General features: G+C 66.2%; 54 protein-coding genes and 1 pseudogene (2 of these 55 only partly in view). 18 read left to right on the top strand and 37 right to left on the bottom strand.

The window, feature by feature from the left end; translation table 11 throughout:
* The 3 genes from ABIB27_RS12725 to ABIB27_RS12715 all read left to right on the top strand — a co-directional run.
* Positions 1-424: the 3' portion of a 1,4-dihydroxy-2-naphthoyl-CoA synthase gene (locus tag ABIB27_RS12725; RefSeq protein ID WP_354217492.1), read on the top strand. 524 nt of this gene lie to the left of the window's left edge; only the last 424 of its 948 coding nucleotides appear in the window; its start codon lies beyond the left edge, outside the window; its stop codon occupies positions 422-424.
* A 13-nt stretch (positions 425-437) separates the two neighbouring features.
* Positions 438-1,613: an AMP-binding protein gene (locus tag ABIB27_RS12720; RefSeq protein ID WP_354217493.1), complete on the top strand. Its 1,176-nt coding sequence runs from the start codon at positions 438-440 to the stop codon at positions 1,611-1,613.
* An 81-nt stretch (positions 1,614-1,694) separates the two neighbouring features.
* Positions 1,695-2,576, top strand: coding sequence for a 1,4-dihydroxy-2-naphthoate polyprenyltransferase (locus tag ABIB27_RS12715; RefSeq protein WP_354217494.1), 882 nt, complete (start codon positions 1,695-1,697; stop codon positions 2,574-2,576).
* On the opposite strand, the gene ABIB27_RS12710 is transcribed toward ABIB27_RS12715, so the two are convergent.
* A complete protein-coding gene (locus tag ABIB27_RS12710; RefSeq protein WP_354217495.1) occupies positions 2,573-2,884 on the bottom strand; it encodes a DUF4229 domain-containing protein in 312 nt (103 codons plus the stop codon). The two genes, ABIB27_RS12715 and ABIB27_RS12710, sit on opposite strands and share 4 nt — an antisense overlap.
* 60 nt (positions 2,885-2,944) lie before the next feature.
* Here ABIB27_RS12710 and ABIB27_RS12705 point away from each other — a divergent pair, with 60 nt between their 5' ends.
* Positions 2,945-3,352 (top strand): PLD nuclease N-terminal domain-containing protein, encoded by a 408-nt coding sequence (locus ABIB27_RS12705; RefSeq protein WP_354217496.1) that lies wholly within the window; start codon positions 2,945-2,947, stop codon positions 3,350-3,352.
* A gap of 5 nt (positions 3,353-3,357) precedes the next feature.
* Complete coding sequence (locus ABIB27_RS12700) at positions 3,358-3,945, top strand: hypothetical protein (RefSeq protein ID WP_354217497.1); 588 nt, start codon at positions 3,358-3,360, stop codon at positions 3,943-3,945.
* Between the two features lie 40 nt (positions 3,946-3,985).
* On the opposite strand, the gene ABIB27_RS12695 is transcribed toward ABIB27_RS12700, so the two are convergent.
* From ABIB27_RS12695 to ABIB27_RS12650, 10 genes are all read right to left on the bottom strand, one after another.
* Entirely contained in the window at positions 3,986-5,479 is a 1,494-nt protein-coding gene (locus ABIB27_RS12695) for a dynamin family protein (protein WP_354217498.1), read from the bottom strand.
* A complete protein-coding gene (locus ABIB27_RS12690; protein ID WP_354217499.1) occupies positions 5,476-7,437 on the bottom strand; it encodes a dynamin family protein in 1,962 nt (653 codons plus the stop codon). Before ABIB27_RS12690 ends, ABIB27_RS12695 begins: the two co-directional genes overlap by 4 nt.
* Before the next feature lie 109 nt (positions 7,438-7,546).
* Positions 7,547-8,671: an IniB N-terminal domain-containing protein gene (locus tag ABIB27_RS12685; RefSeq protein WP_354217500.1), complete on the bottom strand. Its 1,125-nt coding sequence runs from the start codon at positions 8,669-8,671 to the stop codon at positions 7,547-7,549.
* 165 nt (positions 8,672-8,836) lie between these two features.
* Positions 8,837-10,879 carry a LuxR C-terminal-related transcriptional regulator gene (locus ABIB27_RS12680; RefSeq protein ID WP_502909208.1) on the bottom strand — a complete coding sequence of 681 codons (2,043 nt, stop codon included), beginning with the start codon at positions 10,877-10,879 and terminating at the stop codon, positions 8,837-8,839.
* 6 nt (positions 10,880-10,885) lie between these two features.
* Positions 10,886-12,928, bottom strand: a complete 2,043-nt coding sequence (locus ABIB27_RS12675; protein ID WP_502909207.1) for an Hsp70 family protein — start codon at positions 12,926-12,928, stop codon at positions 10,886-10,888.
* A 155-nt stretch (positions 12,929-13,083) separates the two neighbouring features.
* A complete protein-coding gene (gene ccsB / locus ABIB27_RS12670) occupies positions 13,084-14,208 on the bottom strand; it encodes a c-type cytochrome biogenesis protein CcsB (RefSeq protein WP_354217504.1) in 1,125 nt (374 codons plus the stop codon).
* Entirely contained in the window at positions 14,208-15,950 is a 1,743-nt protein-coding gene (resB, locus tag ABIB27_RS12665) for a cytochrome c biogenesis protein ResB (protein WP_354217505.1), read from the bottom strand. Before resB ends, ccsB begins: the two co-directional genes overlap by 1 nt.
* Positions 15,950-16,705, bottom strand: coding sequence for a cytochrome c biogenesis CcdA family protein (locus ABIB27_RS12660; protein WP_354217506.1), 756 nt, complete (start codon positions 16,703-16,705; stop codon positions 15,950-15,952). Before ABIB27_RS12660 ends, resB begins: the two co-directional genes overlap by 1 nt.
* Positions 16,706-16,720: 15 nt before the next feature.
* Positions 16,721-17,335 carry a TlpA family protein disulfide reductase gene (locus ABIB27_RS12655; protein WP_354217507.1) on the bottom strand — a complete coding sequence of 205 codons (615 nt, stop codon included), beginning with the start codon at positions 17,333-17,335 and terminating at the stop codon, positions 16,721-16,723.
* A 1-nt stretch (position 17,336) separates the two neighbouring features.
* A complete protein-coding gene (locus ABIB27_RS12650) occupies positions 17,337-18,017 on the bottom strand; it encodes a histidine phosphatase family protein (protein WP_354217508.1) in 681 nt (226 codons plus the stop codon).
* Positions 18,018-18,218: 201 nt separating this feature from the next.
* Between ABIB27_RS12650 and ABIB27_RS12645 the strand changes: the two genes are divergently transcribed.
* The 3 genes from ABIB27_RS12645 to ABIB27_RS12635 all read left to right on the top strand — a co-directional run bounded on the left by ABIB27_RS12645 (position 18,219) and on the right by ABIB27_RS12635 (position 20,486).
* Positions 18,219-18,767: a YceI family protein gene (locus ABIB27_RS12645; protein WP_354217509.1), complete on the top strand. Its 549-nt coding sequence runs from the start codon at positions 18,219-18,221 to the stop codon at positions 18,765-18,767.
* A 134-nt stretch (positions 18,768-18,901) separates the two neighbouring features.
* Positions 18,902-19,537: a hypothetical protein gene (locus ABIB27_RS12640; RefSeq protein WP_354253954.1), complete on the top strand. Its 636-nt coding sequence runs from the start codon at positions 18,902-18,904 to the stop codon at positions 19,535-19,537.
* 157 nt (positions 19,538-19,694) lie between these two features.
* Positions 19,695-20,486: a hypothetical protein gene (locus tag ABIB27_RS12635; RefSeq protein WP_354253953.1), complete on the top strand. Its 792-nt coding sequence runs from the start codon at positions 19,695-19,697 to the stop codon at positions 20,484-20,486.
* A 59-nt stretch (positions 20,487-20,545) separates the two neighbouring features.
* Here ABIB27_RS12635 and ABIB27_RS12630 read toward each other — a convergent pair whose 3' ends face one another.
* Entirely contained in the window at positions 20,546-21,253 is a 708-nt protein-coding gene (locus ABIB27_RS12630) for a redox-sensing transcriptional repressor Rex (protein ID WP_354217512.1), read from the bottom strand.
* A 93-nt stretch (positions 21,254-21,346) separates the two neighbouring features.
* On the bottom strand, positions 21,347-21,598 hold the full coding sequence (locus tag ABIB27_RS12625; protein WP_354217513.1) for a glutaredoxin family protein: 252 nt from the start codon (positions 21,596-21,598) through the stop codon (positions 21,347-21,349).
* A 100-nt stretch (positions 21,599-21,698) separates the two neighbouring features.
* On the opposite strand from ABIB27_RS12625, the gene ABIB27_RS12620 reads away from it, so the two are divergent.
* Complete coding sequence (locus tag ABIB27_RS12620) at positions 21,699-22,517, top strand: HAD family hydrolase (protein ID WP_354217514.1); 819 nt, start codon at positions 21,699-21,701, stop codon at positions 22,515-22,517.
* Positions 22,518-22,698: 181 nt separating this feature from the next.
* On the opposite strand, the gene ABIB27_RS12615 is transcribed toward ABIB27_RS12620, so the two are convergent.
* The 4 genes from ABIB27_RS12615 to ABIB27_RS12600 form a co-directional block, all read right to left on the bottom strand.
* Positions 22,699-22,797 (bottom strand): 30S ribosomal protein bS22, encoded by a 99-nt coding sequence (locus tag ABIB27_RS12615; protein WP_003792170.1) that lies wholly within the window; start codon positions 22,795-22,797, stop codon positions 22,699-22,701.
* Positions 22,798-22,985: 188 nt separating this feature from the next.
* Complete coding sequence (locus ABIB27_RS12610; RefSeq protein ID WP_190987656.1) at positions 22,986-23,198, bottom strand: helix-turn-helix domain-containing protein; 213 nt, start codon at positions 23,196-23,198, stop codon at positions 22,986-22,988.
* Positions 23,199-23,336: 138 nt separating this feature from the next.
* Positions 23,337-24,446, bottom strand: a complete 1,110-nt coding sequence (locus ABIB27_RS12605) for a 3-deoxy-7-phosphoheptulonate synthase (RefSeq protein ID WP_354253971.1) — start codon at positions 24,444-24,446, stop codon at positions 23,337-23,339.
* A gap of 242 nt (positions 24,447-24,688) precedes the next feature.
* A complete protein-coding gene (locus tag ABIB27_RS12600) occupies positions 24,689-25,708 on the bottom strand; it encodes an acetylxylan esterase (protein WP_354217516.1) in 1,020 nt (339 codons plus the stop codon).
* Between the two features lie 593 nt (positions 25,709-26,301).
* Between ABIB27_RS12600 and ABIB27_RS12595 the strand changes: the two are divergent.
* A pseudogene (locus ABIB27_RS12595) lies at positions 26,302-26,607 on the top strand (alpha-hydroxy-acid oxidizing protein); the annotation flags it as partial.
* Between the two features lie 121 nt (positions 26,608-26,728).
* On the opposite strand, the gene ABIB27_RS12590 reads toward ABIB27_RS12595, so the two are convergent.
* On the bottom strand, positions 26,729-27,265 hold the full coding sequence (locus ABIB27_RS12590; protein ID WP_354253952.1) for an ArsR/SmtB family transcription factor: 537 nt from the start codon (positions 27,263-27,265) through the stop codon (positions 26,729-26,731).
* A gap of 75 nt (positions 27,266-27,340) precedes the next feature.
* A complete protein-coding gene (locus ABIB27_RS12585; protein ID WP_354217518.1) occupies positions 27,341-28,552 on the bottom strand; it encodes an acetoin utilization protein AcuC in 1,212 nt (403 codons plus the stop codon).
* A gap of 104 nt (positions 28,553-28,656) precedes the next feature.
* On the opposite strand from ABIB27_RS12585, the gene ABIB27_RS12580 reads away from it, so the two are divergent.
* Together ABIB27_RS12580 and ABIB27_RS12575 are read left to right on the top strand one after the other, a co-directional pair.
* Complete coding sequence (locus tag ABIB27_RS12580; RefSeq protein ID WP_354217519.1) at positions 28,657-30,090, top strand: TrkH family potassium uptake protein; 1,434 nt, start codon at positions 28,657-28,659, stop codon at positions 30,088-30,090.
* A gap of 40 nt (positions 30,091-30,130) precedes the next feature.
* Positions 30,131-30,769, top strand: a complete 639-nt coding sequence (locus ABIB27_RS12575) for a potassium channel family protein (protein WP_502909206.1) — start codon at positions 30,131-30,133, stop codon at positions 30,767-30,769.
* Between the two features lie 90 nt (positions 30,770-30,859).
* Here the strand turns inward: ABIB27_RS12575 and proC are convergent, their stop codons facing one another.
* The 7 genes from proC to ABIB27_RS12540 form a co-directional block, all read right to left on the bottom strand.
* A complete protein-coding gene (proC, locus tag ABIB27_RS12570) occupies positions 30,860-31,693 on the bottom strand; it encodes a pyrroline-5-carboxylate reductase (protein WP_354217521.1) in 834 nt (277 codons plus the stop codon).
* 307 nt (positions 31,694-32,000) lie between these two features.
* Positions 32,001-33,056 carry a sodium:calcium antiporter gene (locus ABIB27_RS12565; RefSeq protein WP_354217552.1) on the bottom strand — a complete coding sequence of 352 codons (1,056 nt, stop codon included), beginning with the start codon at positions 33,054-33,056 and terminating at the stop codon, positions 32,001-32,003.
* 31 nt (positions 33,057-33,087) lie between these two features.
* Positions 33,088-34,092 carry a Ppx/GppA phosphatase family protein gene (locus ABIB27_RS12560; protein ID WP_354217522.1) on the bottom strand — a complete coding sequence of 335 codons (1,005 nt, stop codon included), beginning with the start codon at positions 34,090-34,092 and terminating at the stop codon, positions 33,088-33,090.
* Between the two features lie 51 nt (positions 34,093-34,143).
* Positions 34,144-34,596, bottom strand: coding sequence for an SseB family protein (locus ABIB27_RS12555; protein WP_354217523.1), 453 nt, complete (start codon positions 34,594-34,596; stop codon positions 34,144-34,146).
* A 145-nt stretch (positions 34,597-34,741) separates the two neighbouring features.
* Positions 34,742-37,471, bottom strand: coding sequence for a type I DNA topoisomerase (gene topA / locus ABIB27_RS12550; protein ID WP_354217524.1), 2,730 nt, complete (start codon positions 37,469-37,471; stop codon positions 34,742-34,744).
* Between the two features lie 159 nt (positions 37,472-37,630).
* Complete coding sequence (locus ABIB27_RS12545) at positions 37,631-39,319, bottom strand: DUF7059 domain-containing protein (RefSeq protein ID WP_354217525.1); 1,689 nt, start codon at positions 39,317-39,319, stop codon at positions 37,631-37,633.
* Between the two features lie 38 nt (positions 39,320-39,357).
* Positions 39,358-40,143, bottom strand: coding sequence for a MerR family transcriptional regulator (locus ABIB27_RS12540; RefSeq protein WP_354253951.1), 786 nt, complete (start codon positions 40,141-40,143; stop codon positions 39,358-39,360).
* 136 nt (positions 40,144-40,279) lie between these two features.
* Between ABIB27_RS12540 and ABIB27_RS12535 the strand changes: the two genes are divergently transcribed.
* On the top strand, positions 40,280-40,714 hold the full coding sequence (locus tag ABIB27_RS12535) for a DUF6023 family protein (RefSeq protein ID WP_354217527.1): 435 nt from the start codon (positions 40,280-40,282) through the stop codon (positions 40,712-40,714).
* A gap of 77 nt (positions 40,715-40,791) precedes the next feature.
* Positions 40,792-41,391, top strand: a complete 600-nt coding sequence (locus tag ABIB27_RS12530; protein ID WP_354217528.1) for a hypothetical protein — start codon at positions 40,792-40,794, stop codon at positions 41,389-41,391.
* 49 nt (positions 41,392-41,440) lie between these two features.
* Here the strand turns inward: ABIB27_RS12530 and trhO are convergent, their stop codons facing one another.
* Positions 41,441-42,334: an oxygen-dependent tRNA uridine(34) hydroxylase TrhO gene (gene trhO, locus ABIB27_RS12525; protein ID WP_354217553.1), complete on the bottom strand. Its 894-nt coding sequence runs from the start codon at positions 42,332-42,334 to the stop codon at positions 41,441-41,443.
* A 397-nt stretch (positions 42,335-42,731) separates the two neighbouring features.
* Here trhO and ABIB27_RS12520 point away from each other — a divergent pair, with 397 nt between their 5' ends.
* Together ABIB27_RS12520 and ABIB27_RS12515 are read left to right on the top strand one after the other, a co-directional pair.
* Entirely contained in the window at positions 42,732-43,424 is a 693-nt protein-coding gene (locus ABIB27_RS12520; RefSeq protein ID WP_354217529.1) for a GNAT family N-acetyltransferase, read from the top strand.
* A 27-nt stretch (positions 43,425-43,451) separates the two neighbouring features.
* Complete coding sequence (locus ABIB27_RS12515) at positions 43,452-45,884, top strand: DEAD/DEAH box helicase (protein WP_354253950.1); 2,433 nt, start codon at positions 43,452-43,454, stop codon at positions 45,882-45,884.
* Here the strand turns inward: ABIB27_RS12515 and ABIB27_RS12510 are convergent.
* The 7 genes from ABIB27_RS12510 to ssd form a co-directional block, all read right to left on the bottom strand.
* The gene (locus tag ABIB27_RS12510; protein ID WP_354217531.1) at positions 45,857-46,216 is read right to left on the bottom strand and encodes an Rv3654c family TadE-like protein; all 360 of its coding nucleotides are present in this window, start codon (positions 46,214-46,216) and stop codon (positions 45,857-45,859) included. The two genes, ABIB27_RS12515 and ABIB27_RS12510, sit on opposite strands and share 28 nt — an antisense overlap.
* Complete coding sequence (locus tag ABIB27_RS12505; protein WP_354217532.1) at positions 46,213-46,842, bottom strand: TadE family type IV pilus minor pilin; 630 nt, start codon at positions 46,840-46,842, stop codon at positions 46,213-46,215. The genes ABIB27_RS12510 and ABIB27_RS12505 overlap by 4 nt, the downstream gene beginning before the upstream one ends.
* Positions 46,839-47,159: a DUF4244 domain-containing protein gene (locus ABIB27_RS12500; RefSeq protein WP_502909200.1), complete on the bottom strand. Its 321-nt coding sequence runs from the start codon at positions 47,157-47,159 to the stop codon at positions 46,839-46,841. The genes ABIB27_RS12505 and ABIB27_RS12500 overlap by 4 nt, the downstream gene beginning before the upstream one ends.
* A gap of 194 nt (positions 47,160-47,353) precedes the next feature.
* Entirely contained in the window at positions 47,354-47,977 is a 624-nt protein-coding gene (locus ABIB27_RS12495; RefSeq protein ID WP_354217534.1) for a type II secretion system F family protein, read from the bottom strand.
* Positions 47,974-48,858 (bottom strand): type II secretion system F family protein, encoded by an 885-nt coding sequence (locus ABIB27_RS12490; RefSeq protein ID WP_354217535.1) that lies wholly within the window; start codon positions 48,856-48,858, stop codon positions 47,974-47,976. The genes ABIB27_RS12495 and ABIB27_RS12490 overlap by 4 nt, the downstream gene beginning before the upstream one ends.
* Positions 48,855-50,084 carry a TadA family conjugal transfer-associated ATPase gene (locus ABIB27_RS12485; RefSeq protein WP_502909199.1) on the bottom strand — a complete coding sequence of 410 codons (1,230 nt, stop codon included), beginning with the start codon at positions 50,082-50,084 and terminating at the stop codon, positions 48,855-48,857. Before ABIB27_RS12485 ends, ABIB27_RS12490 begins: the two co-directional genes overlap by 4 nt.
* Before the next feature lie 35 nt (positions 50,085-50,119).
* Positions 50,120-51,295, bottom strand: a complete 1,176-nt coding sequence (gene ssd / locus ABIB27_RS12480; protein WP_354217536.1) for a septum site-determining protein Ssd — start codon at positions 51,293-51,295, stop codon at positions 50,120-50,122.
* A gap of 305 nt (positions 51,296-51,600) precedes the next feature.
* Here ssd and ABIB27_RS12475 point away from each other — a divergent pair, with 305 nt between their 5' ends.
* Together ABIB27_RS12475 and ABIB27_RS12470 are read left to right on the top strand one after the other, a co-directional pair.
* The gene (locus ABIB27_RS12475) at positions 51,601-53,313 is read left to right on the top strand and encodes a bifunctional 3'-5' exonuclease/DNA polymerase (RefSeq protein ID WP_354217537.1); all 1,713 of its coding nucleotides are present in this window, start codon (positions 51,601-51,603) and stop codon (positions 53,311-53,313) included.
* Positions 53,314-53,401: 88 nt separating this feature from the next.
* Positions 53,402-53,635, top strand: a complete 234-nt coding sequence (locus ABIB27_RS12470) for a YegP family protein (protein ID WP_354253949.1) — start codon at positions 53,402-53,404, stop codon at positions 53,633-53,635.
* 28 nt (positions 53,636-53,663) lie between these two features.
* Here ABIB27_RS12470 and ABIB27_RS12465 read toward each other — a convergent pair whose 3' ends face one another.
* The 3 genes in view from ABIB27_RS12465 to ABIB27_RS12455 are tightly spaced (at most 15 nt apart) and all read right to left on the bottom strand, a layout consistent with a single transcriptional unit that may run on beyond the window.
* The gene (locus ABIB27_RS12465) at positions 53,664-54,341 is read right to left on the bottom strand and encodes an NUDIX hydrolase (RefSeq protein ID WP_354217540.1); all 678 of its coding nucleotides are present in this window, start codon (positions 54,339-54,341) and stop codon (positions 53,664-53,666) included.
* Entirely contained in the window at positions 54,338-55,174 is an 837-nt protein-coding gene (nth, locus tag ABIB27_RS12460) for an endonuclease III (RefSeq protein ID WP_354217555.1), read from the bottom strand. The genes ABIB27_RS12465 and nth overlap by 4 nt, the downstream gene beginning before the upstream one ends.
* 15 nt (positions 55,175-55,189) lie before the next feature.
* On the bottom strand, positions 55,190-55,719 hold the final stretch of the coding sequence (locus tag ABIB27_RS12455) for a hypothetical protein (RefSeq protein WP_354217541.1). It continues 841 nt past the right edge of the window; the window shows 530 of its 1,371 coding nt (coding positions 842-1,371); its start codon lies off the right edge, out of view; it ends in the stop codon at positions 55,190-55,192.

The following is a 55,719-nucleotide window of genomic DNA, read 5'->3' as shown; positions in this document are numbered from 1 at the left end:
CTCCCGCCAGCACGGCAAGTTCAAGCAGACGGACGCCACGGTGGGAAGCTTCGACGCCGGTTACGGCTCGGCTCTGCTGGCCCGCCAGATCGGCCAAAAGTCCGCCCGGGAAATCTTCTTCCTGGCCCGCGAGTACTCCGCGGAGGACATGGTCCGGATGGGCGCCGTGAACGAGGCCGTGGACCACGAACGCCTCGAGGAAGTGGCCCTGGAATACGCCGCGGACATCGCCCGCCAGTCACCCCAGGCCATCCGCATGCTCAAATTCGCCTTCAACCTCGCCGACGACGGCCTGGCCGGCCAGCAGGTCTTCGCCGGCGAAGCCACCCGCCTGGCCTACATGACGGATGAGGCGGTGGAAGGAAAGGAAGCTTTCCTGGAAAAACGCGACCCGGACTGGTCCCGCTTCCCGCACTACTTCTAAGGCAGGAAGGCACATGAACATCGGACACCAGCACATCGGGCCTCTGGACATCGAACCTGCACTCACTGCCCTAACCGCTGCCCTCCGCGGCGAGGGGCCCGCCGTCGAACTTTCCGTGAGCCCCGACGGCGAGCTGGTGGTGGGTCACACGGAGACACCCGGCTGCGATGACGCCGTGGCGGTGGTCCGTACGTCCGGCTCGACCGGCGCGCCGAAGGCCACAGTCCTGACTGTCGAGGCGCTGGCGGCCTCTTCCATGGCCACCGCGCTGGCACTCCAGGGCGAAGGCCAGTGGCTGCTGGCGCTGCCGGTGCAGTTCGTGGCTGGCGTCCAGGTCCTGGTGCGGTCCCTGTTCGCCGGGACGCGGCCGTGGGTCATGGACATGTCCGGCGGCTTCACGCCCGCGGCGTTCACGGCCGGCGCCCTGGAGCTGACCGATAAGGTCCGCTTCACCTCGCTGGTGCCCACCCAGCTTCAGCGCCTCCTCGACTCGCCGTCCGCGGAAACGTTGGCCGTGCTCCGCCGCTTCGACGGCATCCTGCTGGGCGGCGCGCCGGCGTCGGCCGGGCTGTTGGCGGCCGCCCGCGAGGCCGGCCTGAAGGTCATCACCACCTACGGCTCCGCTGAAACGTGCGGCGGCTGCGTGTACGACGGCGTGCCGCTGACGGGCGTGGAAGTCCGGATAACGGAGCACGGCCGGATCCTGCTGGGCGGCGACACCGTGGCCGCCGGCTACCTCGACGCGCCCGAAAGCACGGACACGTTTTATGAGGAAGACGGCGTCCGCTGGTACCGCACAAATGATCTGGGCACGCTGGACGCGGACGGCCGGCTCACCGTGCTGGGCCGCGCCGACGACGTCATCATCACCGGCGGCGTCAAGGTCTCCGCGGCGCATGTGCAGGAAGAGCTGGTAAAGTCCGACGGCGTCGCAGCGGCTTTTGTAGCAGGCGTTCCGTCCGCTGAATGGGGCCAGGCCGTGGCCGCCTACGTTGCGCTGGCAGGCGCCGACGGCGCCTCCCCCACCGGGGATCACGCCGTCGTACTTGAACAGGACTGGCACCGGCGGCTGGGCCTGCTGGCGCCGAAAACGGTGCTGGCAGCCACCGAGTTGCTCATGCTTCCCAACGGCAAGCCGGACCGCCTGGCCATGATCGAGCGGCTCAACTCCCTGCACGAGGGAAAGTAGAGTAGAGCTGCACCGGCGGCGCGACTGCGGCCGGTGCGCAACCGTTTCACCGTTCTCCCAACCCAACACGAGGTACACACCGTGGCCACAGCCGCACAATGGATCCAAGGCGCCCGCCTCCGCACGTTACCGGCCGCCATCGCCCCGGTGCTGATCGGCACCGCAGCGGCCTACGAGCTGAATTCATTCCGCCCCGTCAACGCCGTCCTGGCTGCCTTGGTGGCGCTGCTTCTGCAGCTGGGGGTGAACTATGCCAACGACTATTCCGACGGCGTCCGCGGCACCGACGAGGATCGGGTGGGCCCGCTGCGGCTGGTGGGCTCGGGCGCGGCCAAACCCGAGCATGTGAAATATGCCGCATTCGGAATGTTTGCCCTAGCCATGCTGTTCGGCCTGGCGCTGGTGATCATCACCCAGAGCTGGTGGCTGATCCTCGTGGGAATTGGCTGCGTGGTGGCGGCCTGGGGTTACACCGGTGGCAAGAACCCCTACGGCTACATGGGCCTGGGCGACGTATTTGTGTTTGTCTTCTTTGGCCTGGTGGCAACCCTCGGAACCACCTACACCCAGGCCGGGCAGGTGAGCCTGCCAGCGGTCATCGGCGCGATTGGTACCGGCCTGATTGCGTGCGCCCTGCTGATGGCCAACAACGTCCGCGATATCCCCACGGACCTCCAGGCCGGGAAGAAGACCCTGGCCGTGCGCCTGGGTGACAAGCATGCCCGCGAAAGCTACGTGCTGATGCTCGCAGTGGCCATCCTGCTGGTGGTGATCCTCGCGCCGGGGCGGCCGTGGATACTGATCGTGCTGCTCCTCATCCCGGCCTGCCTGATGCCAGCCTGGCTGATGATCAACGGCCGCAAACGCAAGAGCCTGATCCCCGTGCTCAAACAGACCGGCCTGATCAACCTCGGCTACAGCCTGCTGTTCTCACTGGGGCTGGTGCTCAGCCACGGATTCTAGGCGTCGGGGGTCTTGGGGGTGCTGCTGCGGATGGTGACGTCCGGGTTGGCTGCCGTGAGCCTGTCCTCGGCGTCCGCGTCAGCGGCCTCACCGGCGCTACGCGCCGGTTTGGTCTTTCCGGTGAACCGGTCATGGAGGGCGGCGGCCGCGTCGTCGCGCTGCTTCTGGAAGAACAGGTAGCTGACCGCGAAAGCGATCAGCCCCGCGCAGATGACGGACAGCACCGCCCCCAGCTGCAGGAACATAAACAACGCAAAGAGCGGCGCAAACAGCGCCAGCCGGATCAGGGAGTATTTCAGGAAGGCCACTATCCAAGTTTAGCCGCCCTGCCTGAACGCCAGCCGCCTGCGGACGATAGACTTAATGGCATGCTCTTCCGTGTGGGTTTGGCCGTGGCAGTTCTCGTCATCTTTGTGTATGGCCTCGTGGACGTGATCCGCACTGACGCACGCCTGACCCGGGGCATTTCCAAACCGGCCTGGATCATTGTGATGATTGTCCTGCCGGTGATCGGCGCCATCCTGTGGCTCCTGATCGGCCGTCCCCGGGACTCCGCTCCGGGCCGCCGGAGCTACGGCGGGCCCACGGCTCCGGATGATGATCCCGATTTCCTCCGGAACCTGGAAATGCGCCGCCGGAACCAGGCCGAAGCCGCCCGCCTCAAGAAGCTTAATGATGAACTCGACGCCAAGGCGAAGGCCGACGACGATCCTGCGGGTGCCGGACCGGACAGCACAGGAGACGCAGACTCCCATGACACCGGCGACATGAAGTAGGACCTATGCCACAGCACCCCGACGGAAAAAACCAACTGCCAGTTGCACCCGACGGGGCCGCTTCGCCCCCGCCGCGGCCCGGCCTGTCCTACTGGGCCCCAGCGCCTATCGAGGTCATCCCGCCCACGCCCCGCGGCGTCAGCCTGGCGCGGGTACTTTGGCTGCTCAGCTTCGTCGCTGGTGTGGCCGTCATCGTAGGCTCTTTCCTCGCCCGGACCTCCCACTTGGAGCGGCTCCGCGCCGTGGTGGACAAGATGGCCCCGGGCGGAGATGCCAACGCCATCAGCACGTCCACTGCCATCGTTTTCTGGAGCAGCCTCAGCGTCCTGCTTCTGCTGATTGTGCTTCAGGTGGTGCTGCTCGCTGTTATCTTTGCCCGCCGCGGCTGGGCCCGCTGGCTGTTGTTCCTGCTGCTGACGTGCCAGATCCCGGCGATGGCGGTGGCCGCTGCGTTCCTGGTTCCCGAGGGCGACGCCGGCAGTACCGTTCTCCTCCTGTGGGCCGCCCAGTTGGTGCTCGCGTTCGTTGGTCTGCTGGTCCTGTTCCTGCCAGCCGCCGGGAGGTGGTTCCGGTCGCGGCTTCCCCGGCCTTAGCGGTCCCTATATCTCGCGGCGCTGCTGCGGCGGCGCGTCCTCAGGCGGGCTGCCGGTGCAACTGCAGCCCTGCGGACTCCGCCAGGATGCCCTCGCAGCTGCGCATCACTACACGGCACGCCTCCACCGCGGACCGGTCCGTCAATGGATTCTCGGACACGACCCGCCACCGGTGGAGGATCTGATGTGCTGTGGTGCTGATGTCCTCCGGCGACGCCTCCGGAGCGAGACCCAGCCGGACGTGCGCTGCCACACCGTCTCCACCTATGACCCGCTCCGCTTCGGTGGCCAGTTCGTGCCTTAGGGTAACTCCGGTGGTGCGCAACGTGGCCAGGAGGCGCAGCTCCCGGAACTCGTGTGCGTTGATCTGAAGGCGTTCCAGCGCTGCTATCAGGTGCGGTGTGCCGCTCCGCGGTGAGTTGCGCAGCAGTGCTTCCACGCCCACCAGGGCGGTGCGGGCCTTCAGCGCGTCGGCACGGGCGTGGAACTGCCCCGCCAGCATGGCCAGCAGCGGGTCCAGCCCGCTGCGCCGGGCCAGCTCATGCGCCAGCGGCGTGGGGTCGGTGAAGCCCGCGCGGATCAGGACAACGCCCAGCCGGATCCCGAACAGCCCAAACCGCGCAAGCAGTTGCGCCCTCGCATCCGCCGTGAGGCCTTCCGGAACGTCCGAGCGCAGGAACCTGTCTGCGGAAAGCAGCAACCGTTCCCGTTCCCCCCGGCCCATGGCGGCCAGGAGCGCCAGCGACTCGTAGTCGGACTGGCGCATGCTCCGGGCGCTCTGGGCCAGGAGACCTGCCACCGGGACCACCCCCAATGCCAGCTTGCGCAGGCTGGGGTCCCGGCGGTACCGCTCGGCGATGTCCCCCGCGGAAAGCAGGGAATCAATCCTGCCCGCGCCGATTTCATCGGCCCGGGACAGGACAGCCAAAGCATTGACTGTGCCGGAGCGTCCCGCTTCTGTGTCCTTGAAGGACTCCAGAAACCGGAGATCGGCTGCGTGCATGTGCCGCATCAGGTAGACCACGGCGTCGGCCTGGGAGGGCGAATCTTCAGGTGTGAGGAAACCGACGGACCGCGCAGACACGTCCTCGGACAGTGAGGCGATGCCCGGGGTGTCGATAAGGGTAACGTTCCGCAGGCTCTCCGACGGCCACTCCACTACCAGGCGTTCCACGTCCTGGGATCGTTCCTTACCCAGGTCGAACACGAGCCGCCCGTTGGTCCGCTTCAGGGGCAGGAGGCGCGGTTCGCCTGCCACGGGGTGGAGCGTGATGCGGGGCGAATGGGCAAACCTGTACCACGTGACGACGCGGGTGCATTCTCCGGTGTCGGTAGGGGCAATTTCTTCCCCGATGATTGCGTTAAGCAGAGTTGACTTTCCGGCTTTGACCATCCCTGCAACGGCAATCCGCAAGGGTTCGGCCAGCCTGTCGGCGTACCCGTCCAGCGCTGCCACCGCTGCCGGGTCATCACGGTAGACGGCTTGGGCTGCCTGGATCAGGTCTGCCACGCCGGCGAGGGTCGACGTCCTCATCGGGCAGCCACCACCACGGGTGCCCCCTCTGGTGTGGATGCTGGACCGGTTACTGGCTTGGCCGGTGACGGCTCCTTGTCCACCAGCCCCTGGGCAGCCTGGTTCAGGGCGTCCACCCGCTTGAGTTCGGCCTTGATCTCCCGGACTCGCATTTCCTTTTCCAGCGTATAAGTGGTTGCTGCCTTTTGCGCGGCCGCCACGGAATCCGACAATGAACGGTGGTGTTCCTCGGCAATTTCGGTGAAGTGGTCCCGGGTGGACCGCTGGACCAGCCGGAGCCTGTCCTTCAGCTGCTTTCCCACCTGGAACGTCACGTCGTCCAGCTGGCGGCGGACCAGTACCTTGGCTTCAGCCTGCCGGCGTTTAAGTCTGTTCTCCTTGTCCTCCCGGTACGCCTTGCGCCCCAGCAGCAGGCCGGCGCCAACGGAGAGCGGATTGATCAGGGCCATGCCGAAGATGCCCGTCAGCAGCCCGAACATGAGAACGCCGCCGTAGGAACCCCGCATGCCGATCAGGACTTTTTGCATTGGATTGACGCGCCCGTCATCCAAGGTGGGCATGTCATCCACTGGATCCAGCGCGTCCCCCGTGTCGGAAACGCGGAGCAAAGGGAGCGAGACTTCATCCTCAGAGAAGTGCTCGGCAACCTGCGTGGCCAGCCACTGTGTCCGCTCACTCGTCCAGACGAAGGTGTCCGAGATTGCGGAGGCTGCACACTCCTCGAGCCAATTGGTGAACGCCACCCAACTGGGTCCCGGATCGCCAAGGTCAATGGCGGTCTCGGCCTCGCGCTGGATCCGCCGCAACCGGTCCCGCAGGTCGTACTCCATGTCGGCGATCAGGTCACCGATGCCGTCGTTGAGTGTGATCTGCCAGCGGGCGGAGCGTTTGCGGAGGTCGTCGGCCTCGAGTTTGGCCGCTTCAAGGCCAGCGATCATGGCAGGGGTGGCTTCAGGATCCTCCAACGCGGTCAGCTCGGACTGCAAGGAAAGCCGCAGGTTGTCCGTGACGGAGAGCAGGTCCTGGCTCACCGAGCGTCGCTGGATCCGCTCAGCATTTCCCACAATCTCATTCCGCAGATGGCCGATTAGGGCGGGGAAGCCGGATTCGTTGTTCAGTTCCCCGTCCTGCTGCTGCGCCGCTTCAAGCCGGAGATCCGAGGACACCGGAAACAGCGGAATCTCAGGTGAGACGTCGGCGAGGTGTCCGCGGTCCAGCTCAGCCACCCGGCGCCATTCCGGGTACAGGTCGGTTTTGGACAGCACCCCCACCACGCTGGGCGTGATGCGCATGGCCTGCCGCAGGAACCGCACTTCCGGTTCGGTGTATTCCTGCGAGGCATCCGAGACGAGCAGCATGGCGTCCGCGGTCGGAAGGGCGGTGAGCGTGGTCAGCGTGTGGGTTGAGCCCAAACCGCCGACGCCGGGCGAGTCAACCACCGTCAGGCCGCCGGCAAGCAGTTTACGCGGCAGGAACACCTCGGCGGCCACCAGTTTCTTGGCGTTACCGGGATTCCCGCGCTCGGAGACATAGGCGGCCAGGTCACCGATGTTAATGGGCACGCGTTCGACTGCTTGGTCGTCGAGGAGCTCAGCGTCAGCCCGGGGAAGGAGGACAAATGCGGACGCCGGATCACCGTGCCGGACGACGGTTGGCACGGAGGTGGCGATGTCGTCGTCGACGGGGCACACCGGCGCGTTGACCATGGCGTTAATGAGCTTGCTTTTGCCCTGCTTGAATTCGCCGACAACGATCACGCGGATGCTGGGGTCCGCCAACCGACCCAGCGTCTGCTCTAGGCGTTTCCGAAGGTCAGCCCGCTCTCCCTCGCTGACGAGGTCAATGCCCTGCTGCACCAGCCCGGACAGCTGTGCCGCCGTCAAAGGGTTCGAGGACCTGGCTGGTCCTTGGGGGCCCGGCGTCGTTGCCGGATCCGCGGGTCGCTGCTCTTCAACCATTACCAGTCCTTTGGTCGAGTTCAGAAGTGGAAATCAGGTAGCCCGGGAGGAGCCCGGCAGGAGGTTGGACTCCTGCCGGGCGCCGCCTGGATGCTACTGGGGGTCGCTACTACAGATTGACATCGTCAACTGCAACCTCGTTGAACGACTCGGCGATGTCGACCTGGGCATTCAGTTCAGTGTTGATCGAGTTGTCCTCGGTGAAGTCGAGGGTGTTATCAGCCACAACGGTGTTGCCCGCAATGACCGCCGAGTTGTCTTGGAAGGAATCCGCGATATCCACCGCCAGGTTGGTGTTCGTGGAGTTGTCGGAGTTATCCGTGGCCGTAAGGGAGCGGTCGGAGTTATCCGTTGCCGTAAAGGAGCGGTCGGAGTTATCCGTTGCCGTAAAGGAGCGGTCGGAGTTATCCGAGCGGTCCGAGTTGTCCGACCGGTCGGAGTTATCCGTGACCGTAACGGAGCGGTCGGAGTTGTCCGAGTTGTCGGAGTTGTCCGAGTTGTCGTTGTACGAATCGGAAACGTCGAGGTCGATGTCTGTGTTGTAGGAATCGGAAATGTCCGTACGTGTGTTGCCGACGCTGGCGTCACGGCCGGCGTTGACGGAGTTGTCCGTGGAGCTGTCATTCGAGTTGTCAGCATTGTACGAGTCACTGACATTGTTGGAGTTCCGCATGTCAACGTCATCGCCGGCAGCCACTGCACGGTCACCTGAGGCAGTGACGGAGCTGTTCTCGAACCACTGGCTGACGTCGCCGTTGGCCCAGATGTTCTGGTTGACGGACTGATCGGTGATGGTGTCGCGGTCGTCCACCGTTGAAGTCCAGGAGTAGTTGTTGACCACGTTGTGCAGCTGCTGGACAGCGTGGTCGTGGTCGCTGTGACCACCCGTGCCACCGTGGCCACCGTCGCCACCGTGGCCACCGTCGCCACCCTGGCCACCGTGGCCACCGTGGCCACCGCCGGCCGGCGGGGGGGTTGCGGCGACGCCGCCACCGCCGGTTGCTGCGCCGTTGCCGCCGGTGTTGTACGAGCGGTCGAAGGAAGACGCGTTGAGGGTGATCGGTGCGAAGTCCAGGACGACGGGCATTGCCGCGTCGACATCAGAAGAGCAGACGTCGCCCAGACCGGCGTGTTGCAGTGACCGCTCCGGACTGTTTAAAAATTCCTGCGCTGCCTGCTGGTTTCCGAAAAGGTGCATCAGAAATTGGACGAGGTCGTTGGCGAGTGTGGTCATTTGGTGGTCCTCAAATCTTCTCTGAGTTGTAGTTGGCCCTGCTTCGTTGCCGGGCTTGAATCAAACGTATGGTCCCGCAGGTGGACGGGGCATCGGGCTCGTTCCCCCTCTCGAACGGACCCCCTCCCGGGACCCGGAGACCGAGCCTTTAGGGGCATTAGGTGATCAGTCGGGTGGGGGATTCTCGATTCCCAAGGCGAGCCTGAGCCTGACCAGCAGGTCTGAGCGGTTTTCAGCGCCCAACCGGCGGCGCATCCGGGCAATATGGTGCTCCGCGGTGCGCGGGGAGATATAGATCTCTTCCCCGATTTCCCGGTAGGTTTTTCCCTCCAGCACCAACCTTGCCACTTCTTTTTCGCGTTCGCTCAGCACCGAGGCATCCGATTGGCGGGCTCCATTGCCCTGGTCCACGGCAGGAGCGTTGTGAACCGCGGATTGCCCGGCAGGGTTCGCCCCGGCAGAGTACGCCTGCGGGTGGAGGTCCCGGGCACAGGACAACAGGCGCAGCATGTCCCTGCGCTCACTTGCCCGCGCAGCGGCGTGGCCTGCCAGCCGCGCTCCTTCCCAGGGCATCCCGACGGCGTTCAGCCCCCGGGCCGCTGCCTCTACGTCCGCTGTCTGGAACCTACTGGCCAGGACCGACACCCAGGCTTTGCCCGCAACAGCCAGCCGCGACGCAAGGTGGCTGTGGTCTGCGGCGCGGGCAAGCGCTGCCGCATGGGGTGCCAAAGCAGCGGGGCTTTCATTCAAGAGTGCTGCTTGGACGGCAGCCCAGTGCAGGGGGACAGCCCACAGTGGCGGCTCGCCGAGATCCCGCAAGAGCTTCCACGCCTCATCGAGGTAATGCGAGACCCGCCTTGTCTCCCTTAACCGGGCGGCGGTAATCATCAGTTCCCCCCACGGCAGCAGGCTGTACAGGTCCACCGCCGTATGCAGCATGGCTTCGCGGGCCCGTTCCCAGGCCAGGACCAGGTCGCGGACCTCCCCGCTCCGGCGCGCCAGGCCAACTTCCAGGGCCGCGCAGAGGAACTCATCCCGCGGCACCAGTGGCCAGTGGTTGGCTTTGGAGGCCTCGTTGATGGCCAGCCTCGCTTCACCCGGGTTGTCCTGCTGCATGGCCGACCAGGCCTTGAGGAGGAACAGCCGGGGCTTGACCGCGTCGCCGCCCTGGCTGGCAGCGGCCGCGGCGCGCACGATGGTTTCCGCGAGGTGAGGTTCGCCGGTGTGCAGGGCCATGAGCGCGGCCAACGCACCAGGCGTATCCGGAACCGGCAGGACGGCTCCCGATGCGTTCAGCATGTCTGACGCATGGATCAGAAGTGGAAGTCCCTGGTGCGGGTCCCCGGACAACGATTCCAGGATTCCAGCGGCAGTCTGCGCCTGTGACACGGCCAATGAAGTGGGCGACGCCGGTGCCGAGCCTTTCGGGAACATTGCCTCGGCACCTGCACGGTTGCCGCAGCCGATCAGGGCAACGGCAGCCGCGGGGCCGGAGGGACCCGCCCGTTCCGGTCCCAACCAGGTGTACACGTCTGCGCCGCGGGCCAGCATACCCCGCTGCGCCCAGACTGCGGCAGAGACGTCCACCCCCAGTCGAAGGTCCGGCGGATCAGGGCACATCAAAAGCCAGTCGATGATCCGTCCGGCGGCATCCAGGTCCCCGGTGGCCGAAGCGGCCTGGGCGCGGCGGGCCGCGGTGGCCAGCTCATCCGCGCCGGCCACGAGGGCCTCGTCGTAGAGTTGGACAGCCAGGCCCGGATCGTGCTCGAGTGCCCGGTCACCGGCTTTTTCGAGTTCGGCGGCAACGCGGCGGTCAGCGAGCCCGCTGCGTGCCAGTTCACGGGCGAGTTCGCCCAGGGGACGGCCTTCCGAAGCAAAGGAGCCCACGAGTTCGCGCTGCAGCGCATGGAGCCGCGGGGTGGGTGTGGATGTCAAGAGGGCATGTTGGACGGTTCCCACCACCGTGCCGTCGGGATGGAGAAGCCCGGACGATTCCGCCCGGGCCACCAACAATTCAAGGCTCTCCACGTCGCCGTCGGCCACCTTGCGGGCCAGTTCCTGCGGCAACGGTCCGGGGAGGGTGAAACCGACAGACAGTGCCAGCAGTAGCTCCCGGACGGCGGCGGTCTCACCGCTAAGCTGCTCGGCCAGGTGCTGAGGGTTGGCGGTCGCCGTGGATTCCAGTGCAGGCGGGACCTCATGCGGCATCATGCGTCACGCTGCCGGCAAGCTGGTCGGAGCCGGCGTCGGCGGCTCTGAGGTCGGGTCCGCAGACGTCGCCGGCGGCACCGGGGTGGTGGGGGCAGGCTCGAGGCTCGGTTGAGGCGTCGTCACAGGCGGCGCCGTGGTAGTCGGCGGTGTAGTCGCCGTCGGCCCGGTCGTAACCGGCGGCGTTGTTACAGGCGGCTGCGAGGAGGGTGGCGTCGTCGCGGGCGGCTCAGTTGCCCGAGCAGGAGTGGTGGTCGGTGAGGTTGTTGCAAGCGGCCCTGACGTGGTGGACGGAGGTGCCGCCGGATCCATTGTTGGTGTACCCGCCGGCGTTCCCTGGGCAGCTGCCTGAGTGGGAACACTCGTTGCCCTCGGCCCACCCGGCGTGGACCCAGCGTCCGCATTCCCTGGCGTCGAACCGGTTGAGGGAGGTGCCGAGGCGGACGGCCTGCTGGTTGGCGAGGCCGCCGCATCAATTCCTGCAGAGTCGGCAGGTGCCTCCGGATCCTTTGCGCTGGCCTCGATGCCAATCACGGGGTCCTGCGCTCCTCCTGCGGAGCCGGCGGCAGCACCGCTGCCTGCCGGAGCTCCGCTGCCACCTGGCTCGCCGGCTGCCGCCGGGGCTTCCGGAGCAAACATCGCGCTGAGGCTACCCAGCCCGTCGGGGCTCCCGGCTGCGGTGGCAGTCAGGATGGTGAAGAGCGCCGCCCCCGCAGCCACCGCAGTCAAGCGAATGACAGGACGCCGGGCGTGGGTACCACCTTTCGCCACGTGTGCGTGGTGGGCGTCCCCTAAGGGAGCACCCCTGGCACCGTCGCCGGTGGCGGCGGTGCCAGCCAACGAGCCGAAAGCAGCCCCGGATTTCCGGGACCAGCTGGCACGGCGGTCGGCGCCGTGTGGCTCAACAACTACATCTGCTGGCGCAGGAATTTCCGGGATCGCATCAGCGGCCCCAGCAGGCCCCGCCGCCACGGCCGGAGAGGCCTGAAGCGCTGCGACGGCTGCACCGAGGCATATGGAGGACTTGGGGTCCGCATCCACGGCGATGGGCCGGTCCAACTGTTCCGAAATCAGCTGCGCCACCAAGGGAATCCGTGAAGATCCGCCGATCAGGAGCACCGCGGACAGGTCTGCCGGCTCCAGTCCAAGTTGTTCCAAGGAACGTTCCAGGGCCTCCACTGTTTCGCGGAGGGGCTCCTCAACCATGTCCTCGAACTCCGAGCGGACCAGGCGCACTTGCTGCTGAACGCCAGGCAGGAACACCGAAATGCTCGCCTCGCTGTCGGCCGAGAGCGCTTCCTTGGCCTCCACGCACTCACGCTTAAGCCGCGCCAGCGCCGCCAGGGCAGCGGGATCTTCCGGGTCAAGGGCTGCCAAAGCTTCGCCCGTGTGCGCTGCCACATAGCGAAGGACGGCGGCATCGAAGTCAGCTCCACCGAGTCCTTCGATGCCTTCCGGGGTGCCCAGGAATTCGAATCGGCCGTTGCCGTCCTTCCTCAGGATCGCAGTGTCGAAGGTCCCGCCGCCCAGGTCGTAGACGGCGATGGTGCTGCCGTCCTCCACGCGCACCTGGGAAGCGTAATGCAGTGCGGCCGCTTCCGGTTCGCTAATGAGCGTGACGCTGGGCATTCCTTTTGCGGCGAGGGCTGCCAGGACCGCGGTGGTCCGGTGTCCGCCCCAGGCCGCGGGGTGCGAGATGATAATTTCCGACGGCGGGGCGCCCTCGCGTTCTTCGGCCCGGTCCGCAACCCAGCGGGCCATCGTGGCAAAAATTTCTTCAGCGGGCAGGGCTAACGTGCCTACTGCGATGGGGACGCTGTCTCCGATCCGACGTTTGAACTCGCGCACCACCCGGGCGGGAACATCCAAACCGCGGCGTTCGGCTGCCTCGCCAACCAGGATGGGGCCCTCTTCGGGGTAGTACACCACAGACGGCACCGCCGTTCCGCGGAGCCCCAGGGGCAGGCTCTCGGGAACTGGCTGATCATCCCTGGCAATCGCGGCGGCGGTAAAACTGGTCCCGACATCAACGGCGAGAACGTAGCTCATAGGTACCTCGGCAAAGCGCAGCTGGCCGTCCGCAAGCTTCATCACAGACTGGCTTCCCCCAACGTAGCACCACCGTCTGCCGGGCAACACCTTTATTCATACATCGATTAGCGTATTATCCGGCCATTGTGGAAAAAATCCAGAGAAACCCCTGCTCAGAGGCCTGAATAGGAATGCAGGCCGTTAAAGAACTGGTTCACGATGGTGAAGTTGAAGACAACGCAGAGGTACCCAACGATCGAGAGCCAGGCAGCGCGGGTTCCGGTCCAGCCGCGGGTGGCGCGGGCGTGGAGGTAGCCGGCGTAGACCACCCAGATCACAAACGTCCACACTTCCTTGGTGTCCCAGCCCCAGAACCGGCCCCAGGCCTTTTCGGCCCAGATGGCCCCGAACATCAGCGTGAAGGTCCAGCCGATGAAGGCGATGGCGTTGATCCGGTAGGACAGGTTTTCCAGGCTCAGGGCCGAGGGTACCAACCGCATGAAGCCGAGTTTGTCCGCACCGCCGGCAGCGATCGTCTTTTGCCGGTGGGACTGGACCAGCTGCAGGGCGGACATGGCGAAGGTGAGTGTGAACAGGGCCGAGGAGAGCACCGCGATGGAGACGTGGATAATCAGCCAGTAGCTCTGCAGCGCGGGGACCAGGTGACCCACTGGCGTCCAGAAGGCTACCGACGCGGCCACCAGCATGATGATCGCCAGGCCCACTACGAAGGTGCCCAGGAACCGCAGGTCGCGGCGGATGAGCACCAGGAGGAAGACGGCCACCGCAACGAAGGCACCGGTGGTGAGGAACTCGTACATGTTGCCCCACGGCACCCGGCCAGCACCCAGTGCGCGGGTGATCACGCCCGCGGCGTGGATCAGCACACCGAGGATGGTGAGGGCGACGGCCACGCGTGCGGGAACGCGGCGTTCGGCCGCATAGCGCATGTCGGCGTCGGCCGTCTGCCCTGAAGCGGAGGCTGCGGCGGAGTTTTTGCCAGCGGACGACGACGGGCGCTCGGCCCGTCCGGCAGGTCCGGCCAGGAGCGAATCCACGCGGTTCGCTACTGCGACCGCATCAACGGCAGTCGCCGCAGCGGCGCCTACTCCGGCCGCCACCGGAACCCTGGCCTCCCCTGCCGCCTCAGCAGCCTTCAGATCAATGGCGCGCAACGCCTTGCTGCTCTTCGCCAGGTCCCAGGCAAAGGCGATGAAGGCCACGGTGTAGGTGCCTGCGGCGAGCAGCATCAGCAGCTCGCTGTACGCGCCCATGGTTTCGTTGATGACAAAAGGCATTACTGGTCCTTTGTGGGTCCGGCGGAACCGGTGGGGGTGGTGACAGAGTCTGCGCCATTATCGCCCTGGCTGCTGGGAGTTTGCTGGGTAGAGTCGTCAGAGGGTAGATGCCACTCGTCGGCGAGGAGCTGCCGGATGGACTGCGCTTCGCCAGCCAGGCGGTGGTCCTCACCGCGGGCCAGGAGGCCGTATTCCACCATGGTCCGGCCATCGTCGTGGGTTCCGGTCCGGACCCAGACGCGGCGGCGGTTGACGTAGAGCGAAACGATGAGTCCGGCCACGGCCAGCAGGGCGAAGATGAGGGCGGAGACCTGGCCGGGGTTGTGGTGGATGTCCACACCGACGTACCGCTTCACGCCGTCGAAGCTAATGCTGCCCTTGCCGTCCGGCAGGGTGTAGGTGCTGCCGGGGGCCAGGGTGATGCCACCGGCGGCGAGGGTGCGGTTGTTCAGGGGCGTGAGGTGCTTGACGTCCAGTTCGAAGACGTTCTGCGGGGCGCCGTTGTTGAGGCCGAGGTCGCCGAAGTAGGAGTTCAGGGTCAGCTGCGGGTTGAACAGGTCCGGATCGCCGCTGAAGGAAATGCCCTTGTCGGTGACAAACGCGGTGGGCAGGAAGAACCCCACGAAGCCCAGCTGGTCAGGCTGGGCATCGGGGACCTTGATCACGACCGAGGAGTAGTAGTTGTCGCCTTGGAGCTTGGCCACTACGGGACCCTGCATGGCCACGTTGCCGGCGCCGTCGCGGATGGTCACCACAGGGGCGTAACCGTTGCCGGTGAGGTAGATGCTGGTGCCGCCCAGGGTGACGGGGTCGTTGACCTTCAGGACTTCCTGTTTGGCGGGCGCGTCCGGGGTTTCCCGGGTGGTGACTTCGGCGTTGAACCCGATGGGCTGGCCGAACTTGCCCGGCGATTCGCGGTCGAAAGTGACGTCGAATTTGTCCAGCTGGATGGAGTATGGCTGCAGCTGGCTGGACTGGAAGTTGGTGCCGGGCGTGAATTGGTCGTAGCCCACCAGCGTGTTCACGAAGGTGTCGCCCTCAACCAGGATGCGCTGGCCGCTGTAGCCGAACAGGCCACCGATGGCCACGGACACCAGCACGCCGATCAGCGACGTGTGGAACACCAGGTTCCCTACCTCCTTGGCGAAGCCGCGCTCGGCGCCCAAAGATGGCCGCGCGCCGTCGTCGTCCCTCACCTCAACGCGGTAACCGCGCTTCCGGAGCAGCCCCGCGGCACTGTTGATGGCGCCCGACGCCGTGAGGCCGGCGTCGGCGGGGACCACCAGTGTGCCGTATTCGGGCAGGCGGGAGAGCCTTTGAGGGGTCCGCGGCGGCTGGGAGCGCACGGCTTTGTAATGCGCGATAGCACGCGGGATTACACACCCGATCAGGGAGATGAAGAGCAGGATGTAAATGGCCGAGAACCAGGCCGAGGAGTAGACGTCGTAGAGCTGCAGGGTGTCCAGCAGCTTCCCGTACTCCGGGTTGTTCTGGATGTACTGCGTGACCACGAACGGGTTGGCCGGGCGCTGTGGGAACAGCGAACCGGGCACTGCGGCGACAGCCAACAGCAGCAGGAGGAACAGCGCCGTGCGCATGCTGGTCAGCTGGGTCCACGCCCAACGGAGCATCCCTACCGGCCCCAGGACGGGCAGGGCAGCTTCCGCTTTGGCGGCCTCGGCTGCCGTGGCTGCGGCAACGGGGGCCGCGGACTTCTTGTTTGCTTTCACGCGCTCGCTCATCAGATCGGCAACTTCACATCAGTTTGGAACCAGTACTGCAGTTCGGTAACCCAGGCACCCCAGACGCCGCTGGCCATCAGCAGGCCCAGCACCACCAGGATGCCGCCGCCCATCCGCTGGATGGCCAGGCGGTGCTGGCGGAAAAAGGTCATGACGCCCATGCCGCGGCGGACGGCCAGGGCAATGAGCATGAACGGGATTCCCAGGCCCAGGCTGTAGACGAACGCCAGGAAGGCGCCCTTTGCGGCCGACGACCCGCCGGACAAGCTCAGGAGCTGGACGGCGGAGTAGGTGGGCCCAATACAGGGCGCCCAGCCGAGGCCAAACGTCAGGCCCAGCAGGGGCGCTCCCCACAGGCCCGCCGGCGGCTTGGCATGGATTTTGGCGTCGCGCTGCAGCCAGCCGAAACCGCCCATGAACACCACGCCCATGATGATCACCAGGACCCCCAGGAGCTGGGTGATCCAGGCATTCTGCGAGCCTGTGATCATGGTTCCTAGCTGACCGAACGCACCGCCAAGCAGCACAAAGATGATGGAGAAACCCAGCACAAACAGCCCGATGCCCGCGAACATCCGGCCACGCTTCTGCTTCTGCAGGTCCACCCCGCTCAGGCCCGTGACGTACCCCAGGTATCCGGGCACCAGGGGCAGCACGCACGGGGACAGGAAGGACACCAGGCCGGCGAGCAGCGCCACCGGGATGGCGAGCACGAGCGAGCCGTTCAGGATGGTTTCGGCGAAGGGGCTGTTCATGGTCCGGGGCCGCCGCTACTCGGCCACTGCGGCGGCTATGAGGGCTTTGAGGGTGCCCTTCTGAATCTCGCCCAGCACGCGCGAAGCCACCCGGCCCTGCTTGTCCAGGACCAGCGTGGTGGGAACAGCCCCCGGCGGGACCAGCCCGGAGAGGGCAAGGAGCACGCCGCCGTTCTTGTCATCGAAGCTCGGGTAGGTCAGGTTAAAGGTCTTGTCGAAGGCCTCGGCGGTGGCCTTTTCGTCGCGGAGGTTGACACCGTAGAACTGCACACCTTGAGCCTTGAACTCCTGGTGCAGCTCTTCCAGGAGGGGCGCTTCCACCCGGCACGGGGCACAGGCGGCAAACCAGAAGTTCAGGACGGTCACCGTACCCTGGAAGTCGTCCGGGGTCACCGTGGTGCCGTTGAACAGGGTCCCGTTGACAGCGACGGCGGACTTTCGGTCGACTGCCGTGAATTCCGTCACGGAGCCGTCCCCGGCGATGTAATTCTTGTTGTCTCCGGCTTTGGCCTGCTTCGCAAGGGCGTCCTCCTGGGCGCAGCCGGAGAGCCCCAGGGTGAGGGCAGCCAGGGCGGCGCCGCCGGCGGCGAGAACGGCGCGGCGGGACGTGGTGCGGGCGGTGTTTGTCATGTCAGGCTCCCGGCGTGGTGGCGGCACCGGGAAGAAGGGCGGCAGCGGGCTCACTGTACTCAACGCGCAGGAGGGAGCCGTCGTCGTCGAACACCAGGGAGGTGATGGACGTCAGCGTGCATTCACGTTTGCGCGGGTCATGCCAGAGCGGGCGGCCCTCCGCACTCAGGCGGGTGGCCCAGATGGGGAGCTGGTGGCTGACCATGATGGCCTCGGGACCGTTCGCTCCATGGTCCCCGCCTGCCAGTTCGATGGCCCGGAGCCGGGCGTCCTCGACGGCGGCCCGGACGCGCGCGGCCTGGGCCTTGTAGGGCTCGCCCCAGGACGGCCTGAGCGGGTTGACCAGGTGCGGCCAGTGCTTGGGCTTGCGGAGCTCGGCCTTGGTGACCTTGATGCCCTGGAAGTAGTTCCGCGCCTCGATGATGCGCTCATCAGTGTGGAGCTCAAGCTGCAGCGCTTCCGCGGTGGGGGCAGCGGTCTCCTGGGCCCTGACCAGCGGCGACGCGGTCAGATAGACGATCCTGGCACCCTGGGCCGCGCGCTCACTGAAGTACAGGGCGAGGGTCTGTGCCATTTCCCTGCCCAGCTCGGAGAGATGGAATTCGGGCAGCCTGCCGTACAGAACGCCGTCGGGATTATGGACCTCGCCGTGGCGGAGCAGATGGACAGTGGCTTGGGGCATGTGTACCAGTTTCTCAAAGATGGCGTTCGATCCGAAATCTTCTACATCGAGTAGAACTGAAAGTTTTGGCAAATTGTTCCGGAACGGGGAATAAAACATGCAAATGCAAGTTTATATTGAGGACAACGGATGGTTGTGATTTCAACTGATGAAGTATCAAGCTATCCGGGAGTACCACCCGACAAACCAAGGAGAAACACCATGGCTCTTCCCGCAGACATCACCACCGGCACCTGGACCCTCGACAACTCGCACAGCGAAATCGGCTTCACCGTGCGCCACGCCGGCATCAGCAAGGTCCGCGGCCAGTTCAAGGATGCAGCGGCAACCCTGCACCTCGCCGAAGACGTGGCCGCTTCCAAGATCAGCGCCACCATCCAGACCGCCAGCTTCGACTCCGGCGACGCCAACCGCGACGGCCACGTCCGCGGCGAGGATTTCTTCGACGTCGAGAAGTTCCCGGAAATCTCCTTCGTCTCCAACGGCCTCGTGGCCAAGGGCAACAGCTACGAGCTGACTGGTGACCTCACCATCAAGGGCATCACCCGTCCGGTTTCCCTGGAGACCGACTTCAACGGCGTGGCCGTTGACCCGTTCGGCATGACCCGCGCCGGCGTTTCCGCTGAAACCACCATCAGCCGCAAGGACTTCGGGCTGACCTGGAACGCCGTCCTCGACGCCGGTGGCGTGCTGGTCAGCGACAAGGTTGCCATCAACCTCGAACTGGCGTTCATCGCCCCCGCAGCTTAACTCTTCAGTACTGAACGCGCCGCGTACGCAGCCGCGCCACGCGCCCGGCCGCCAGAATCCCCAGCGATTCCGTCGGCCGGGCGCGCGGTGTTTAATTCCTAGATCCAGTGGGACACGCGGTCTACAGTGAAGCCATGAGCACCCCCAGTGACGTCCCGCAGCCCCAGCAGCCCGGTTCCCAACCGCCGGCCGGCAACGTTCCACCCGCCGGCTACGAGCCGCCGCAGGGTTACCCAGCGCAGCCGGAGTACCAGCAGCCGCGCGAGGCGTATGGCAAGCCGGGCGGGTTCCAGTTCCAGACGCCCACCGACGGTCCCCACAACTTCAACGATGTCATGCCCAGGGGAGGCTTGCCGGGAATGTTCAGCGTGACGGGGCTGCCTACCAAACTCAAGGTCTCCTACTGGATATGGATCATCGGCGGCATTCTCGGCGTTCTCGGCAGCTTCTTCGGCCTGCTGGACACTCTGGCACTCTTCACTGTGGCACCGGCGCTGGCCACCGTCGTCCTCCTCCTCGTCCTGGTGGCGCTCGGCCTGGCGGCGGCCCAGATTGTCCTGGCCGTGAAGATGAAGGAAGGCAAGGAATGGGCGCGCCTTGCACTCACCATGGTTGCTGGCGTCTCGCTGGTCTTGGCGTTCCTGGGCGGCAGCATGGGTGAGGGAATCGGCAACAACTGGCTTGGTTTCCTCATCAGCGCCGCAGCAACGGTCCTGATGTGGCTCCCCAACTCGCAGGCCTGGTTTACCGCCGTCAAGGGCTGCGCCTGAGGTGCCTGTTCCCAACTGTTCCTGCTGGCCGGAATACCTCTCTGGAATGACCCGCCCCGGCACAGGCAAGGGTACGGTGGGAGTAAGCCGTACTGGGGGCAGGCCAGTGGACTGCACCCAGCAGCCGAACTGACCTCCGACCTGCAAAGGACCGCTCATGAGCACGCCCGTCCCGCCTCCCGTCCCGAACGAGCCCGTCAACCAGCCCCCGGCACCCCGTTATGGCGAGAACAGCCCGCAGTCCGGACAGCCCACTCCCCCCGCGAACTCCCCGCAGGCACCGCAGTACGGCCAGAACGCCCCACAGGCACCGCAGTACGGCCAGAACGCCCCGCAGGCACCGCAGTACGGCCAGAACGCCCCGCAGTTTGGCCAGCCCACTCCGCCGGCCCATGGCCAGCAGCCGTACGGGCAGTCCCCGTACGCCCACTATCCCTCGGGGCAGCCGCAGGCAGCGGGGACAAAAGGCATTCCCCGGCTGGTCAACATTTCCTTCTGGCTGCTGATCGGCGCCGCGGCGCTGTTTGCCAGCACCCTTCTATTGGGCATCAGCATGCTCGATGACCCGATCATGCGGAACGCCTTCGAGGATGCCATGCGCAGCAGCGGCGCCACACGCACCGAGTTCAACTTCGAGGACTTCCGGAGCGTCCTCGCCGGAACGTTGGTGGTCCTGGCCATCCTCGGTGCGGGCATGTACTTACTGGTGGCATTCTTCATCCGCAAGGGTAAGAACTGGGCCCGGATCCTGGGCACCGTGTTCGCGGCGCTGTCCGTTACCAGCCTCTTCCAGGTGCCGAACATCGGGACCCTGGGCAGTTTGGCAGGCATCGCGGCCATCGTTCTGCTGTACCTGCCGTCCGCGGCTCCGTACTTCCGGAAACAACTGCCGTTCGCCAACCCCTACGGCACCCCGGGCCCAACGCCGGGCAACCCATACGGCCAGTAGGTTCCCACCCCGTAATCCGCCCAAGGAGCGTGGACCCCGCCGGCGGCCAGCCGGGAATCTCAGGCGGTATGGTCCGGAGTCTGCGCCCGTTGTGCGTGGTACGCGAGGATCTGCAGTTCGGTGGCCATATCTACCTTGCGCAGGTTGAAGCCCGCAGGGACTTGCAGCATGACCGGAGCAAAGCTCAGGATGCTGTGCACACCGGCCGCCACCACGCGGTCGCAGACCGCCTGCGCCACGGCGGCCGGCAGCGCCAGGACCACCATGTTGGCGCCGGTCCGCTCGAGCACTGACTCCAGGTCAGCCACATCACTGACACGCAGCCAGCCCACCTCGTTGCCCACCACCATCTGGTCGGCGTCGAAGATGGCCACCACGTCAAAACCACGGGACTCAAACCCTCCGTAGCGGGCCAGGGCCTTGCCCAGGTTACCGGCGCCCACAATGGCAACTTTCCAGTCATGGGTCAGGCCGAGGGCTGCGGAGATGTGGCGGCTGAGATACTGCACCTCATAGCCAACGCCGCGTGTGCCATAGGAACCCACATAGGACAGGTCCTTGCGAAGTGTTGAGGAACTGACGCCCGAGGCTTCCGCCAGGGATTCCGAGGACACCCGCTCCACACCTTCAGCGAGCAGCGCGTTCAGGGCGCGCAGGTAGATGGTCAGCCGTGCCACTGCCGCCGGCGGTACCTGCTTGGCGATCTCGCCGCCCGGGGCCGTCCCTTTACCTTCTACAGCCTGGGGAGATGAATCCAGCGAACTCACTATCCCCTCCATTGCCTCGCGTTGTGAATCCACTCTAGGGCCCTGCCAGTGCTGTCCACAAAGCCGGCGACATCTTTGGCAATCGGTTGCCTCTCAGGCCAGGGCACGCTGAAGGACGCGCGTGAGCCTGGCTTCATCGATTTTCCAGAAGTCGCGCTGGACGCCGTCGACAAGCACCACCGGGACTTCCTCCGCGTACCGCTCCCGCAGTTCCGGCAGTCCATCCACCTGCTGTTCCGTCCACCCAAGCCCCAACTTGGCAGTAACGCGTTCGACGGCGTCGCGCGCCGCTGCGCACAGGTGACAGTCTGCCTTGGTGATGAGGACTACCTCCGGTTTTGCCATGCTTTAACCGTATCGCCCTTTGGGTGCGGACAGCGCGCGGACGCCGGCGCGGGCGCCGCGCTGAAATCTTCGCCACCGAGTATTGACTAGACTCGGGGACATGCCCGAGGAGAAGTACGTCGCTGTAGTCACCCAGCCGGATGCGGTGATGCAGACCGGCGAAGCGGCCTTCTTCGACGTTGACAACACACTCATGAAGGGCGCCAGCCTCTTCCACGTGGCCCGCAAGATGCATCAGCGCGGCGCCTTCACTCTGACCCAGGCGGTCGGCTTCGCCTGGAAGCAGCTCAAGTTTGTGACGCGGGGCGAGAACCTGGACGATGTCCATGCTGTCCGCGACTCGGCCCTCACCCTCGCGGCAGGCATCACTGTGGATGACATCAAGGCCCTGGGCGAAGAAGTCTACGACGAGATGATCGCCTCCAGGATCTGGCCCGGGGCCAAGGCGCTGGCGCAACAGCACCTGCGCGTGGGCCGGCGGGTCTGGCTGGTCACGGCCACCCCCATTGAAGTTGCCTCAGTCATCTCCACCCGGCTGGGCCTCACAGGCTCCCTGGGCACTGTTGGCGAGATTGCCGACGGCATGTACACCGGCCGGCTGGTGGGTGACATCCTGCACGGCTCCGCCAAGGCAGTGGCCGTCCAGGAACTGGCCGACGCCGAGGGGCTGGACCTGAAGCGCTGCTGGGCCTACAGCGATTCCTACAACGACATCCCGCTGCTGACCCTGGTGGGGCACCCCGTGGCCATCAATCCCGATTCCAGGCTCCGCAGCCATGCGCGCGACCGCAACTGGCCGGTCTACGATTTCCGCTCGGGCCGCCGCGCTGCCACACTCGGCCTGAAGGCAGCCACTGCCGGCGGCGTGGTCTACGGCCTCTGGCGGGGCTTCGCCCGCTTCCGCGGCCCCCGGGTCTAGTACCGGGCTCTGCCCCGGACACGCTTTCGGGCCGAGGACGCGCCCTCGGGCTGAGGACACCCGGCTCCGCGTGTCCTTGACCCGATTCCGTGTCCTTGAGCCGAAACAGTGTCCTGAACCCGATAACAAAAATGCCCGCTGCCGGAGAGGCAACGGGCATTTCGCGCTGTACGAAGTATCTCTACTTCTTATTGCGGCGCTGGTGGCGGGTCTTACGAAGCAACTTGCGGTGCTTCTTCTTGGCCATACGCTTGCGACGCTTCTTAATAACTGAACCCACGAAAGTTCCTCACAAACTAGATGCAGTACCTGTCTGATGGAAAAGGTCCGTGGACAGAGCTACAGACTGAAACAACTGACAGATTCTTACAATGACGTAAAACAATCCTTAACAGGGTACCGCTTTCTGGCGGCGACCACCGACCGCAGCCCATTTCTGGGCTGAAACAGCGACTGGACGCGGGGCCTTCAGGCGGTTTCGGTGTGACCGTCCACCACAGCACCCTTGAGATACTGTTCGACGGCGCTCTCCGGCACCCGGTACGACCGGCCGAAACGCACCGCAGGCATTTCGCCGGAATGGACCAGGCGGTAGACGGTCATTTTGGAGACGCGCATGACCTCGGCCACTTCGGCCACGGTCAGGAACTTCGCGTTCGAGAAGTTCTGTTCTGCGGACATTTCCCTATTCCTTTGCTGACGGATGACGGCTAACCCCAGCTGTGTTCCATTGCGGTGTGCCGATGCTGAGCCATCCACCAACCATGTGATAGATACTCTAGAGGTTCATGGTGCTGTAGTGAAAGTCATCCGGCACAATCATTGTGCAATGCGGCGTTTCCGCGCGGACGCTGCAAGATGGTTGAGCACCGAAACGGACACCTCCCACTCCATGCACGTGTCCGTAACGCTCTGGCCGTACACCAGTTCGGACTCACCGGCCGCATGCTCGGCGACGTCCAGGTTCTGGGCGCCGCCAACCAGGAAACTTTCCAGAATGACCCCGGCGACGGCCTGTGCGGCCCGGCCTCCATCCTCGAGCTGGGCACCGATTTCCAGTGCCACTTCTGCTTGCCGGTGGTGGCTCTTGCCGCTGTTGGCGTGGCTGGCGTCCACGATCAGCCGGGGGTTCAGTCCCTTGCCCGCGAGATTCACGGAGGCGCTTTCGACGTCGGCAGCCGAGTAGTTCGGTCCCTCGCGTCCGCCGCGGAGGATGACGTGGGTGTCCGGATTGCCGGCGGTGGCCACAAGCGCAGCCCGGCCGTCGCCGTCAATGCCGAGGAATGCCTGCGCGGCCGCGGCGGCGCCGCACGCGTCGACCGCAACCTGCAGGTCGCCGTCGGTCCCGTTCTTGAAGCCGATGGGCATGGACAGGCCGGACGCGAGCTGGCGGTGGATCTGGCTTTCCGTGGTGCGGGCTCCGATGGCCCCCCAGGAGATCAGGTCAGCCATGTACTGCGGACTGATGGGTTCCAGGAACTCGGTGGCGGTGGGCAGCCCCAGCGCCGTGACCTGCTGCAGGAACTGCCGGGCAGCGCGGAGGCCGGTGGCCATGTCGTGGCTGCCGTCCAGGCGCGGATCATTGATGAGGCCCTTCCAGCCTAAGGTGGTGCGGGGCTTTTCGAAGTAAGTCCGCATGACGATCAGCAGGTCTTCCTTATGCTTCGCGGCCTGGCTGACCAACCGGCGTGCGTATTCCATGCCGGCACTGGGATCGTGGATCGAGCACGGTCCCACGATGACCAGCAGGCGGTCGTCCACGCCGTCCATGATGGCCCGGACCTCGTCGCGGCCGCGTTCGACGACGTCGGCCACCCGCGCATCCAGCGGCAACTCGGCGATGAGCTCCGCAGGCGTGGGCAACGGCGTGAATTCGCTGACCCGAAGGTTGGACGTGGATTTAGCGGAAGTGGCTGTTGCGGTGCTTATGTTCAGGTCCTGTTCCGGATAGGAAGCGGGCCCAGATCAGAACCCGCCGGAGAATGGCGAAGGGCAGAGAATGATCTCTGCCCTGTTGGCTCTGAAGGAAGTTGGATGCGTGTCAGTTAGACGCGGGCTCCTCCAGAGCCAACGAAAAATACGCATACCAACGGTTAGTCATGGGCATATGGTAACGACACCGCGCCGCCGCGGCAAAATCCTTTCCGTCACACACTGCAATCCGGGAATACTCAGCCCATGAGCTCGCGAAGGTATTGCAACTGCCTGATCCAGTGATGCTCCTGGCCGCCCTCGTGGTTGTTGAACCGGTAGACCTCGATCGCCTTGTCCGGCCCGGTTCCGGAAGCCTTGCCGGCCTCCGTGCCGTAGGCGTTGAAGCTTGCGAAAACGGTGGACGGCGGGCAGACATCGTCCATCAGTGCCACGGAATACAGCGCCGGAGCAGTGGCCGTCCGGGCGAGGTTGACGCCATCGAAATAGTTCAGCACCGCCAGCATCGGCTCGTACCGGTCGCGGTGCCGGCCCAGGAAGGCCGCGATTTCCGGATAAGGCCCGCGGGGCGCAATGTCGATGGCGCGGGGAAAGTCCTGGAGGAACGGGACGTCGGGCAGCGCGGCGATGACGCCGTCGAGCCTTCCGGCAGCCAGCCCGGCAACCGCCACCACAATGCCGCCGCCCTGGCTGATTCCGGCCAGGACCACACGCGAGGCATCCACGTCCGGGTGGGATTGGGCAGCCTGCACCGCACGGAAGGCGTCAACGTACACGCGCCTGTAGTAGTAGTCCTCCCTGCTCCCGGCGCCCCGGGTCATGAGCCCGGCGTAGGCCACCTCACCGGCAGAGGGGTGGGGGTCCTGAGTCTCGCCCACGATCCCGCCGAAGCCCTGGCCGCGGGTGTCCATGGTGAACTGCGCGTAGCCGGCCTGCGCCCACGCGGTGTCCTGGTTGACCAGGCCGCGCCCGCCCGAGTAACCGATGTACTGCACGACGACGGGCAGCCGGGTCCCAGCCTCGCGGTTCGCCGGCAGGTGCAGCCAGCCTTTGATCGGCGCGCCGCCGTAGCCGGCGAACGTGACATCGAACGTGTCGATGACCGTCAGGTAGTTTTCCACCGGCTCGAACGTTGCTCCGAGCGGGAACGTCCGGGCTTCCTCGATGGTGCGATCCCAGAAGTCCTTCAGATCATCGGGTGGCGTGACCGGGGACGTATAGCCGTGGAGCTGCTCAAGGGGGAGGTCGAAGAGGGGCATGATGCGGTCCGGTCCTGTCTCATCTGGATTTCTTCGGAGATCCTATGGCATACAACTCGTCGGCGGCACCCGCTCTGACTCACAACCGTGAGAGCTGCTAGGGTGCAAAGGTCTGCAGGCCGTGCGATGCTGCCACCAGCTGGCGCAGTTCCCTGAAGCCGCCGGTGACGTGAGCGGCGGCGCGGGCCCGGACCAGGACGTTGCCGAGAGCTGTGGCCTCTCGTCTTCCAGAGCCTCGGATAACATGCCCTCACGGCCATCGAGGAACTCGTGGCCGGCAGAACCCCGGCACCCTCGAGGGCATCTCGGCTACCGGCCGCTGGGTACGTCCCCGCCCTTACTACAAGCGCTCCCGGTGGGCCGGAAAACGAAGCTTGGACGGCATCGATGTGGTGGACGGCGTGGCCACCAACCCGTTGGCCCACGCCGCGGCAACCGCCCTGCGCATCGCAGGGGCCCGCACCACGGCCGATATCGCTTCCGTGGAAACCGACCTCTACCGCGCCAACGAGATCGAATCAGACGACACGTCCGTTCTCCGGATCCGCACCACAGCCGGAGCCGAGCGCCGCCGTCGGGTCCGAAATCACCACGCACCCATCCCGTTCCCCCTGCTGCCGGAGGTTTCGGCGGTCCTGAAGGCGGACAACTCCGACGCCGCCATCATCCTGGACACGGGCATCATGAGCGGCGCGGACATCGTGGCTGCCCTGGCCCTCGGCGCCGACTTCACGCTGATTGGCTGCGCTTACCTCTACGGCCTGACGGCCGGCGGCCGGGCCGGGGTGGACCGAGCCATCCAGATCCTCGAGAAGGACATGGCCCGCACCATGGCACTGCTCGGCGTCAGCAAAGTCTCGGAGCTGACCCCGGACCACGTGCGCCTGCTGAGGAAGTAACGCCACCCGCCCCACCCGCGAGTTTTTGTCCAGATAATGGCGCCAAACGCCTATATTCCAGCCATTATCTGGACAAAAACTCGCGGAAGGAGAGTGCGATGGACTGGCAGGCTGCCGGGGGCTACTTCTTGCGCCCGAACTTTGGCAGGTTGGCCAGCAGGTCCGCGGCCTTGGTCGCTGCCCGGCCCACGGTCCGGCCGATCTGCTGCGGCATGGTGTCATCGCTGAGCGGGGTTGCGGTACCGCCGGCAATAACGACGGCGGGGCTCAGCTCCGCATCCTCGCGTGCCAGTACGGCGGCCACGGCTGCGTCACTGGGCACGAAGGTTGCCGCGCCGCGTTCGCTGCCAGCTTCCGCAGCGGGAGCCTCAGGTGACTTTGCGACGGCGGCCGCCCGGCCGACGTCGAACGTTTCCAGCCAGCTGATAACGCCTTCCAGCGGCTTGGGGTTCAGCGCGTAGTAGCGCTTCTGGCCCTGCGCCCGCATACTGACCAGCTGCGCCTCGCGAAGGACTTTCAGGTGCTTGGAAATGGTGGGCTGGCTGGCGGAGAGTTCCTCCACCAGCTCCCCCACTGCTTTGTCCCCAGCGCGAAGGGATACCAGGATGTCGCGCCGGGTTGCTTCCGCAATGACGGCAAATACGTCGTCTGTCACCATGCCTCCCACCCTAGCGACATATACGCCGGAGGGCATCCACTATTTCGTACTGCACCGGGGTACGACTGCCCTGACCTAGTCGAACCAGGGATCCAGGCCGTGGAACGGGAAAACGGCTTTGCGCGTGGCCATGACCGACCGGTCCACGGCGTCGTTTGGGTCGAACCCCACTTCCCAGGATCGCCACCAAAGCTCCACGTCATCGCCCATCATGGCGGGGGCATCCCTCCCGAACTTCGCCAACACGTAGGCGCGCCAATCCTCGGGCACGGGCGTGCGCAGCGGGACGGGGCGCCCTGCGGCGATGGCGATCAGGTGGCTCCAGGAGCGCGGAACAACGTCCGTGACGCTGTACCCGCCACCGCCGGTGGCAATCCAGCGGCCCCCGCAGTGCCGGGTTGCAAGGTTCCCGACGGCGGTGGCTGCCTCACGCTGGCCGTCCACGCTGATTTTCAGGTGGGCAAGCGGGTCGTGGCGGTGCGAATCGCAGCCGTGCTGGCTGACGATGACTTCAGGCTGGAACGCCCCCATGAGCTGAGGCACCACGGCATGGAAGGCGCGAAGCCACCCGGCGTCCCCCGTTCCGGAGGGCAGGGCCACGTTCACGGCGCTGCCTTCGGCCTGCGGACCGCCGGTATCGTTGGCGAAGCCGGTCCCCGGGAACAGCGTGAGTCCACTTTCGTGCAGCGAGATGGTGAGCACTCGGGGGTCATCCCAGAAGATGCTCTCCGTTCCGTCCCCGTGGTGTGCGTCGACGTCGACATACACCACGCGGCGGATGCCGCCGTCGAGCAGTCGTTGGATGGCCAGCGCGGAGTCGTTGTAGATGCAAAAGCCGCTGGCCCGGTCCCGGGCGGCGTGGTGCAGGCCGCCACCGAAGTTCACAGCGTGCAGCGCCGACCCGTCGAGGATGTCGGACGCGGCCATCAGCGACCCGCCGGCCAACCTCGCGGCCGCCTCGTGCATACCTGCGAAGGCGGGATCATCGTCAGTGCCCAGGCCGCGGGCTTCGTTCGGCGACGTCGGGTCCTCGCTCACTCGGCGGACCGCCGCCACAAATTCGGGCGAGTGCACGGTCTCCAGTTCGGCGTCGGAGGCCACCTCAGGGGCGGCAACGGCAACGTGCCCAAGGTCGAACAGTCCCAGGCTTTGGGCGAGGCGCGCCGTCAGGTCCAGGCGTGCCGGGGCCATTGGGTGTCCCGGACCGAAGTTGTAAGCGGTCATGGCGGAATTCCACACCACCATCGTTGGTGGCGCGGGCTGGCTGAGGCCCGGCAGGTATGTCATCAATCACAGGCTACCGGAGGTCGCCACCACGCTGGCCCGGCCATTGCGCGCGCATTAGTGGTTTACTACTGAAGGAAACAGTTTCTACCGAGGAAAAGCCACCCATGACGGAACGCCAGTCGAGGCCCCAAAACCCGGCCGCTTGGCATCCTGCCGCACCGGAGGGTGGAGGCCTCTGGATTTTCACCCGGGTGCGCGACTTCATTGACGACATCGCCAACACCTCGCCGGCCCGGCTTGCGTTGAGCGCGTTCGGGATTGTCATCCTGATCTTCACGTTCCTCCTGTCCTTGCCCGTCTCAACCGCCACCGGCGCTGCCACCCCGTTGCACCAGGCATTGTTCACCGCAGTGTCAGCCGTCTGCGTCACCGGCCTGACGGTGGTTTCGACGGCGGTGCACTGGTCTTTCTTCGGCCAACTCGTCATCCTGGTGGGCATCTTTGTGGGCGGCTTGGGCACGCTGACGCTGGCCTCCCTGCTGGCACTGATGGTCAGCAAGAAACTCGGCGTGCGCGGCAAGCTGATCGCCCAGGAGGCCATGAACAACGCGGGGCGCCTGGGCGAGGTGGGTACGCTGCTGCGGATCGTCATTACCACCTCCGTGGTGATCGAAGCCGCTCTGGCCCTCGCCCTGGTACCCCGGTTCCTCACGCTCGGCGAACCGTTCTGGCAGTCGGTGTGGCACGGAGTCTTCTACGCCATCTCGTCATTCAACAACGCCGGCTTCACCCCACACTCGGACGGCATTGTTCCCTACGAGACGGACCTGTGGATCCTGATACCGCTGATGCTTGGCGTTCTCCTGGGCAGCCTCGGTTTTCCGGTGGTTATGGTCCTGCAGCAGAACGGGCTCAACTGGAAGAAGTGGAACCTCCACACCAAGCTGACCATTCAGGTGTCTTTCATCCTGCTGGCCGCCGGCACGGTGCTGTGGGGGCTGATGGAGTGGGACAACGCCCGGACCATCGGGGCGATGGACTTTGGGGACAAGATCACGCATTCACTGTTCGCGTCCGTCATGACCAGGTCCGGCGGGTTCAACCTGGTGGAGCAGAACCACATGGAGTCCACCACCATGCTGCTCACGGATGCGCTGATGTTCGCCGGCGGCGGCTCGGCGTCCACCGCAGGAGGCATCAAGGTCACCACGATAGCCGTGATGTTCCTCGCCATTGTGGCGGAAGCCCGGGGCGACTCCGACGTCAAAGTCTACGGCCGGACCATCCCGGAGGGCACCATGCGGGTGGCCATCTCCGTGATTGTGGCCGGCGCCACCCTGGTGTCCCTCTCCGCGTTCCTGCTCCTGCAGATCAGCGGGGCGTCCCTGGACCGGGTGCTGTTCGAAACCATCTCAGCGTTCGCCACCGTGGGACTGAGCACAAACCTCAGTGCCGAGCTGCCGCCGGCGGGCGTTTACGTCCTGGCCGGCCTTATGTTCGCGGGCCGCGTCGGCACCGTCACCCTTGCTGCTGCACTGGCCCTGCGCCAACGCAGCCAGCTGTTCCACTACCCGGAAGAGAGGCCCATCATTGGCTAATTCCTCAGGCGCCCCCAACCGCCCCGCCCACAACGCGCCTGTGCTGGTCATCGGGCTGGGGCGCTTCGGCGCGTCCACGGCCGAGCAACTGGTGAAACAGGGCCGCGAGGTGCTCGCGATCGAACGCGACCGTACCCTGGTTCAGAAGTGGGCGCCGCTCCTGACCCATGTGGTGGAGGCGGACGCCACGAACATCGATGCGCTCCGCCAGCTCGGCGCGCCGGAGTTCAGCTCGGCCGTAGTGGGAGTGGGCACGTCCATCGAGTCATCCGTGCTGATCACCGTGAACCTGGTGGACCTGGGCATCGAGCATCTCTGGGTCAAGGCCATCACGCCCTCGCACGGCAAGATTCTCACCCGGATCGGCGCCAACCATGTGATCTATCCCGAGGCCGACGCCGGCGTCCGGGCCGCGCACCTCGTCTCCGGCCGGATGCTTGACTTCATCGAGTTCGACGACGACTTCGCCATCGTGAAGATGTACCCGCCGCGCGAGACGGTGGGCTTCACCCTCGACGAGTCCAAGGTGCGCTCCAAGTATGGCGTGACGATTGTTGGCGTGAAGTCCCCCGGCGAGGACTTCACGTACGCGCGCCCCGAAACCAAGGTGTCGGCCCGCGACATGCTGATCGTGTCCGGGCATGTGGACCTGCTGGAACGGTTCGCCGCCCGTCCGTAGCCACCCGCACTCCGCGGCCTCCGAGTTTTTGTCCAGTTGTTGGCCCGAAAACCGGCATTTTGGTTCATTATCTGGACAAAAACTCCGGGGTCAGCCCAGCTGCCGGGTGATCTCCGCGGCACGGTCTGCGGCGGCGCGGGCGCCGGCGGCGATGATGGCCGGCAGGTCGCGGTCGTCGAAAGTGGCGATGGCCCGCTCCGTGGTGCCGTTGGGGCTCGTGACACCCTTGCGGAGCGCGGAGGGGTCGGCGCCCGGCTCGGCGAGCATGAAGCCGCCTCCAGCTACAGTCTCCCTGGCCAGAAGCTGCGCCAGCTCAGGAGCCAGGCCCAGCTCGACGCCCGCCGCGGCCATGGCCTCTGCGAGGTAGAACACGTAGGCCGGCCCCGAGCCGCTGATGGCGGACAACGCATCGACTTGCTCTTCAGGCACCTCCACCACCGTGCCCGCACCACGGAAGATGTCCTTTGCCAGCTGGAGCTGTTCCGGAGTGCAGTTGGTACCTGGAGAGACGGACACGACGCCGCGGCCCAGCTTGGCAGGGGTGTTCGGCATCGTCCGGATGACGGGCTGCCCGGCCGGCAACGCAGCTTCCAGTTGCGCCAGCGAAACACCCACTGCCACGCTGACAACGATGGTCCTGGGCGACAGGGAACCGCTGATCTCGTGCGCCAAATCTGCGATGCCCACCGGCTTGACGCCGAGAATAACCACACCGGAGCCCTTGGCCGCCTGCTTGTTGTTGTCCGGTTCCTCTTCACCGGCGATGGCCGTAATGCCGGGGTGGCGTTCTGCCAGCTCCGCAGCGCGTTCGGCGCGCCTGACTGTGGCCACGACGTCGGCGGGGTCGGTTCCAGCCTCAAGGAGGCCGGAAAGGATGGCTTCGTTCATGGATCCACAGCCAAGGAAGGCGATTCGGTTGCTCATGGACCCATCATTGCAGTTAGGTCCAACGGCTGCCGATTTCTTACACGCACGCGGGGTCAGATCCGGCCCGGTGCGCCGCGGCTATTGGGCCGGGAGTGACCCCGCGTTCCCTGGAAAAGCGATTCACAGGCTACTCCCATGTTGGCTGCAGCTTGCGCACAAGTTACCGGCCTAACGTTGTTATTACCTCATTGAGGGTGCGAGTGATGCGGCAAGCATGGGAATGTTTGCCCGTGGCGCCGGCGTTTGCAGCAGGTTTTCCCCCATTTTCCTGCTGTGGATGCCGGCGCTTTCGCGTTAACCGCGGTTAGCCCGCGGAGGCGACGGCGAAAAGGCCCGCGACGCCGAGCAGGTACAGGATCAGGACCACCAGGGAGTCGACCCCCATGCCCAGCACTTTGCGCCGGGGCCGGAAGATCAGCCCCAGCATGTACACCAGCGTCAGCAGGATGGCCAGTGCTGTGAGATAGATGTCCGTTGACTGGGCCTGCGGAAGAACCGGTTTTCCGGAGATTAGTACGGCAACCAGGAAGAGTACGGGCAGAAACGCATTGCCGCCGAAAATATCGCTGAACGCCAGCTTGTAATCCCCCTGCTTGACCGAGGCCAGCCCGGTGGAGATCTCCGGCAAAGACGTTGCCAGCGCCAGGAAGGTGGCGCCAAAAAGGACCCCCGAGAGACCCATATGGCCCGCGATCGCTTCGCCGCTGCGTTCCAGCGCCACGCCGGAAGCGAGGGTGACGGCGGCGGCAATAGTAAAGATTGTGACCGAGCGCGCGGTGCTCTGGGCCTTTGCGTTCTTCGCGGACGTCGCCTTGCTGTGTCCGCGGGGCTTCGCCTGGCTATCTGGAGCATGTCCCTGCTCATGCCACGGCAGGGATTTCTGGGAGCGTTGGACCAGGAACAAGCCCAACAGCCAGATCAGGACGATCAGCACTGCTGCTGGCGTGAGCCGGAATGCCACCAGCGACACCGGCATTTGGCTGCCCGCGATCACGACACCGAGTACCCCGATGACCGTAACCGCCTCGATGACCAGCGACAAGGACGCCGCCCGGTAGCTCAACGCTTCGGGGCCCTTGGTACCGAAAAGGTCCAGGACAACAAGCACCACCGTCTGGATCGCAATGCCGCCCAGGATGTTACCCACCGCAACGCCGATATTTCCGGTGGCGGCCGCACTCACCGTAATGGCAATCTCCGGCAGGTTTGTGGCCACCGCCAGGAGGATCAGGCCACCGAGTGCCGATCCGAGGTGGAGCCTGTCATCAAGGACGTCGGTCTGCCGGGACAGCTGAACTCCGGCCAGCCAGATAGCGGCCGCGGCAGCAGCAAAAATGAGGACCAACATCGGCAGCGGCATCGACTCCACTTTGGCTCCTTGTCATGCAACCTTAGGCGGGTGTTACCTCGATGGTATTCCGGGCTGGGTCGAGGTTAGCGATGTGGGGTGCCGGATCCAGCGGACCCGCAAAAACCAACTGGTCCAGGCGGCGGAGGATAAGGCCCTCGCGCAGCGCCCAAGGGCAGATCCGCATTTTCTTGAACTTGAACATCTCCAGCGCGGCTTCAGCCACCAGCGCCCCTGCGAGCAGTTGATGCGCCCGGGCATCGGACACCCCGGGAAGGAAAAGCCGGTCCTCGACCTTCATGGCCGAAATCCGTTGCGCCCAGACCCCCAGATCGGTGGCGTTCAACTCGCGCTTCACATAAGGACCGGCGGCGCTCGGGGCCGCCCCGGCGATCCGCGCGAGCGACCGGAAGGTTTTGGAGGTTCCCGCTACCAGGTTGGCCCGGCCCAGGCCTTCGAACTTGCTCACGGCCGGGGCGAGCGTACTCCGGATGTAACGTCTGAGCTCCTTGACGCTTTTGGCCGACGGCGGATCCTCCGACAGCCAGTCCCTGGTCAGGCGGCTGGCACCGAGCGGCACGGACGTGGCGACCTCAGGCAGTTCGTCCTGGCCGAACGCCATTTCGAAGGAACCGCCACCGATGTCCAGGTTGAGGACAGGGCCGGCTCCCCAGCCGTACCAGCGGCGGACCGCGAAGAAGGTCATGGAAGCTTCTTCGCTGCCTGTCAGCTCCTGCAGCGTCACCGTGGTCTCGTACTTGACGCGAGCCATCACGGCAGGGCCGTTGGTGGCTTCACGGATAGCGGAGGTACAGAAAGCCAGCAGGTCATCGGCCTTGTGCCGGGCAGCGAACTCCCAGGCTTCCAGGACGAATTCGATCAGCTCGTGCTGCCCGGCATCGGTGATGTTGCCGTCGCCGTCCAGGTACTGCACCAGGGACAGCGGCCGCTTATGCGAGGCGAAAGGGACCGGGCGCGCGCCAGGGTGGGCATCCACCAGGAGAAGGTGGACAGTATTGGACCCGATATCGAGGACGCCTAGCCGCATCCTGCCATTATTCCCCCGCCCGGGCCATCACCCACAACCGGTCCAAAAGCGTCAGTTGGCGGAAGGGTCCTCGGGTGAGCCGTCGGGCAGCTCATCAGCGCGTTTGAAATCGCGTTTGATGTTGGCGACGCCCTCGGGGTTGATCTCGAAACCATACGCGGCTCCGGGGTTGATCACCATGCCCATGTCCTCGCCGATATTGGCGATGATGGCTGCGCCCTGCGTCCCCAGGACAATCGGGGCCGCCTCCAGGTACTGCTCGTCAACGCGGGTGGGGTGCGAGAATACGGCCAGGACCGGTTCGCCCTCAGCGTTCGCCAGGACCAGCGGCTCCACCTGGGAATCTTCGCCTTCGATGCCGTCGGTACTGATGACGTAGACCTCGCTGTTGAGGAACGACAGGATGACGTCCACCGGGCTGCCCTCAGGCTGACCGCCCAAAGCGAGCTTCTCTTCGAGGTCGTTCTGCGGCTTGGGGTCGGCTGTGCCGGGCTGTTCAGTCATGTATCTACATGACCACGTTGGGCACGACTGCGCAATTCCGGTAATCCGGACATGCGCAATTCTCGGCGCGCCCGCTCAATCCTCACGTACACGCACGCTGCAGGATTACTTCCATCCAGGTTTCGACAGGCTCAACCACCGGGACTTACTTCTTGGCTGCCGCCTTCTTCTTGGCCGGGGCCTTGCGGGCGGTGGTGGTGCGCTTGACCGGCCCCTTGGCCCGCTTCTCGGCGAGGAGTTCCACGGCCTGTTGCCGGGTGAGTTCCTCCAGGGAGGTGGAGCGCGGCACGGTGATGTTGGTGATGCCGTCGGTGATGTAAGGGCCGAAGCGGCCTTCCTTCACCACAATATTCTTCTCCGAAACAGGGTCCGGACCGAACTCTGCCAAGGGCGGCACCGCGGCACGTGCGCCGCGTTGCTTCGGCTGGGAGTAGATCTCCAGCGCCTGCTCCAGCGTGATGGTGAAGATTTCCTCTTCGGTGCCGATGGAGCGGGAGTCCGTGCCCTTCTTCAGGTACGGGCCAAAGCGGCCGTTCTGCACGGTGATGAGATTGCCTTCGGCGTCCTCACCGAGCGCGCGGGGCAGGCTCATCAGCTGGAGTGCTTCGTCCAAGCTGACGGAGTCGACGGTCATCGATGCAAACAGTGACCCGGTGCGCGGCTTGGCCTTGACCGGCTTCTTCGGCGGTTTGGGCTTGCCGTTCTTGTAGTACTCGACCGGCTGGTTGGCGATCTGTTCCTCGGTCATCTCGGGGATGACTTCGGTGACGTAGGCGCCGTAGCGGCCGTTCTTGGCAACCACCGTGTGGCCGGTGTGCGGGTCTGCGCCCAGCACCCGTTCCTCCGGGGCGGCGGTCTCCATCAGTTCGATGGCCTTGGCAGCCGTCAGCTCGTCCGGCGCCAGATCCTCGGGGACGTTGGCACGGGAGTTCTCCACGATTTCGCCGGTCTTCGGATCAACCGTGGCAGCAGAGCTTTCCAGGTACGGGCCGAACTTTCCCACCCGCAGCGTGATCTCGTCCGTAATGGGAATGGAGTTGATTTCCCGGGCATCGATCTCACCGAGGTTGTTCACGATGCTCAGCAGGCCCGGATCGGAGTCCTCGCCGAAGTAGAAATGGCGCAGCCAGGCGGCACCCACGGCCTGGCCATTGGCGATCTTGTCCAGGTCGCCTTCCATGTCTGCCGTGAACTCGTAGTCCACGTAGTCCGTGAAGTGCTGCTCGAGCAGGCGGATCACTGAGAACGCGATCCAGCTGGGCACCAGCGCGGAACCCTGTTTCCGGACGTAGCCGCGGTCCTGGATGGTGGAGATGGTGGACGCGTAGGTTGACGGACGGCCGATGCCCTTCTTCTCCAACTCGGCGGTCAGGGACGCTTCCGTGAAGCGCGGCGGCGGCGAGGTCTCGTGGCCCACAGCAACAATGTCCGACGACGTCAGGGCATCATCCTTTGCGACGTTCGGGAGCCTGCGGGCCTCCTCGGAGTCGTCGTCGCCGCGGCTCTCGTCCTTGCCTTCTTCATAGGCGGCCAGGAAGCCGGGGAAGGTGATGACAGTGCCGGAAGCCGAGAATTCAGCGTCCCGGCCGTCGGTAGCAACGGCGCCGAGCCGGATGGTGGCCGTGGAGCCCTTGGCGTCGCCCATCTGGGATGCGACGGTGCGCTTCCAGATCAGCTCGTACAGGCGGAACTCGTCGCCGGAGAGGAGCTTGGCCACCTGTGCCGGGGTGCGGAAGGAGTCACCGGCGGGGCGGATGGCCTCGTGGGCTTCCTGCGCGTTTGCCGCCTTGCTGGTGTAGACCCGGGGCGACGCGGGGATATACTCCGGGCCGTACAGCTCGGAAGCCTGGCGGCGGGCAGCGGTGACGGCTTCGTCGCTCAGCGCGGAGGAGTCGGTACGCATATAAGTGATGTAGCCGTTTTCATACAGGCGCTGGGCGACTTGCATGGTGCTCTTTGACGTAAACCGCAGCTTGCGGCCGGCTTCCTGCTGCAGCGTGGACGTGGTGAACGGCGCGGCCGGGCGGCGGGTATACGGCTTGGTATCCACGGATCGGACGCGGAAGTCCGCATCCTGGAGGCCCGCGGCCAGGGACGTGGCGAGTTCCTCGCTGAGGTGGGCGGCGTTGCGGGCGGTGAGTTCGCCGTCGTCGTTAAAGTCGCGGCCGCTGGCCACCTTGGCGCCGTCAACGGCAGCCAGTTTCGCCTTGAAGGAGGCGGTGCCGGCGCCGAACTGGCCGGTCAGGTCCCAGTAGGACGCGGCCTTGAACGCCATGCGTTCGCGTTCGCGGTCCACCACCATGCGGGTGACCACTGACTGGACGCGCCCGGCGGACAGGCCGCGGGCCACCTTGCGCCAGAGTACCGGCGAGATTTCGTAGCCGTAGAGGCGGTCCAGGACGCGGCGGGTTTCCTGCGCGTCCACCAGGGCCGTATCAACATCGCGCAGGTTGTCCATGGCGCGGTGGATGGCTTCCTTGGTGATTTCGCCGAACGTCATCCGGTATACCGGGACCTTGGGCTTCAGGACCTCCAGCAGGTGCCACGCGATGGCCTCGCCCTCGCGGTCCCCATCGGTTGCGAGGTAGAGGGCGTCGGCATCCTTGAGCGCCGCCTTCAGCTCGGTGACCTTCTTCCGCTTGTCCGCAGACACCACGTAATAGGGCTTGAAGTCGTTTTCGATGTCGACGGCGAACTTGCCCACCGAGGTCTTCTTCAGTTCCGCGGGAAGCTCGGATGGCTGCGGCAGGTCGCGGATGTGACCGATGGAGGCCTCTACGATGAAGCCTTCGCCGAGGTATTTGGCGATGGTCTTGCTCTTGGCCGGAGACTCCACAATCACGAGTTTTTTGCCGGTTTTGGCCTTGCTTGGCACGGTGCTCCTACAGAAAAAGGTTGCTCGGGCAGATGAGCCCATACTCGCCTAGTTCACCATATTTTGGCCGAGGATGCGCATTCATGTGGAAAACGTCCGGGTCCGCAGGGCGGTTTCCGGCCCCGGTTTCAACGTTATCCACAGCCTCCGGAATCCCGCTTATTCGGCCGGCAGCAGGAATCCGTCGCGGACCAGATTGCCTGCCTCGGTGAGCAGCCCGGCCCGGAAGGCGTCGCCGTCGAACCCGTCCTCCCCGGCCAGGCTCCCACCCAGCAGTGCGGCCAGGGCGCCGATGATCTGCGCGACGGAGAGGTCGCCGTCGCACGCGGAGACGAACCCGGCCAGTTCCGTGCTGAGTAGGTTGGTCCGACGCAGCCCGGCACCCTGGCGGAGCAGGATCACGCCCGGATGCTCCGCGCCGGGGCGCTGGTGGCGTTCCTCCGTGACGTCGTCCGCCACGATCAGGTGCGCGTCCGCCAGGTCGTTCAGGGCAAGCCAGTCGGAACGCTCGACGGCGGCCCCCAGGTGCGGTCCCACCGGCTGTTCGATGGGGTACGTGATTTCCTCGAAGCGGCTGATGGCGCCGGCGGACCCGGCGGCAGGCCGCCGGAGCCAGATCATCCCGAAGCCGATCCCCTCCACGTCCCGGGCGGCGAAGTCCGCGAGGTACGCCGCGTACGCGTCCCGGTAGTGCTGCCGGTCGCGGGATTCGGAGGCGTCCTGCAGCCACGTTTCGGCGTACTGTTCGGGGCCCACCTGCTCGCGCTGGATGAACCAGGCATCCGTGCCCGGGCTGATCCAGCTTTGCGGCCGCTGGTGCCACGCTGTTCCCGCCGGGATTTCCCAGTTGCCGAGCAGCTGGGCGGTGCCGCCAGGGGCCAGGACGCCGGGCAGGGCGGCTATGAGGGAGGACACAATCTCGTCCCCGGGCAGGCCGCCGTCGCGGTAGGTGAACTGCCCGGACGCCGCTTCACCGGATGTCCGCGGCGTGATCACAAACGGCGGGTTGGACACCACCAGCTCGAACTCCTCCCCGGCCACGGGATCCAGCAGCGACCCCAGCCGCAGGGTCACCCGGTTTTCCAGGCGAGCGGGATCCAGCAGCAGCGCTTCGGCATTCAGGAGCAGGTTGAACCGGGTGAACGCGAGGGCACGTTCGGAGATGTCCGTGGCCGTGACATGCTCGGCATGGTGCAGCAGGTGGAAGGACTGGATTCCGCAGCCCGTCCCCAAGTCCAGCGCCTTGGCTACGTGCCGGCGGACGGTGGTCTGCACCAGCGTGGTGGACGCCTGCCCGATCCCCAGCACATGGTCGTGCCGCAGGACCCCGGCCTGCTGGTGCGCGGCGAGGTCGCTGGCTACCCAGAGTTCGGCGCCGCCACTGCCGTCTTCGTTAGCATCCCAGCCGTACGGACGCAGGTCCGCCTTGGCCTGCAGCAGTTGGGTGCCGGACAGATCGGTGCCGGGCTGCTCAAAGCCGGGCACGGGCTCCAGCAACCCCAGCTCCACCAAGCCGTCGGCCCGGATCCCCGACAGGGCGGCGTCGAGCGTTGCCCGCGCCTGCGGTTCCGCCAGGAGCCAGAGGCGAACGACGGCGGCGAGCGCCGCCGTTGCTGATCCGCCGCCGGCGGGCGAACCATGGGCGGCACTTTCGGTGGCCAGCAGGGCCGGGATGATCTGGTCGCGGTTGAGCGCGTTGTAGGCTGACTCACCCAGCAGCCCGGCCACGCCGTCGAGCGTGTAGTCCACCGCGCGCAAGTCGGCGGCGAGCGCCCTCAGCAGCCCGGAGCGGTCGCTGCGCGGCGCGTCGGGGGTGTTGCCGGCAAGGAAGAGCGTGGAATCAGTCACCGCCCAAGTCTATTGGCGGGCGGCGCTTCCCCCGGCGGCTACAGGTTCGCTTCCGCGTAGATCCTCAGGGCATCCCGGACGAAGCCTGAGCCATCAGTGCCGCCGTAGTTCTTGGCGAACCGCGGGTCCGCGACGTACATCTCGCCGAGGCCCATGACGTACTCCTTAACATCGCCCCTGCCGCCCACACCTGCGCCACCCCCGCGGGCATCCGACGCTGGAGTGCCGGGGATGCCGGTCAGCCATGCGACGTGCCGTTGTGCAAGGGCCTGGGCTTCCGCGCTATCCGGCGCGATGCCGGCCGTGGCCGCGGCGGTCCAGTCCTCGCCCAACTGCTGTGATCGCTGCTTCCAGGCGGACTTCTGATCGGCGCCCATGCTGCGCCACCACGAATCCCCCTTCGCATACGAGTCCTTGCCCCACCGCTCTTCGACCTCGTCCTTGTACTGCGTGTGGTCGAAACCGTTGAACATGTCTTCCGCCAGGATTTCGCCGCCTCCTTTCACTGCGTTGATGGTTTGGGTGACTGACGCGATCTGCCGCGCCAGCCTGTCCTGTTCCTGCCTCAGCCATTCGAGATGGCCGGTGAGCGCCTTCGCGGCGTCCGTTTCGGCGTCGAGCACCTGGCTGATCACCGGCAGCCCGAGCCCCAGTCCACGCAGGAGCAGGATGCGCTGAAGCTGCACCAGGGCCGCCTGGTTGTAGTAGCGGTAGCCGTTGGTGCCGGTGCGGCTCGGTTTGAGCAGGCCGATGTTGTCGTAATACCGCAGCGTCCTGCTGGTGGTGCCGGCGATCCGGGCAATGTCCTGGATGGACCAGTCCATCTGCTCCTCCTTGCGCTGTTTGTTCTGGAGCCTGACTGTGGGTCCCGGCTGACATTTCCACGATAGATGTTGACGTAGCGTCAAGCTCAAGGGCCTCGGATCACCGAACATCAGGGCCTCCGGGTAAGTTTGAAGCATGGCTCTCTTTCCCACCTCCATGCCGCGCGCCCTGACCGCAGTGGCCGCCGCCGCCGTCGTTCTGGCCGTTTCCGGCTGTGCACAGCAGCTTTCGGTGGAGAACGCCGATGTACCCGCGTGGAAGGCCACGGCGATGCCCTCGGCCACCGGCATCGTGACCGAAGACGCGGGCAAGATCCTCAACGCCCGGCCCGTGGACCACACCCAGAATGTACCGGCAGGGAAGTACACGCTGACGCTGGTCTGTGAAGGCGGCGGTAAAGCTTTCCTCGCCGTGCGGTCCGGCGGCAAACAACTATTGGACCTCGGAGCGGCCTGCTACGGAACGCCCGAGACGACGAAAATCAGCCTCACGGAAACCGGGCCGCTGGAGCTCAGCGCCTCCAGCCTGGACGCACCGCTAATCTACGCGTACCAAGTGGTGGCCGGATAGTTCCCGACAACCTTCCCTACTTTAAGTAGGGGACGCTTCCCCGGTCCGGCTGGTGCTCCCGGCGTTACAGTCGGCCTATGCCCGCACTAAAGGGAGCGGCTCCGCGTCGTCTTTCTGCTTTTCTTCCGGGCCATCGCCTGTCCGGGAAGGGTTCCCTGCGTACCCGGCCGGTCATCGCCGTCGTGCTTTCGGCGGCGGCCGCCCTGCTGGCCGGCGCTGCACTGGCGGGGTGCGAATACAGCTACGACGACGGCTGGCAGCCTGCGCTCAACGACACCCTGGCCGCGCCCGCCGTCACCGACCCGGCTTTTGCCACCGATCCGTGGCAGAACGATCCCGTCGACGAGGCTGGCCTTGAAGCCTGGCTGGAGTCGGTCCAGCTCGGAACCGGGCTGCAGGTCGCGCACCGGGGCTACGGCCTGCTGCGCGCGGAGGAAATCCGGACCGAGATCGTGCCCAGCCTGTCGCCCGGAACGTACGTCTTAACGCTGGCATGCCGCAGCCAGCGGCCGGTCACCTTTACTGTCAGCAACGGCGAGTACACCATGCTGCACCTCAGCCTGCGTTGCGGCTCGACGCGGCAAAACGTGATTTACATGTCGGAGGAAACGGTGCTGACGTTCCGGGTGGAAGCTGGGTCAGAGGCTAATTACGCATACCGGCTGATCTGGCTTTGAGCCTCTGCCGCCGCAGGCCTGGCGCTACAGGATCCCGTGAACGCTTCGCTCAGGCAGCGCAGCCTTCAGGGCAGCGCAGCGTCTCCGGGCTGGCCGCGCACTCGGCGCAGTTCAACGTGAGGGTGCGGCAGCTGAGGTTGGAGCAATTCTCGAACTTGCTGGTGGGTGCGGCGCAGCGGACACATTCGCCGATGGTTTTTGCGTCCTCGCTGAACTCCAGGTGCATTCGCTTGTCGAAAACGTAGAGCGAGCCTTCCCACAGGCCCTGGTCCTTGAACCTTTCGCCGTAACGGACAATGCCGCCGTCGAGCTGGTAGACGTGCTTGAAGCCGCGGTTCACCATCAGGCTGGAGAGCACTTCGCAGCGGATCCCGCCCGTGCAGTACGTGACCACAGGTTTGTCCTTGAGGGCGTCGTACTTGCCGGAATCGAGTTCCTTGATGAAATCGTGCGTGGTGGCCACATCGGGAACGATCGCGTCCTTGAACTTACCGATCTGGGCCTCGAAGGCGTTGCGGCCGTCAAAGAACACCACATCCTCCCCGGCCTGCTTCCTGGCTTCCACCAGTTCGTGCAGCGCTTCGGGTTGGAGGTGCGTGCCGCCGCCCACCACGCCGTCCGCATCGACCTTGAGTTCGCCGGGGGCGCCGAAGGAGACAATCTCGTCCCGCACCTTGACGCTCAGCCGCGGGAAATCGTCGGCGCCCCCGTCGGACCATTTCACGTCGATGCCGTGGAAGCCCTTGTACTCGCGCGTGGTCTTCACATACTGCTTGACGGCGCCGATCTCGCCGCCCACCGTGGCGTTGATGCCGTCCTTGGAAATCAGGATGCGTCCTGTCAGCCCAAGTTTCTCGCAGAGGGCGCGTTGCCAGAGCCGCACCGCGTCCGGATCAGTGATGGGGGTAAAGCCGTAAAAGAGCACAATTCGGTTCAAAGCCACGTATTTAAGGGTACTGGGTTTGCCAGGCACTGGCCTGCCTGTCCGCTACGGGTGGCCTGGCCCCGCTGCGGCGGCGGCGTCGCATCTGTTCAGGGCGGTTTCGGCCGCCCGGTGGCCGACGACGGCGACGGCGACGGCGAACGACGAACGGCACCGCGGCGGCCGTGACGGCGGCCCCGCACGCACCGGCGCCACACTTAACCGCCCCGCGCTGCCGCGCCGTCACCCACCAGCCGTGACACTCGGGGTGGCGCTGGCCAGGAGGAACTGAACGCGGACGGAACGTTCATGGCTTCGGGGGATTCCGCCCGTCTGGTCTGGTCACGATTGCATAAGCAAGCACGGTCCCGGCAGCGAACCCCTGTTGCTTGTGACGGGGCTGGAATACCCTCATCACATGAGTCCGGACGCCATGGTTGAAGACATCACACACCTTCTTGCGGTCTGGGTAACTGGTTGGGCCGGTTGCCGCGGGTACCAAACATCAACTGAAGGCCGATTCCCCGCTGCACTGCGGGCCGACACCACCGGAGAATGGGAGTACTTCTCCCACGACCCTTCCGAGGACGAGTTCGCGGCCTTGGCAGCAAAGACCGCGGATGCCCCTACCCGGATACTGACCATCCTGACCAACGACGTCCTCCGGTATACCCAGCTGGCCGGGAAGCACGGGCTCAACATCACGTCCGCGTCGCAGGCCATGATGATCGTGGACATGGAAACCCAGGACACCGAGGATCCCTGGCTATCGGATGACGACCTGAACCTGGTCACCTCCGAACTGGACGGCGTCCACCATGCCGTAGTCCGCTCCGGCGACTCCGTGGCGGCCAGTGGCCGGGTACGTGTGGTGGGTGCGACCGCGGTTTTCGACAAGATTGTGGTCCAGCCCGCGTTCCAGCGCCGTGGCCTGGGCAGCTTCATCATGAAGGCCCTCGCGGCGCAGGCCATTGGCCCGGATGTGGAGAACGGCCTGCTGCTGGCTTCACTGGACGGCCAAAAACTGTATTCCCACCTGGGTTGGGCCACAGTCTGCCGTGTCCTGATGCTGTCCACCTCCGATGAGGGTGCGGACCTTTCCGTGGGCTGATTTTTCCGCGGATGAAAGAATGTTGGGGTGAACCCCCATGACTCGCTGATCCCGTTGCTGGGCCGCGGTTCGGACCCGGAGCAGCTCCGTCATGTCCGCACCATCCCCGCGCGCCAGGCGGTCCACGAACCGTGGCCGGGCTGGGCCCACCCCGATCTCGTGGCCGCCTATGGTTCTCTGGGCATCCACGAGCCCTACCGGCACCAGATCCAGGCCGCCGATCTTGCCCACGGGGGCGAGCACGTGGTGATTGCCACCGGTACCGCCTCCGGAAAATCCCTTGCCTACCAGCTGCCGGCTCTGGACGCCATCCACCGTTCCGAACTGCGGGTGCTGTCCGAGCCCGGAAAAATCCACGACGACGGCGCCGTGACGCTTTATCTCTCCCCCACCAAGGCGCTCGCCGCCGACCAGCTCGCCGCCATCCGTTCCTTGAATCTGTCCACTGTGCGCGCGGAGACATACGACGGCGACACCGACCCAGCGTCCCGGCGGTGGATCAGGGACCACGCCAACTTCATTCTGGCGAATCCGGACATGCTGCACTTCGGCATCCTGCCCAACCATGCGTGGTGGGCCAGCTTCTTCCGACGGCTGCGGTACGTGATTGTGGATGAAGCGCACAGCTACCGGGGCGTGTTCGGCTCGCACGTGGCCAACCTGATGCGCCGGCTGCGCCGCATCTGTGCGTACTACGGCGCCGGGACCTCCCACCCTGGCCCGGTGTTCATTGCGGCCTCTGCCACGGCCTCGGAGCCGGGGACGTCCTTCGGGCGCCTGATCGGCGCGCCGGTCCGGACCGTTGCCGAGGACAGCTCGCCGCATGGTTCCACCACGGTTGCGTTCTGGGAACCCGCTTTGACGGACCTCAAGGGCGAGAACGGGGCCAGGGAGCGGCGGACTGCCGTTGCTGAAACGGCCGATCTGTTGGCGAACCTGGTCTCGTCCAGGATCCGGACCATCGCCTTTATCAAGTCCCGGCGCGGCGCGGAGACCATAGCGTCCATCACCAAGCGCCTCCTGGAGGAGGTGGACCCCAGCCTTCCGCAACGTGTGGCCGCCTACCGGTCCGGCTACCTGTCGGAGGAGCGGCGCGCCCTCGAAAAGGCCCTCCGCTCCGGCGAGCTCCTGGGCGTCTCCAGTACGTCCGCACTGGAACTTGGGATCGACATCTCCGGACTGGACGCGGTGCTGGTGGCCGGCTGGCCAGGAACGCGCGCCTCGCTGTTCCAGCAGATCGGCCGCGCCGGACGCGCCGGCCAGGACGCCATCGCCGCCTTCGTAGCCAGCGATGATCCGCTGGACACCTACCTGGTGAACCATCCGGAGGCGATCTTCGACGTCTCCGTCGAGGCCACGGTGTTTGATCCCTCCAATCCGTATGTGCTGGGGCCGCACCTTTGTGCTGCCGCCGCGGAGCTCCCCCTCGGGGTGGCCGAGCTCGGCCTCTTCGGCGGCACCACCGAAAAGCTGCTGGGCCAGCTGGTGGCCCAGGGCTACCTGCGCCGCCGGCCGGCCGGCTGGTTCTGGACCCACTCCCAGAGCGCTGCCGCGATGGTGAACCTCCGGGCCGACGGCGGCGGACCAGTGAGCATCGTGGACGCGGACACCGGCTCCCTGCTGGGGACCATGGACTCGCCACAGACGCATTACCAGGCCCACACCGGGGCCGTTTACGTCCACCAGGGCGACAGCTACGTGGTGGAGGACCTGAACGAGGACGACCACTGCGTGGTGGTCCGCCGTGCCAACCCCGATTACTACACCACCGCCCGGGACGTCACCCAGATCGAGGTGCTCGAAACCCAGCGGACCGCCCAGTGGGGCGGCGTCGCTGTGCACTTCGGTGACGTCAAAGTGACAACCCAAGTGGTCTCCTTCCAGCGCAAGGCCCTGATATCCAACGAAATCCTGGGCGAGGAGCCCTTGGAGCTGGGAGCCCGGGACCTCTTCACCAAGGCTGTCTGGTTCGTGGTGGACAACCGTTCGCTGACCGGTGCCGGGCTGGACGAGGCACAGTTCCCGGGAGCCCTTCATGCCGCGGAACACGCAGCGATCGGGCTGCTGCCGCTTGTGGCTTCCAGTGACCGCTGGGATATCGGCGGTGTGTCCACGGCCATCCACGCTGACACCGGACTGCCCACCATCTTTGTGTACGACGGGCACCCCGGCGGCGCGGGCTTCGCCGAGCGCGGTTTCGACAAGGCGAAAGTCTGGCTCTCGGCGACGCGGGACGCCATCAACGCTTGTGAGTGTGAGTCAGGCTGCCCGTCCTGCGTCCAGTCCCCCAAATGCGGGAACAAGAACAATCCCCTGGACAAGGCTGCGGCCATCACGCTCATCAACGTCCTGCTCAAAGATGCGAGCGAGGCACCTTCCCGGAATGTGGAACTTCTGCCCCCGGCGGAACGCGCCCTCAATCCGGCGGCGGCTCACGGCGGCGGTCCGGCCCGCGCATGACCGCTGGCGGCACCGAGCATAGTCCGCGCAGTGAGCTGGGTCCGGACCTCGACGGTCTGCCCTGCCCCTTCCGTGCAGGTGACGAGGACGGCGTCATGCCGCGCTGCCACGTCGGCGGCCACGGTGCAGGGATCCCCCGGGGTCAGCCCGCGCAGGGCATCTGCCCCGGCGAGCGCAGCAAGGTCCGCCGCTGCAGCCGCACGGCTGGCCATCACCGCCGACTGGGCCAGGAGGAGCAAGAGGGCCATAGCCATGATGACCACCAGTGCGAGCCCAGCCGCCAGGACCGTTCCCGAGCCACGCTCCGGGTGGTCCCGGCACTGGCCGCTCATGCAGCACCGCTGGTCAGTTGCGTTAACCGCTCTGATGGCACGCCTTGGTGCGGCACGTGGCGGCCGGCCACCAGGAGCCGGGGTGGCGCCGCCAGTGACGGTGGCACCGCCAACGGCGGTGGCGCAGCCAGTGGCGGTGACGTGCGTGCGGCCGCAACCTGATCCAACGGGCGGGGCGGAACACCGGATGACATCGGCGTTTCGCTCCGGGCCGCGGCCTTCGCCGTCAGCGTCCAGGGCACCGTAACTCCCAGTGGGCCGCCGACCCTGTCCGCCACCGTGACGCTCAGCCACTCGCCGTCGGCCGCCACCGACGCAGTGGCCGATTTTCCCGCCAACGTCCTGACAATTCCCTCCACTGCGGCTAGGTCGTCACCGCGGGCCAATGCTCTGGCGCCGGCGTGGGCTGCCTCTTCGAGCCTGAGCTGGGTGACGCCGGCGGCGGCCCCGGACAGGCACAAAGCGAGCAACAGCAGGACAGCCGGCAGCACCACGGCGAACTCAGCCGTCACTGCGCCGTGGGCGTTCCCCGGCCCACGGCTGCCGCGACGGAGTGAAGCAACCTTCCGCATCCCCTCACCCTCCCGCCCGGTGTCCGGGTGCAGGGCCGCCGGCGTCAGGATCACGGCAAGGCCAGCGCCGTGCGGATGAGGTTCAAAAGGAACCCTCGTACTTCGTCGCTGCGCAGAATGAAGACGAGGAGTCCGGCGAACCCCACCGCGGCCAAGGTGGCGATCGCGTATTCGGCCGTGGCCATCCCGGCTTCCGAAGCGGAGGGGCGGCGCCTGCGGTTCTTCCGTCCGGTGGCACCCGGGTAAAGCTCCACCACGTTGCCGTTATGTTCGGCTGGCGCTTTCAGGTGCGGCCCATCCCCGGTGCCCGACGGTCCAGTGGTAGCCTCCGGTACAGCGGCGGCAAGAGCGTTTTGGCTGGTCATGATCATGGTTCCCTTCTGCAGTCCGGCCGAGTTGCCGGTTGCTTCGACTCTTCCCGGGTTCGATCGGGGCCGTAAGGGCGAACCTGCCCCAAGTGGAAAACCCCGCCTTTCAGCGGCCTGTGGAGGAAAGGACCGGAAAAGAGCCGGCATTGGCGACGGGCCGATGCCGGGCCTCGCACATCGTCGGCTTCACGCCGGACTCAGGTTCCGGCGGGCACCAGGGCGAGAAGAACCGGGACCACACCGAGGCAGATGAAGGCCGGCAGCGAACACAGGCCCAGCGGGATGACCAGCTTTACGCCCAGGGACGCTGCGCGCTTCTCTGCGGCCCGGAACCTCTCCCGGCGCAGCCTGGCGGCCTGGGCATACAGGATGGCCGACGACGGCGCGCCGGTCAGCGCAGCAAACCCGAGTGCATCGCGCAACTCCAGGATCTCCGGAAGCCGGACTTCGGAGCTGCGCCAGGCTGTCTCCCAGTCGGCTCCGATGGCGAGCGCTGAAACCACCGGGCGCAACGCCTTACTGTAGTCCTGGGACGAAGAAGCCGCGACAAGTTCCAGGGATCGTCCAATCCCTGATCCTGCATCCAGCATCGCGGCCACGAGGTCCAGCATCATGGCGGTGTCGCGCAATCCGGCTACACCCTCAGCGCCGCTCGCCCCTCCAGGGGCGGCCCGCGGACTCGGGATACCTGGCTGGTTGCCCGGTCCCCCGCTCACCCTCAGCAACCGGTGCCGTACCCGGCCTGACTGTGAAAAGGCCAGGCACGAAACGGCGATCAGCACAACGACGAGTGCCACTCCGGGCACCAGTGCATCCGTCACGGCGCGGCCCCAGCGGCGGCGTGGACCAGGCGGGCCGACCAGATTCGCCCGGCGACTGTCAGGGCCACCCCTGCCGCGAGCACCGCCATACCCAGCGGCGTCCCGAACAGTATCGCCAGCGGATCAACACCCAGCGCCATGCCCAGCCCCAACCCCAGTACTGGAAGCCAGGTCAGGAGACTCACAGTCGCCTTTGGGCCGGCCAAGGCCGTCTGTCTTGCCGCCTCAGCGTCATCTTCCACCTCCAACTGGGCTGCAAACCGCGCCAGGACATCAGCCAACGGACAGCCGCTGGCTTCGGCGATGTCAAAGCACGCGGCCAGCTCCAGCCAGGTCTGCTGCTCCCTGCCGGCAGTGCGCAAAAATGCTGCCGGGGCGGATTTCCTGATCGCCTCAGACACCGGCAGGCCCCTGAATGCGGCGGCCCGGACGGCGCCAAGCATCAGCAGGGAACCCGGGCTTAGGCTCGGGCCGTTCCGCCCGGGCTTTGACGCCTTTGATGGATCCGCCGGTCCGGCACTTTCCTCCGGCTGGCGTGAACCTGCTTCCGACCGGCCCTGGTGGACCAGCCACAATTCGTCCCACAGCCACGCTGGCGTGCGCCCACCCTTCAGCAACGCCGCCAGCTGCTGGACCACCAAGGTCAGGGAAAGCTGGCCCCCCTGCTGTCCGGCACGACGCACCTTCCGCCACGGAGCGCCGAGGGTGAAGCGCGGCCCGGAGCGGCCCGGTCCGGCGTCACCGTGCAGTGCACTGGGCCCACCGGAGCGGCCCGGTCCGGTGCTCCCCACGGCCCGCCGAAAACGGCCCGCGGCGCCACCGGGTGGCCTGAGCAGCAGGAGCACGACCGCGGCGAGAATCCCGGCCAGCATCCCCGTCATGCCGCTGCACCCAGTTCAGCAGACAGCCCCAGCCGCTCACTCAGCGATTCCCAGGCGGGACCCGCGGACGGCCGGCCACGCCGGGTCAGGAGCGCCGGAACCACAACGAGTCCGGCAGGCCCGTCCTGCACCACACCCACACAGGCCACATAACGCCCTTGGCGGGACCGCTCCACGTGGACCACCACGTCCAGCGCACTGGCTGCCTGAAGCCGGACAGCGTCCTGGCCAAGGCCTGCGAGAGCGCCCAGAGCTGTCAACCGCGCGGGGACGGCAGTGGCAGCATTCGCGTGGATGGTTCCGCCGCCGCCCGTATGACCGGTATTCATGGCAGTGAGGAGTTCCCGGACCTCGGCGCCGCGGCATTCCCCCACCACCAGCCGGTCCGGGCGCATCCGGAGTGCCTGCCGAACGAGATCGCCCAGATCCACTTCACCGCCGCCCTCCAGGTTTCCGTGCCGGGACTCCAGCGAAACAATGTGCGGATGGACGGGGTTCAGTTCGGAGGCGTCCTCAATCAGGACCAGCCGTTCGGCCGGTGAGCACAGCCCCAGCAGGGTGGAGAGCAGCGTGGTCTTTCCCGAACCCGTGGCTCCGCTGATGAGGAAGCTCAGGCGGTGCTGGACAATGCGTTCCAGAACTTCGTGCACCACGCCGCCGAACATGCCGCCGGACCGGAGTTCGTCCATGCTGAAGACCTGCTCGCGCCGTATCCTCACACTCAGCAGGGTGCCTGCTGTGGAAATCGGGGGCAGGACGGCATGCACGCGGTAACCGCCGTCGAGCCTGACATCAACGCACGGGGACCCGTCATCGAGCCGCCGGCCGCCAGCCGCCACGAGCCGTGAGGCAAGGGCCCTCACCTGGGCCTCGTTGGCGAAGGACACGCCGGCCGGTTCGATGCCCCTTCCCCGGTCGATCCACACCGAGTCCGGGGCATTCACAAAGATGTCGGTGACTTGGATATCGCGGGTCAGTTCCTGGAGGGGGCCGAGCCCGTTCAATTCGGCGCTGATCCGCTCGACGGCGGCGAGGGAGCCTGCAGTCCCAAGCAGCCGCCCGGTGGCCTGGACCGCTGCGGCAACACGGGACGCCGTGACCGGCCCGGCATCGGCCATGACTGATTCGCGGACCGTTTCCAGCAGTGCCGAATCAACACCGCGCGGATCCAGGACCCGGACCTGCCGGCGGCGTGGTCCGGTCAGCTGGCCCGAAGGAACCGGCACCGCCGGGGTCGGCGGCGGGTCAGGCCGCCTCGCACTCACGGCAGGTCTCCGGCAAGGATGTCGCCATCCAACAGATCGAGCACCGACGCGGCGAAGTGCCTGACGCTGCGCCGCTTGCCCAGATCGAGCAGCCGTCCGTTCTCCCCGGCCGCAGTGACGCCGCGCAGCTCAGGAACCCAGCCCTGGACCGGCAGCCCGACCGCGTCAGCTATCAGTCCCGCGTCCAGCGCGGCACCGGACTTGCCCCGGACCAGCAGCGCCGCCTCAACCGGCGGAAGTTCATGGAGCAGCCGGGCCGTAGCCACCGCAGCCTTCAACTGTGCCGGGACAACCACCAGAATGCGGTCACAGTCCCAGGCAAACTTGTGTAGTGGTTCTGCACCGCGGCCGATGTCCACCACCACCAGTTCATAGCCGCGCCGGGCAGCGTCCAGCACGCCACCCGTGGCAGTGGCGTCCACAGGAGCCTGACGATCGCGGCTGCCGGGCCAGGACAGGAACGAAAATCCGCCGGCGACCGGCAGGGAATCGGCGAGCTGCTCAGGATCGATGCTGCCGCTCGCGTCGGACAGGTCAGGCCACCGCAACCCCGGCACCTCTTCGGCGGCCAGCGCCAGTTCCAGCCCACCACCCCAGGGGTCCCCATCAACGAGCAATACGCGGACGCCCAGCCCGGCTGCGGCCTGGGCGATCCAGATGGCGGAGGTGGTGGAACCGGCCCCGCCGCAGCCGCCTGTCACGCCGAGGACGAGGCCGCCGGCTTCGGGCGAACGCGACCTGCTCAGGTACTCGGCCAGCCAGGCCGAGGCATCAGGAAGCACTGCCACCCGCTCGGCACCAAGAGCGGCGGCCAGGTGCCAAAGACTGTCGCCTTCCCCATTCAGGCCCACCAGCACTGCTGGTGCCCGGCGCCTCGGAGGCAGCTCACGGACGTCGCTCCCCACCAGCACGGCGGCTGCGGTGTCCCAGTACTTGGCCGCCTCCGCGACGTCCGCGACCACCCGCAACTGGCCGCCGGCGGCGGCCACGATCTGCTCCACCTCACCCTGAAGAAAGTCGTAGTCAGTGACCAGCAGCACCTCGGTGGCAGCAGAGTCCGGCAACCACGCCCCGGCACCGGATGCAGCTCCACCGCGAGGGGATGGCCGGGCACGGGACAGCTGGGACGATGGCTGCTCGGAAGGGGACGGCGATAGCTGGTGCCTGCTCATGCAGCAACTCTCCATCGCACCCGGTCAGGGAAACAGTGGCGGGCCGCGCTATGTGGACAACTACTGCTTCCCGTATTTTCGGTGGACGGCCTGCTTGCTGACCACAAGGCACAGAGCGATCGCTGCGATGCCACCAACGTCTTCATCCGTTCCACCTCCATGCCGTCAACATAAGGTGACGCCGATTGTGGCACAGCTACCGGCCCGGCCGGCGAAGCTCGGCCGCCCGATCCGTCCACCGTGCCAGCGCCGTCGGCCGCCCGCGCCGTCAGCCCGGGCCTCCGCCACAAGGCAGAATTGAACCTATGTACCTGCTGCTCGCCGCCCACTCACACGGCGCAGCCCTCCAGCAGGTCACCCAGGCGGGCGACCCCCACCCGGACCGCCCCGAACCGCGGCTGATCAGCGCAAGCGAGCTGCCCGGCGTCGTACGCCACCTCGAGACCCGGCCCCGCGAGGCACCGCCGCGCTGGATCTGGCACCGCACGCAGGACTGGTACCCCGCGCTGCTGGCAGCGGGTGTGGAACTGGACCGCTGCTATGACCTCAGCCTGTGCGGCACCATCCTGGCGCATTCGCAGTTCACGGCCCACACCGAGTACGCCCTGAACGCCGAAAAGGTCACGCTGGACGATCCCCAGGAACCGCCCCGCGGCCTCCAGCCGCCGGCCCCGCCCGCGGAGCAGGGCGCCCTGTTCGAGGACCTCCGGCACCGGTCGCCGCGCCATACCCTGGCGGAACTGCGCACCGAATACGCCGCCCAGCAGGCGGCGCTGGCCTCCGCCGCCCCGGAGGAGAACAAGCGGAAGCGGCTGCAACTGCTGCTTGCCGCCGAGTCCGCCGGGGCCATGATCGCTGCCGAGATGCAGCACAGCGGCGTCCCCTGGCGGGCGGACCTGCACGAGCAGATCCTGGCCGATTATCTGGGACCGCGACCGGCTTCGGGCCACCGGCCAGCGAAGCTTGAAGCCCTGAACACCGAACTCCGGTCCCGCCTGAACTCCCCCGCACTGAACCCCGATTCGCCGCAGGAACTGATGCGTGCCCTGCACCGCAACGGCATCGAGGTCAAAAGCACCCGGCAGTGGGAGCTGATGGAGTCGAACCATCCCGCCATCGAACCGCTCCTCGCCTACAAAAAACTGTCCCGCCTGCACACCGCCAACGGGTGGGCCTGGCTGGACGCATGGGTGAAAAACGGCCGCTTCCAGCCCGAGTACGTGGTGGGCGGGGTGGTGTCCGGGCGCTGGGCCTCGCGGGGCGGCGGCGCCCTGCAGATTCCGCGCCAGGTCCGCGGTGCGGTCCACGCCGATCCCGGCCACAAGCTCATCGTCGCGGACGCGGCCCAACTGGAGCCGCGGGTGCTGGTGGCGCTCGCCCAGGATGCCAAAATGGCTGCGTCCGCGCGCGACAAGGACCTCTACGCGGGCATCGCCGCGCAAGGATTCGGCGGCGACCGCGGCAAGGCGAAGATGGCCCTGCTGGGGGCCATGTACGGCGCCACGACAGGTGAATCCGGACGGCTGATGCCGCAGCTGGCCCGCACCTACCCGCGGGCCGTGGGCTTTGTGGAGCAGGCGGCGCGCGACGGCGAGGCAGGCGGTACCGTGACCACGCGGCTGGGCCGCAGCAGCCCACCGCCGTCGGAACACTGGTTCCGGAGCCAGCAATCGGCCACCGCGGAGGAACAGCGACGCGCAGAATCGATCGCCCGCTCCCGCGGCCGCTTTACCCGCAACTTCGTGGTCCAGGGATCGGCCGCCGACTGGGCTGCGTGCTGGCTGGCGGAATTACGACGGCGGCTGCGCGCGTTGCGTGCCGACGGTTCTGTTCAGGCGGAACTCGTTTTTTTCCTGCACGACGAAGTGATGGTCCACGCCCCCGAGGCCGGCGTGGCGGCCTGTATCCGCGCCATCGAGGAAGCAGCCGCCGCGGCGAAGGAACTCCTGTTCGGACCCATCCCGGTGGAATTCCCGGTCAGCGTGGCCGTGGTGGACTCCTACGACAACGCCAAGTAGCCGAAAGTAACTTACCCGGCAGTAGCTCGCCAGATCCCCTTGGCCGCGTTAGAGTAAGTGGTTCCGGGCGCCGAACGCCCGGCAACATATGCAATGGCGCATACTACAGGGGGAGGTCCGGCTCATGCCCGGAAAGTTTGAAATACATCGAGTAGGCCACGAAGCGTATCGGTTCAGGCTCACCGATAAAAACGGTAAGGTTGTGGCCGTTTCGCCCGACTTCCCGCACCTCAGTGCCCTGAAAGACGGCATCAAGGCCTTACGGGAAAATGCGGCCACCGGCGTTGTGGTGGATCTGCGCCAGAAACCGCCCAGCAGCTAGGCGCGAAGCTGGGCCGGGCCGCTGCGGACTAGAAAGCCACCTCGCGCACGCGGGTCCGGTCCCATGGAACGGCCCAGCCCAGCTGCTCGAAGAGTCCATCGAGGATGATCCCGGTGAAGCCCCAAACCAGCACGCCGCAGACGGCGAAGCCGGGGCTACTGAAGATCCTGCCGTCCCGGCGGACGGTGGCCGTCACCCGGTTGGCCGGGTCCAGGAGGTCACGGACCGGGATCCGGAAGACCTGGGCGGATTCGCCGTAGTCCACCACGCGCACGGGCGACGGCGCCGCCCACCATCCGAGCACCGGCGTCACTAGGAAATTGCTGCGGGCCAGTCCGAGCTCCTGCAGGGTGCCCAGAACCTCCACGCCTGCCGAGTCCAGCCCGGTTTCCTCCTCGGCTTCCCGGAGGGCTGCGTCCACCGGGGTTTCGTCCCCGTCAACGCCGCCACCCGGAAAGGCCACCTGGCCTGGGTGCGAGCCCAGGGTGTGCGCACGTTCCAGCATCAGGACATCCAAATCGGCAGCAGCCAGGGGCTTGCTGGACGCGGCCGGAACGTTGTCCAGCACGCCGAAGAGCATCAGCACGGCCGCCTTGCGGGCAATGGATTCGTCAACGGTCAATGCCGCCCATTGGGTGTTGGGCGCGTCGACGTCCCCGTTGTCGGATCTCTCCACGAGGCCGATCAGGTCCTGACGTGCGCTCATGGGAGGCGCCTCTGTGATTCCATCCGGATTTCCGCGGCCCGGTGGGTTTCGGCGAGCAGCTTTCCCAGGAGGGCCTCGCTCCCGGGCGCCAGCTCGTACTTGAGGAGCTTGGTTGCCTTGACGGGATCGGTCTCGCCGAGCCCGTAGCTGGGGCACCAGTTGGCTACCGGGCACGCGCCGCAGGCCGGTTTCCGGGAATGGCATACCCGCCGCCCGTGGAACACCACCCGGTGCGAGAGCATGGTCCAGTCCCTGGGCTCGAACAGCTCGGCGACGTCGAATTCGATCTGCACAGGATCCTCGGACTGGGTCCAGCCGAAGCGCCGGGCCAGGCGGCCGAAGTGCGTATCCACCGTAATCCCGGGCACACCAAAGGCGTTGCCCAGCACCACATTAGCGGTTTTCCGACCAACGCCGGGAAGGGTCACCAGGTCTTCCAGCCGGCCGGGCACCTCGCCGTTGTACTCGTCCACGAGGCGGTTGCTCAGGGCCAGAACGTTCTTGCTTTTGGCCCTGAAAAAGCCGGTGGGCTGCAGGATCGCTTCGAGCTCGGCGGGCTCTGCCTCGGACATGGTGCGGGCATCGGGGTACCGGGCGAACAGGATCTTGGTGACCTGGTTAACCAGGACATCGGTGGTCTGCGCGGACAGCACCGTGGCCACCACCAGTTCGAAGGGGTTCCGGAAATCAAGCTCGGCGTGGGCGTACGGGTATTTCTCCGCCAGCGCACGGTTGATCCGCCGGGCCCGGCGCTTCAACCCCAGCAGTGACTCTGCGGCGGCCTTCGGGGATGCGGCAGCTCTGGCAGGGCCGGATCCGAGGGCACGGGACATGGCCACGTGGACCTGCTAGCCGCGCTCGATGTTGCTGAGGTCGCGCAGCACGCCCAGGCGTCCGTCGGTATGCTGGACCAGGAATTCGTGGCCCCGGTCTTCGAGTGCCAGTACCCAGCCGCCGGGTTCGATCACAAAGGCGGGGGCGCCGGTGCGCGGGTCAACGGCGGTGCGGTGCTGCGCCACGGCAAACCAGAAGGCCTCAAACACCGGCTGTTCGTCGGATTCTTCCGGGCGGCTGGCCGGGTCCACGGTGGCACCGATCGGCTCCACCTGCCGCACCTGCTGGTGCACCGCCGTGGCAGCGGGTTCGGCGGCAGACTGGCGGGCCGGGGCACCCGCCTTTGCACCGTCGTCGTGCGTTGTCGCCTCGGCAGCACCAGGCGCTGACACTGCGGATGCTGACGCGGCGGAAGCCCGAGCGGCAGCTGCTGCCGGGACGTCACCCATCATCGTCTCCTGAGAGGTGGACGCGTCGGGAGAGCTTGAAGCTGAAGGCACGACGTCGGCCGCCTGGGTTGCGGGGCTTGCGTCACCGGTTGCGG

Source organism: Arthrobacter sp. UYEF21, from assembly GCF_040546085.1.
GTDB lineage: Bacteria > Actinomycetota > Actinomycetes > Actinomycetales > Micrococcaceae > Arthrobacter.
Note: the sequence above shows the minus strand (reverse complement) of the source record. Positions and strands in the feature narration are given on the sequence as shown.

Excerpts from the sequence above, each read along its gene's own strand:
- ABIB27_RS12720 (WP_354217493.1), top strand. The coding sequence starts at position 438 with ATGAACATCGGACACCAGCACATCGGGCCTCTGGACATCGAACCTGCA.
- ABIB27_RS12705 (WP_354217496.1), top strand. The coding sequence starts at position 2,945 with ATGCTCTTCCGTGTGGGTTTGGCCGTGGCAGTTCTCGTCATCTTTGTG.
- ABIB27_RS12700 (WP_354217497.1), top strand. The coding sequence starts at position 3,358 with ATGCCACAGCACCCCGACGGAAAAAACCAACTGCCAGTTGCACCCGAC.
- ABIB27_RS12695 (WP_354217498.1), bottom strand. The coding sequence starts at position 5,479 with ATGAGGACGTCGACCCTCGCCGGCGTGGCAGACCTGATCCAGGCAGCC.
- ABIB27_RS12690 (WP_354217499.1), bottom strand. The coding sequence starts at position 7,437 with ATGGTTGAAGAGCAGCGACCCGCGGATCCGGCAACGACGCCGGGCCCC.
- ABIB27_RS12685 (WP_354217500.1), bottom strand. The coding sequence starts at position 8,671 with ATGACCACACTCGCCAACGACCTCGTCCAATTTCTGATGCACCTTTTC.
- ABIB27_RS12680 (WP_502909208.1), bottom strand. The coding sequence starts at position 10,879 with ATGCCGCATGAGGTCCCGCCTGCACTGGAATCCACGGCGACCGCCAAC.
- ABIB27_RS12675 (WP_502909207.1), bottom strand. The coding sequence starts at position 12,928 with ATGAGCTACGTTCTCGCCGTTGATGTCGGGACCAGTTTTACCGCCGCC.
- ccsB (WP_354217504.1), bottom strand. The coding sequence starts at position 14,208 with ATGCCTTTTGTCATCAACGAAACCATGGGCGCGTACAGCGAGCTGCTG.
- resB (WP_354217505.1), bottom strand. The coding sequence starts at position 15,950 with ATGAGCGAGCGCGTGAAAGCAAACAAGAAGTCCGCGGCCCCCGTTGCC.
- ABIB27_RS12660 (WP_354217506.1), bottom strand. The coding sequence starts at position 16,705 with ATGAACAGCCCCTTCGCCGAAACCATCCTGAACGGCTCGCTCGTGCTC.
- ABIB27_RS12655 (WP_354217507.1), bottom strand. The coding sequence starts at position 17,335 with ATGACAAACACCGCCCGCACCACGTCCCGCCGCGCCGTTCTCGCCGCC.
- ABIB27_RS12650 (WP_354217508.1), bottom strand. The coding sequence starts at position 18,017 with ATGCCCCAAGCCACTGTCCATCTGCTCCGCCACGGCGAGGTCCATAAT.
- ABIB27_RS12645 (WP_354217509.1), top strand. The coding sequence starts at position 18,219 with ATGGCTCTTCCCGCAGACATCACCACCGGCACCTGGACCCTCGACAAC.
- ABIB27_RS12640 (WP_354253954.1), top strand. The coding sequence starts at position 18,902 with ATGAGCACCCCCAGTGACGTCCCGCAGCCCCAGCAGCCCGGTTCCCAA.
- ABIB27_RS12635 (WP_354253953.1), top strand. The coding sequence starts at position 19,695 with ATGAGCACGCCCGTCCCGCCTCCCGTCCCGAACGAGCCCGTCAACCAG.
- ABIB27_RS12625 (WP_354217513.1), bottom strand. The coding sequence starts at position 21,598 with ATGGCAAAACCGGAGGTAGTCCTCATCACCAAGGCAGACTGTCACCTG.
- ABIB27_RS12620 (WP_354217514.1), top strand. The coding sequence starts at position 21,699 with ATGCCCGAGGAGAAGTACGTCGCTGTAGTCACCCAGCCGGATGCGGTG.
- ABIB27_RS12610 (WP_190987656.1), bottom strand. The coding sequence starts at position 23,198 with ATGTCCGCAGAACAGAACTTCTCGAACGCGAAGTTCCTGACCGTGGCC.
- ABIB27_RS12600 (WP_354217516.1), bottom strand. The coding sequence starts at position 25,708 with ATGCCCCTCTTCGACCTCCCCCTTGAGCAGCTCCACGGCTATACGTCC.
- ABIB27_RS12590 (WP_354253952.1), bottom strand. The coding sequence starts at position 27,265 with ATGGTGACAGACGACGTATTTGCCGTCATTGCGGAAGCAACCCGGCGC.
- ABIB27_RS12585 (WP_354217518.1), bottom strand. The coding sequence starts at position 28,552 with ATGACATACCTGCCGGGCCTCAGCCAGCCCGCGCCACCAACGATGGTG.
- ABIB27_RS12580 (WP_354217519.1), top strand. The coding sequence starts at position 28,657 with ATGACGGAACGCCAGTCGAGGCCCCAAAACCCGGCCGCTTGGCATCCT.
- proC (WP_354217521.1), bottom strand. The coding sequence starts at position 31,693 with ATGAGCAACCGAATCGCCTTCCTTGGCTGTGGATCCATGAACGAAGCC.
- ABIB27_RS12565 (WP_354217552.1), bottom strand. The coding sequence starts at position 33,056 with ATGCCGCTGCCGATGTTGGTCCTCATTTTTGCTGCTGCCGCGGCCGCT.
- ABIB27_RS12560 (WP_354217522.1), bottom strand. The coding sequence starts at position 34,092 with ATGCGGCTAGGCGTCCTCGATATCGGGTCCAATACTGTCCACCTTCTC.
- ABIB27_RS12555 (WP_354217523.1), bottom strand. The coding sequence starts at position 34,596 with ATGACTGAACAGCCCGGCACAGCCGACCCCAAGCCGCAGAACGACCTC.
- ABIB27_RS12540 (WP_354253951.1), bottom strand. The coding sequence starts at position 40,143 with ATGGACTGGTCCATCCAGGACATTGCCCGGATCGCCGGCACCACCAGC.
- ABIB27_RS12535 (WP_354217527.1), top strand. The coding sequence starts at position 40,280 with ATGGCTCTCTTTCCCACCTCCATGCCGCGCGCCCTGACCGCAGTGGCC.
- ABIB27_RS12530 (WP_354217528.1), top strand. The coding sequence starts at position 40,792 with ATGCCCGCACTAAAGGGAGCGGCTCCGCGTCGTCTTTCTGCTTTTCTT.
- ABIB27_RS12520 (WP_354217529.1), top strand. The coding sequence starts at position 42,732 with ATGAGTCCGGACGCCATGGTTGAAGACATCACACACCTTCTTGCGGTC.
- ABIB27_RS12510 (WP_354217531.1), bottom strand. The coding sequence starts at position 46,216 with ATGAGCGGCCAGTGCCGGGACCACCCGGAGCGTGGCTCGGGAACGGTC.
- ABIB27_RS12500 (WP_502909200.1), bottom strand. The coding sequence starts at position 47,159 with ATGATCATGACCAGCCAAAACGCTCTTGCCGCCGCTGTACCGGAGGCT.
- ABIB27_RS12490 (WP_354217535.1), bottom strand. The coding sequence starts at position 48,858 with ATGACGGGGATGCTGGCCGGGATTCTCGCCGCGGTCGTGCTCCTGCTG.
- ssd (WP_354217536.1), bottom strand. The coding sequence starts at position 51,295 with ATGAGCAGGCACCAGCTATCGCCGTCCCCTTCCGAGCAGCCATCGTCC.
- ABIB27_RS12475 (WP_354217537.1), top strand. The coding sequence starts at position 51,601 with ATGTACCTGCTGCTCGCCGCCCACTCACACGGCGCAGCCCTCCAGCAG.
- ABIB27_RS12470 (WP_354253949.1), top strand. The coding sequence starts at position 53,402 with ATGCAATGGCGCATACTACAGGGGGAGGTCCGGCTCATGCCCGGAAAG.
- ABIB27_RS12465 (WP_354217540.1), bottom strand. The coding sequence starts at position 54,341 with ATGAGCGCACGTCAGGACCTGATCGGCCTCGTGGAGAGATCCGACAAC.
- nth (WP_354217555.1), bottom strand. The coding sequence starts at position 55,174 with ATGTCCCGTGCCCTCGGATCCGGCCCTGCCAGAGCTGCCGCATCCCCG.